The 57,671-nt window shown below is 52.2% G+C and carries 45 protein-coding genes and 1 pseudogene (2 of these 46 only partly in view); 24 read left to right on the forward strand and 22 right to left on the reverse strand.

What is annotated here, in order from left to right; translation table 11 throughout:
• From LC431_RS07255 to kup, 5 genes are all read left to right on the forward strand, one after another.
• A protein-coding gene (locus LC431_RS07255; RefSeq protein WP_223509555.1) for a type VI secretion system protein crosses the window boundary here: on the forward strand, positions 1–3,074 show its 3' portion. The gene continues 364 nt to the left of window position 1, outside the view; 3,074 of the gene's 3,438 nt are visible here — the last part of the coding sequence; its start codon lies off the left edge, out of view; the stop codon is at positions 3,072–3,074.
• Positions 3,075–3,119: 45 nt separating this feature from the next.
• The gene (gene tssH, locus LC431_RS07260) at positions 3,120–5,690 is read left to right on the forward strand and encodes a type VI secretion system ATPase TssH (protein ID WP_223509557.1); all 2,571 of its coding nucleotides are present in this window, start codon (positions 3,120–3,122) and stop codon (positions 5,688–5,690) included.
• Between the two features lie 20 nt (positions 5,691–5,710).
• Positions 5,711–7,060 (forward strand): VasL domain-containing protein, encoded by a 1,350-nt coding sequence (locus tag LC431_RS07265; protein WP_112151397.1) that lies wholly within the window; start codon positions 5,711–5,713, stop codon positions 7,058–7,060.
• Between the two features lie 38 nt (positions 7,061–7,098).
• Positions 7,099–7,812 carry a hypothetical protein gene (locus LC431_RS07270; protein ID WP_013578189.1) on the forward strand — a complete coding sequence of 238 codons (714 nt, stop codon included), beginning with the start codon at positions 7,099–7,101 and terminating at the stop codon, positions 7,810–7,812.
• 195 nt (positions 7,813–8,007) lie between these two features.
• A complete protein-coding gene (gene kup / locus LC431_RS07275) occupies positions 8,008–9,882 on the forward strand; it encodes a low affinity potassium transporter Kup (RefSeq protein WP_013578190.1) in 1,875 nt (624 codons plus the stop codon).
• Positions 9,883–9,934: 52 nt separating this feature from the next.
• On the opposite strand, the gene LC431_RS07280 is transcribed toward kup, so the two are convergent.
• Entirely contained in the window at positions 9,935–10,693 is a 759-nt protein-coding gene (locus LC431_RS07280; RefSeq protein ID WP_112151396.1) for a hypothetical protein, read from the reverse strand.
• Positions 10,694–10,847: 154 nt separating this feature from the next.
• On the opposite strand from LC431_RS07280, the gene LC431_RS07285 reads away from it, so the two are divergent.
• Entirely contained in the window at positions 10,848–11,735 is an 888-nt protein-coding gene (locus LC431_RS07285; RefSeq protein ID WP_223509559.1) for a serine hydrolase, read from the forward strand.
• Between the two features lie 13 nt (positions 11,736–11,748).
• Here LC431_RS07285 and LC431_RS07290 read toward each other — a convergent pair whose 3' ends face one another.
• On the reverse strand, positions 11,749–12,144 hold the full coding sequence (locus tag LC431_RS07290; protein WP_223509560.1) for a VOC family protein: 396 nt from the start codon (positions 12,142–12,144) through the stop codon (positions 11,749–11,751).
• A gap of 138 nt (positions 12,145–12,282) precedes the next feature.
• On the opposite strand from LC431_RS07290, the gene LC431_RS07295 reads away from it, so the two are divergent.
• From LC431_RS07295 to LC431_RS07305, 3 genes are all read left to right on the forward strand, one after another.
• Positions 12,283–13,281 carry an ROK family protein gene (locus tag LC431_RS07295; protein WP_119262299.1) on the forward strand — a complete coding sequence of 333 codons (999 nt, stop codon included), beginning with the start codon at positions 12,283–12,285 and terminating at the stop codon, positions 13,279–13,281.
• An 87-nt stretch (positions 13,282–13,368) separates the two neighbouring features.
• Entirely contained in the window at positions 13,369–14,541 is a 1,173-nt protein-coding gene (locus LC431_RS07300) for an MFS transporter (protein ID WP_112151393.1), read from the forward strand.
• Between the two features lie 116 nt (positions 14,542–14,657).
• Positions 14,658–15,470, forward strand: a complete 813-nt coding sequence (locus LC431_RS07305; RefSeq protein ID WP_112151392.1) for a Cof-type HAD-IIB family hydrolase — start codon at positions 14,658–14,660, stop codon at positions 15,468–15,470.
• 78 nt (positions 15,471–15,548) lie between these two features.
• Here the strand turns inward: LC431_RS07305 and LC431_RS07310 are convergent, their stop codons facing one another.
• The 3 genes from LC431_RS07310 to mntR form a co-directional block, all read right to left on the reverse strand.
• Entirely contained in the window at positions 15,549–16,088 is a 540-nt protein-coding gene (locus tag LC431_RS07310) for a glycine zipper family protein (protein WP_223509561.1), read from the reverse strand.
• A 14-nt stretch (positions 16,089–16,102) separates the two neighbouring features.
• A complete protein-coding gene (locus LC431_RS07315) occupies positions 16,103–16,450 on the reverse strand; it encodes a hypothetical protein (protein ID WP_112151585.1) in 348 nt (115 codons plus the stop codon).
• 259 nt (positions 16,451–16,709) lie between these two features.
• Positions 16,710–17,153 (reverse strand): manganese-binding transcriptional regulator MntR, encoded by a 444-nt coding sequence (gene mntR / locus LC431_RS07320; RefSeq protein ID WP_013578199.1) that lies wholly within the window; start codon positions 17,151–17,153, stop codon positions 16,710–16,712.
• 247 nt (positions 17,154–17,400) lie between these two features.
• On the opposite strand from mntR, the gene LC431_RS07325 reads away from it, so the two are divergent.
• From LC431_RS07325 to LC431_RS07345, 5 genes are all read left to right on the forward strand, one after another.
• Complete coding sequence (locus LC431_RS07325) at positions 17,401–18,282, forward strand: metal ABC transporter substrate-binding protein (RefSeq protein ID WP_370447456.1); 882 nt, start codon at positions 17,401–17,403, stop codon at positions 18,280–18,282.
• A complete protein-coding gene (locus LC431_RS07330; protein ID WP_037032910.1) occupies positions 18,279–19,058 on the forward strand; it encodes an ATP-binding cassette domain-containing protein in 780 nt (259 codons plus the stop codon). Before LC431_RS07325 ends, LC431_RS07330 begins: the two co-directional genes overlap by 4 nt.
• A complete protein-coding gene (locus tag LC431_RS07335) occupies positions 19,055–19,909 on the forward strand; it encodes a metal ABC transporter permease (RefSeq protein ID WP_013578202.1) in 855 nt (284 codons plus the stop codon). The genes LC431_RS07330 and LC431_RS07335 overlap by 4 nt, the downstream gene beginning before the upstream one ends.
• Complete coding sequence (locus LC431_RS07340; protein WP_119262296.1) at positions 19,906–20,760, forward strand: metal ABC transporter permease; 855 nt, start codon at positions 19,906–19,908, stop codon at positions 20,758–20,760. The genes LC431_RS07335 and LC431_RS07340 overlap by 4 nt, the downstream gene beginning before the upstream one ends.
• 139 nt (positions 20,761–20,899) lie before the next feature.
• A complete protein-coding gene (locus LC431_RS07345) occupies positions 20,900–21,079 on the forward strand; it encodes a hypothetical protein (RefSeq protein ID WP_013578204.1) in 180 nt (59 codons plus the stop codon).
• 166 nt (positions 21,080–21,245) lie between these two features.
• On the opposite strand, the gene mtr is transcribed toward LC431_RS07345, so the two are convergent.
• The 7 genes and pseudogenes from mtr to LC431_RS07380 form a co-directional block, all read right to left on the reverse strand.
• Positions 21,246–22,490, reverse strand: a complete 1,245-nt coding sequence (gene mtr, locus LC431_RS07350; RefSeq protein ID WP_153375292.1) for a tryptophan permease — start codon at positions 22,488–22,490, stop codon at positions 21,246–21,248.
• 943 nt (positions 22,491–23,433) lie between these two features.
• Complete coding sequence (locus LC431_RS07355) at positions 23,434–24,168, reverse strand: pirin family protein (protein ID WP_014416696.1); 735 nt, start codon at positions 24,166–24,168, stop codon at positions 23,434–23,436.
• 70 nt (positions 24,169–24,238) lie between these two features.
• A complete protein-coding gene (locus tag LC431_RS07360; protein WP_112151387.1) occupies positions 24,239–25,972 on the reverse strand; it encodes an ABC-F family ATP-binding cassette domain-containing protein in 1,734 nt (577 codons plus the stop codon).
• 351 nt (positions 25,973–26,323) lie between these two features.
• Positions 26,324–27,562: pseudogene (locus LC431_RS07365) on the reverse strand (MFS transporter).
• A 138-nt stretch (positions 27,563–27,700) separates the two neighbouring features.
• On the reverse strand, positions 27,701–28,624 hold the full coding sequence (locus LC431_RS07370; RefSeq protein ID WP_013578277.1) for an alpha/beta fold hydrolase: 924 nt from the start codon (positions 28,622–28,624) through the stop codon (positions 27,701–27,703).
• A 60-nt stretch (positions 28,625–28,684) separates the two neighbouring features.
• Positions 28,685–29,287 (reverse strand): TetR/AcrR family transcriptional regulator, encoded by a 603-nt coding sequence (locus LC431_RS07375; protein ID WP_223509562.1) that lies wholly within the window; start codon positions 29,285–29,287, stop codon positions 28,685–28,687.
• A gap of 88 nt (positions 29,288–29,375) precedes the next feature.
• Positions 29,376–30,053, reverse strand: a complete 678-nt coding sequence (locus tag LC431_RS07380) for an SDR family oxidoreductase (protein WP_013578279.1) — start codon at positions 30,051–30,053, stop codon at positions 29,376–29,378.
• 1,555 nt (positions 30,054–31,608) lie between these two features.
• On the opposite strand from LC431_RS07380, the gene LC431_RS07385 reads away from it, so the two are divergent.
• On the forward strand, positions 31,609–32,382 hold the full coding sequence (locus tag LC431_RS07385) for a DUF3750 domain-containing protein (protein ID WP_013578282.1): 774 nt from the start codon (positions 31,609–31,611) through the stop codon (positions 32,380–32,382).
• 46 nt (positions 32,383–32,428) lie between these two features.
• Here LC431_RS07385 and LC431_RS07390 read toward each other — a convergent pair whose 3' ends face one another.
• Positions 32,429–34,114 carry an NAD-dependent malic enzyme gene (locus LC431_RS07390; RefSeq protein ID WP_014416698.1) on the reverse strand — a complete coding sequence of 562 codons (1,686 nt, stop codon included), beginning with the start codon at positions 34,112–34,114 and terminating at the stop codon, positions 32,429–32,431.
• 495 nt (positions 34,115–34,609) lie between these two features.
• Here LC431_RS07390 and LC431_RS07395 point away from each other — a divergent pair, with 495 nt between their 5' ends.
• Positions 34,610–35,554, forward strand: coding sequence for an AEC family transporter (locus LC431_RS07395; protein ID WP_153375296.1), 945 nt, complete (start codon positions 34,610–34,612; stop codon positions 35,552–35,554).
• Between the two features lie 76 nt (positions 35,555–35,630).
• Here LC431_RS07395 and fumA read toward each other — a convergent pair whose 3' ends face one another.
• Positions 35,631–37,277 (reverse strand): class I fumarate hydratase FumA, encoded by a 1,647-nt coding sequence (gene fumA / locus LC431_RS07400; protein WP_223509563.1) that lies wholly within the window; start codon positions 37,275–37,277, stop codon positions 35,631–35,633.
• Positions 37,278–37,467: 190 nt separating this feature from the next.
• Entirely contained in the window at positions 37,468–38,979 is a 1,512-nt protein-coding gene (locus LC431_RS07405) for an anion permease (protein WP_013578286.1), read from the reverse strand.
• A gap of 748 nt (positions 38,980–39,727) precedes the next feature.
• Between LC431_RS07405 and LC431_RS07410 the strand changes: the two genes are divergently transcribed.
• Together LC431_RS07410 and LC431_RS07415 are read left to right on the forward strand one after the other, a co-directional pair.
• The gene (locus LC431_RS07410; RefSeq protein ID WP_013578287.1) at positions 39,728–42,505 is read left to right on the forward strand and encodes a flavocytochrome c; all 2,778 of its coding nucleotides are present in this window, start codon (positions 39,728–39,730) and stop codon (positions 42,503–42,505) included.
• A 24-nt stretch (positions 42,506–42,529) separates the two neighbouring features.
• Positions 42,530–43,492, forward strand: a complete 963-nt coding sequence (locus LC431_RS07415) for an FAD:protein FMN transferase (protein WP_112151385.1) — start codon at positions 42,530–42,532, stop codon at positions 43,490–43,492.
• Here LC431_RS07415 and dcuR read toward each other — a convergent pair.
• The 3 genes from dcuR to LC431_RS07430 all read right to left on the reverse strand — a co-directional run bounded on the left by dcuR (position 43,486) and on the right by LC431_RS07430 (position 46,378).
• Positions 43,486–44,205: a two-component system response regulator DcuR gene (gene dcuR / locus LC431_RS07420; RefSeq protein WP_014416701.1), complete on the reverse strand. Its 720-nt coding sequence runs from the start codon at positions 44,203–44,205 to the stop codon at positions 43,486–43,488. The two genes, LC431_RS07415 and dcuR, sit on opposite strands and share 7 nt — an antisense overlap.
• Positions 44,202–45,821: a sensor histidine kinase gene (locus tag LC431_RS07425; protein WP_013578290.1), complete on the reverse strand. Its 1,620-nt coding sequence runs from the start codon at positions 45,819–45,821 to the stop codon at positions 44,202–44,204. The genes dcuR and LC431_RS07425 overlap by 4 nt, the downstream gene beginning before the upstream one ends.
• A 239-nt stretch (positions 45,822–46,060) precedes the next feature.
• Entirely contained in the window at positions 46,061–46,378 is a 318-nt protein-coding gene (locus tag LC431_RS07430; RefSeq protein WP_013578291.1) for an RcnB family protein, read from the reverse strand.
• Between the two features lie 329 nt (positions 46,379–46,707).
• Between LC431_RS07430 and LC431_RS07435 the strand changes: the two genes are divergently transcribed.
• On the forward strand, positions 46,708–47,613 hold the full coding sequence (locus tag LC431_RS07435; protein WP_223509564.1) for an SDR family oxidoreductase: 906 nt from the start codon (positions 46,708–46,710) through the stop codon (positions 47,611–47,613).
• 315 nt (positions 47,614–47,928) lie between these two features.
• The gene (locus LC431_RS07440; RefSeq protein WP_013578293.1) at positions 47,929–48,150 is read left to right on the forward strand and encodes a hypothetical protein; all 222 of its coding nucleotides are present in this window, start codon (positions 47,929–47,931) and stop codon (positions 48,148–48,150) included.
• 205 nt (positions 48,151–48,355) lie between these two features.
• On the opposite strand, the gene LC431_RS07445 is transcribed toward LC431_RS07440, so the two are convergent.
• A complete protein-coding gene (locus LC431_RS07445; RefSeq protein WP_013578295.1) occupies positions 48,356–49,264 on the reverse strand; it encodes a MurR/RpiR family transcriptional regulator in 909 nt (302 codons plus the stop codon).
• A 343-nt stretch (positions 49,265–49,607) separates the two neighbouring features.
• Here LC431_RS07445 and LC431_RS07450 point away from each other — a divergent pair, with 343 nt between their 5' ends.
• The 3 genes from LC431_RS07450 to LC431_RS07460 all read left to right on the forward strand — a co-directional run bounded on the left by LC431_RS07450 (position 49,608) and on the right by LC431_RS07460 (position 54,683).
• Positions 49,608–51,737: a TonB-dependent siderophore receptor gene (locus LC431_RS07450; RefSeq protein ID WP_121019911.1), complete on the forward strand. Its 2,130-nt coding sequence runs from the start codon at positions 49,608–49,610 to the stop codon at positions 51,735–51,737.
• 37 nt (positions 51,738–51,774) lie between these two features.
• Positions 51,775–52,866, forward strand: coding sequence for an ABC transporter substrate-binding protein (locus LC431_RS07455; protein WP_223509565.1), 1,092 nt, complete (start codon positions 51,775–51,777; stop codon positions 52,864–52,866).
• A gap of 263 nt (positions 52,867–53,129) precedes the next feature.
• Positions 53,130–54,683, forward strand: a complete 1,554-nt coding sequence (locus LC431_RS07460; RefSeq protein WP_112197320.1) for a peptide MFS transporter — start codon at positions 53,130–53,132, stop codon at positions 54,681–54,683.
• A 71-nt stretch (positions 54,684–54,754) separates the two neighbouring features.
• Here LC431_RS07460 and arsC read toward each other — a convergent pair whose 3' ends face one another.
• The 3 genes from arsC to LC431_RS07475 are packed head-to-tail and all read right to left on the reverse strand — an operon-like array spanning position 54,755 to position 56,892.
• Entirely contained in the window at positions 54,755–55,186 is a 432-nt protein-coding gene (gene arsC / locus LC431_RS07465; protein ID WP_037032937.1) for a glutaredoxin-dependent arsenate reductase, read from the reverse strand.
• A gap of 51 nt (positions 55,187–55,237) precedes the next feature.
• Positions 55,238–56,527, reverse strand: coding sequence for an arsenic transporter (locus tag LC431_RS07470; protein WP_013578300.1), 1,290 nt, complete (start codon positions 56,525–56,527; stop codon positions 55,238–55,240).
• Positions 56,528–56,571: 44 nt separating this feature from the next.
• Complete coding sequence (locus LC431_RS07475; RefSeq protein ID WP_223509566.1) at positions 56,572–56,892, reverse strand: metalloregulator ArsR/SmtB family transcription factor; 321 nt, start codon at positions 56,890–56,892, stop codon at positions 56,572–56,574.
• A gap of 279 nt (positions 56,893–57,171) precedes the next feature.
• Between LC431_RS07475 and LC431_RS07480 the strand changes: the two genes are divergently transcribed.
• Positions 57,172–57,671 carry the 5' portion of a glycoside hydrolase family 10 protein gene (locus LC431_RS07480; RefSeq protein WP_370633766.1) on the forward strand. Its footprint extends 835 nt past the window's final position, so 500 of the gene's 1,335 nt are visible here — the first part of the coding sequence; the start codon lies at positions 57,172–57,174; the stop codon falls past the right edge of the window.

The raw sequence follows: 57,671 nt of genomic DNA on the forward strand, positions 1-57,671 counted from the left end.
CAGGATTACCGCTGTTTTCTAATGAACCGGAAAGTTCTCTGGTTGTGCCGACCCGAACCTTACGCTGGTGGTTTTTTCGTTCCGCAGGTTTTCTCGACCTCTCCAGCCATTTTCTGAATAAAACCCCGGCCTTCGAGCGCGGCTGGTTGCGTCTGGTGAACTGGTGTGCCCGTCTGCCTGCGCCGGGTGGCATCGTGGTGTGCGTGTCGGTCAGTGAGTTGCTCGAAAAAGATGACGCGGAACTGCATCTGCATGCGCGGCATATCCGCACGCAGATCGAACCGCTGGTCAGTAAAGTCAAACGCCGTCTGCCGGTGTATCTGTTTATCACTTGTTGTGACCGGGTGCCCGGTTTCAGCCACTGGGCCAATAATCTCTCCGCCGAACAGCGCCAGCAACCGCTGGGTTACTACTGGCGCCGTTCGCCTGTCGTCGACGGGAAAGATCCGGCCTTGCTGGATCCGCTGTTTACGTGCGTGAAAGACGGGCTGGATAAAGTGCGTGTCAGCATGCTTTCGGGCGGCGAACCGGATGGCGACACGCTGGCGTTGATGGATTTCCCTGAACAGCTACCGAAATTGCAACCTGCACTGCAACGTTATCTGGCCGCCCTGTGTGAGCCGGACGCTTACTTTCAGCCCGCAGCACTGGGTGGTATCTGGTTTACCGCCACTGAACCTGTCAGCAAAAACAGTGCTTCGCGTCAGGCTTTCTTTATCCATGACCTGATGGCCCGATTACTGCCTGAACTAAGCCGCCAGCGTGAAATTGAGCCTGTCGGGTTTGGCCGTCGCTATCTGCATAAATGGGGGGCGATGACCTTCAGTGTGCTGGCAATAACCTATGTGCTGTTTTCCGGTTATTTCACCAACCGCCTCACCGGGGGCTCGCCCGCGCAAATGGATGTCACGGCGCAGGTTCAGCAGCTTGAGAACATTGAACACTGGAATGCACATCCGCTGAAATATTTACCTTTTGTTCCCGTGCTCAACCATCGCCATACGCAGCTTGAGGCCAGCATTCTTGCTGCATCCCCACGCGATAAGGTGAACCTGCGGGAGATAGCAGATAACTACCAGCAGCTGTTCACCGACGCCGATCCACAGCAAAAACGCGAGTTGATTCTGAACCTGGCAAGCACGCTTATCACTAAACAGGCCATGTGGGAAAAACAGCCGGTCAGTGAGCTGATAAAACAGGCGCCGGTTCCGGCGGCGCTGAGCATGACCGGGGCCACCGTGTCCTTACCCTATCAACAGGATGTAGTGTTGCAACGCGCGCTGTTACAGTTGCCGGAAGGCGGCAAGCAACTTGTGGTACTGCGCGAATTGCTCGGACGTTTGGTCAACAGTGATCCGCAGATGGCATGGCTGGTGGCTCCTTCAGGCGATCTGACGCCAGTGAATCTGACGGATTTCCTGCCCTCGTATGAGGATAAAACGCAGGTCAGTGGTCTGTGGACGCTACAGGGCACCGCACAAATTCAGGGCTGGTTGAAGGAAATCCGTCGCGCAGGAGGTGAACAGGTCCCGATGCCTGCGCTAGTGGCTTTTGAACAGCACTGGCCTGCGCTGCGCCAGACGCAATGGATGACGATGATGCTGGCGATGAACCAGCAACCCGCCCCGGAGCTGACCAGCGAAGAGTGGCAAACCGCGCTGATTACGCTCGATCAGGGTAACAGCCCATCAATGAAATTTTCCCGTTACGTCAATGAACAACTAGAAGACATCCGTGCTCAGGATGCCGAGCCCTGGTTGCGCGAGCTGCGCCGGTTGAATCAGTTACAGGCTATGTCGGTACCCGGTGCGCTGATACCGCGTATCAGCAAGGTCCAGCAGTCTTTTCAGAAGAAAATTTCAGCACTGCTGAAAATCGACAGCAAAACCCTGACACCCGTGCTTTCCGATCTCAATGTGAAAAACTGGAATGCCTGGAAAAACAGTCTGCATGCGGCGGTTTCGGACGTGTTTGCTACGCCGAAAAGCAGCGATCGTCTGACGCGCGGACTGTTCCAGACCGGCGCGGCGGGCGACAGCAATCCACTGCAATTACTCGACAGCCGTTTTAACGTGCTGCGTAAGAGCCTGTCGGCGGAACGCGATGATTTTGCCTCCAACGCGGTGTGGGCGTTGTATCAGAATGATGCGCACTGGCTGGTGGCGCATGCCATGCAGCGTTCTGCCTGCTGGCTTGAACAGCAATGGCAGAGCCGGGTGCTGTGGCCAATGGAAAATAATGCCAGCCGTCTGGAGTACGACGACCAACAGGATCTGGCGTGGCAATACCTGTCTGACTTTATCCGTGGACCGGCAAAAAGTGTGCTGGTGGTTGAAGATAACGGGCCAAAAGCGGGCGAATTCAACGGGCAGACACCGGGTCTGACACCGGAATTTCTGCGAATGGTCAATCACGTGTTGCGTCCGGATGACGTGCTGGCGATGCCGGAACGTGAAAATACCCGCAATGACGATGCGCTGGCCGCCCTGAAAGATGAGCAGGCCGATCTGGAGGCTCAAATGGCAGCACTGGAAGCAAAACCGCTGGAACTGACGCTTAAAAGCCTGCCTGCCACCATTCCCGGCGGTGCGCGGCTGATGCCGGTGGGCACTCAGTTGACGCTGTTCTGCGATGAGCAACAGTGGAAGCTCAATAGCATGAACTTCAGCGAACAGGCGGCATTCCGCTGGCGTCCGGGGCATTGCAGTCGTGCCACGCTGGTGATCAAGTTCCCTGGTTTCGATCTGACGTACGAATACTTCGGCGACGCCGCATGGCCTGATTTCCTGCAGGACATTTCCGACGGGCAGCATCGTTTCAAAGCGGAAGATTTCCCGGATGATGCCGCTCAGCTGACGGCACTGGGCATCAAAGAAGTCATGGTGCGTTATCAGAGCGGCTCACAGAACGCGGTGCAGGATCGCTGGCATCAGTGGCAGGAACTCAATCAGGCACTGAATGACAACGTTGAGGCGCAGCAGGAAACCGGCCTTAAAAAAGCGGAAAAACAACGACCGACAGCGCTGAAGAGTGCGTTCTCGCAACTGCCTGTCCGCATTACCGGATGTCACTGAGCGTCTGGTCAGGACGCCTTTTGAAAAATTTAGAAAGGATAATTTATGGGTAACTACCTGAAGAAAATTGTAGAGAAAATGAATGTCGAGGCACGTGAGTGCCTTGATGCCGCGATCAGTCTGGCCGTCAGCCGTACGCATCACGAAGTGGACATCGAGCATTTACTGCTCGCACTGGTGACCCGTCAGCCTGCGCTGATTGAGCAACTCTGTCTGAATGCCGGATTGCGGGGTGATGCGTTAGTCGATGCGCTGAAAGTCAGTCTCAACCACCTGCGCAGCGGCAATACGCGTAGCCCGGTATTATCGGAGCTGCTGGTCGAACACCTGGAGAAATCCTGGTTGCACGCCAGTGCCTGCTGGCAGCAAACACAACTGCCGGTACAGGCTTTTCTGGGTAGCCTGATTGCCAGTGAAAAAGACAATCAGATTCACCTGTCGTCAGCCTTACAGCAGGCGCTGCTGTGTCAGGCTGATCGCGCTGACCGGTTGCTGCACGATGCCTGCGCACCGGCACAGGCCACGAATCATCCTGCTGCAACCCGCCACAATACGGATTCTGCGGTGATGAAATTTACCCGTAACCTGACTGAACAGGCGCGTGATGCGGCACTGGATCCCGCGCTGGGTCGCGAGCCTGAAATTCGTCAATTGATCGACGTGCTATTACGCCGCCGTCAGAACAACCCGGTGCTGACCGGTGAACCGGGAGTGGGGAAAACCGCGCTGGTTGAAGGGCTGGCACAACGCATTGCGGATGGCACTGTACCGGAAGCGTTGAAGTCAATGGAGATTCTGTCGCTGGATATGGGGTTGCTTCAGGCCGGTGCCAGCGTGAAAGGCGAATTTGAAAACCGCCTGCAAACCCTGTTGCGTGAAGTGAAAGAATACCCGTCTCCGGTCATTCTGTTCATTGATGAGGCGCATACACTGATTGGCGCGGGTGGTCAGGCCGGTCAGAACGACGCTGCTAACCTGCTTAAACCAGCGCTGGCTCGTGGGGAAATGCGCGTGGTGGCAGCCACCACCTGGGCTGAATACAAAAAATATTTTGAGAAAGATGCTGCCCTGGCACGACGTTTTCAGGTGATCAAAGTGGCGGAGCCTGATGAAGAGACCGCCATCGCCATGCTGCGATCCCTGAAACCGGCTCTCAGTAAACATCATGGCGTGCAAATCCTCGAAAGCGCGCTTGTGGCCGCTGTTCGCCTCTCCAGCCGCTATATTTCTGGCCGCCAGTTGCCGGACAAATCCATCAGCTTGCTGGACACCGCCTGCGCTCGGGTGGCGATTTCACAGTGCCATGAGCCCAAAGAGATCGAAGATCTTAATGCGATGATCAGCAACATTCACACTGAGCGGGAAAGTCTCCTGAAAGAGGGCGAGAATCCCTCCCGGGTGAAATGGCTGGACCAGCGTGAAAGCGAACTGAAGCAAAGTCTGGAGGCACTGCTGCCGGTCTGGCGTCAGCAACAGCAGATCGTGGCGCAAATTAATAGTATTGAGGATGTGGCGCAGATTGCCGCATTGCGTGTGCAACTGGCTGAGATGCATAAAGATCAAGCTCTGGTGTATGACTGCGTGGATGCGACCTGTGTCGCAGATGTGATTGCTGGCTGGACCGGTATTCCGCTGGGCCGGATGATGGAAAAAGAGCAGCAACAGCTTGGCGATCTGGTTGCACGTCTGGAAAGCCGGGTGATCGGGCAATCCCACGCATTAGCGGACATTGCGCAGCAAATCCGCATCGGGCGCGCCAATCTGGCGGATCCGGTTAAGCCGACCGGCGTCTTTATGCTGGCCGGGCCCTCCGGAGTTGGGAAAACAGAAACGGCGCTGGCCTTGTCTGAGCTGCTTTTCGGTGGCGAGCAAAGTTTAATTACCATCAATATGTCCGAATATCAGGAAGCACATTCTGTATCAGGCCTGAAAGGTTCCCCGCCCGGGTATGTGGGTTATGGGCAGGGCGGTGTGCTGACCGAGGCGGTGCGTCGTCGTCCATACAGCGTGGTGCTGCTCGATGAAGTTGAGAAAGCCCATCCGGATGTGATGGAGATTTTCTATCAGGTATTTGATAAAGGCGTGATGGAAGACGCTGAAGGCCAACTGATCAATTTCCGCAATACCCTGATTATTCTGACCAGCAATCTGGCCAGCGATCGCGTGATGACCGCCTGTGCCGCCGGAAATACGGATCAGAAAGCGTTGACAGCACTCCTGCGGCCTGAATTCGATCAGTACTTCCGTCCGGCGCTGATGGGACGTTTACAGCTGATCCCTTATCTGCCGGTCGTGGGCGAAACACTGGCAAAAATCATCCGTCTCAAAATCGATAAAGTGTGCAAACGCTTTAGCGGTGCCGGTGAAGGTAATTCCTCCCTGAGCTACAGCGAAAAAGTGGTGGAGTTCATGGCCAGCCGCTGTCAGGTCGAACAAAGCGGGGCGCGCGAAATTGATGCCGTCCTGAATCGGGAACTGCTGCCGTTGCTGACCGACCGTCTGCTGGCGGTCGAAAGCAAAGCCGATATCCGCCTGCAGGTTGGTGTCAGTAAAGATCAGCTCACTCTGACGAAACAGTCAGCGACCAAACGCTCTGCCGCGAAACAACCCGTCTGAGTGACAGGAAAAGGATAACCATGAAAAACCGGGTGAATTTGCGCGCACTGAAAATTAACGGGCACGATCCGAGGCTCAGCAAATCCTTTCTGTTGCTGAGCAGTGAGCTAAGCCCGCTGAATGGCACCATTCCCGCCAGACTGGACTGGAATGCGCTGGAAGAACGGTGTTTTCAGCTGTTCCATGAATATGGCTACGACCTGCAGAGTGGCATGTGGTTTTGTCTTATCAATCTGCGGCTTAAGAGCTGGAAAGGGCTGGCGCTGGCACTCGATCTGCTTTCGACGGCATTTACCCACAACAGCCAGCGCTGCTGGCCGCCGGTGGCCGCCGTTCAGCAGCGACAGCAGTTGATCGACTGGTTCAATGCCAATGTGGCGACGCATATTTATACGCTGGAGTACGGGCCGGAAAACAGCGCGGAAATGCGACAGGTAGAAAGAAGTATCGGCGTGCTGTGCACACAGTCCAAAAACCTGCAATCACGCAGCCATGACTCGCTGAACAATCTGCATTATTTCCTGCAGGTTCGCTGTCGTTCCGTGCCGTATCCGGTCCACGCCAAAGTGACGAAAGCGATACGTGAGCCCGTAGATAAGACTCCTCAGGTATTGAGTGAGAAAAATGTCGCTGCACTGCTGACTGACATCGTACCTGATGTAGAACCGGTTGAAATCCAGCTTGCTGAGACACATCACCCGCGCCCGTTATTGTGGGGGCTCGGTGGAATGGCTGCTGGCATAGCGGTTTGCGCCGTCGCTGCGGCGTTCTGGTTCTCATCACAGACGTTGAGTTTTAGTGAAAAGTTGAGCGTCCCGTTACTGACATTGCAACACAGTGAGCGTCAAATAAATGACGCCTGGAACAAAGCGCCTGAAGCCGATCTGAATGCGCAAAAAGAGGCAGTGTTAGCGCAGGCGGCGCCGGTGCTGACATGGCTGAGCGAACAACCCTCTGATGTATTGCTGCGTCAGGGTGAAATATTGTCTGATCATCTGGAAAAAGCCTATCCGGGAAATCAGTACAGTGCTCAATGGCGGCGCACAGTAGATGAAAAGGCGGGAGATATTCCGGCGCTGGACGGTTTAGTGCTTGCTAATAAACATCTTGATGAGCTTGAAGCCCGGTTGCTGAACGCTGAAAAGAAACACAGCCAATATATGACCGTGTCAGAATTGAAAACAGCGGTATATCAGATACGGCAGGACCTGCAGCGCAATGGTGTGCCCGCTGAAACCCTACTCTGGCAACTCAGTCAGCAAAATGAAAATACCGATCAGTCTAATTCGGCATTATTAAAGCAGGTCTCACAAAGAATCGAAGCGTTAAATTCAATCTATTTTATGTATTTATTTGAAAAGCCTATCTGAAGAATTTATTAATAGTAATTATGTAATGGAGTTACATTATGTTCGGTAAAAAACAGTTAAAGTCTCCCGATGCAGATAAAGTCAAAGCGTTGAAGAAATGGGACGCTCGTGATAAAAAAAGACAACTGCTGATTCACACGGTTTCTGCTAACTATGTGAATACACCACTGCTCATGAAACCGGGCAGAGATGTTTTTAAAACCTGGGATATTATTTCAAGTTCATTCATTGATCTGGATAACGTGCTGGCCGGTTTCCGGCTGGGGGCCGGACTCACGGTCAGGTCGCAATCAGGATTATTTTTCGAAGCAGGCTTTATTCTCGATGTGCCGGTGCAAAATATAATGGGAACATTCAGCGGTGATGTATGGTTCCCTAATCATGCGGGTGTCAGTAATGGTATGGTCTATAACCGTTTTGCCCTTGCTGACAATATTTTTGCGGGCAGATCTAAAAAGAAAGAAATCATTGCTCCCGGTGGTTACAATCAAATTCAGCCACCCCAAAAGATACTCAAGAACACTAATTACCAATGGCATAATGAGATCCTGCTTATTGGTCGTCCGGATATTAATACTTATCAGGGATTACCTCCGACGCGTGACATTAAAATAGCGGGGATTTTTGTAGCACCTAAGACTATACGTCCGACTCGGGAAGCGACCCTAGGGATTAACGAAAGGTTGTACAAGTTAGTTGAACGGATGAAAAAATGTAATCCTGGCGTTCCGGTTATTGACATTTCTCGTTAAAGATCTCCTTTACAGAGATGAGCGTCATGTGTAAGCCCCCTTAAACCGGTTCGCTTTACGCATGACTATCATGCCCTTAATGTCAAAAGTTAGCCTTGAATAATAAAGCGTTCATCTATACCCGATGGCGTACGAGTGTATCTATACTCTTTCTGTGGGACGACCAACGTCGCCCCGGAAATTGTGAAGCCACTCATGAAGCAAACTAAAAATAAATCATCGCTGCTTACTGTGACCGTGGCCTGTATCGGTGTTGTCTATGGCGACATCGGTACCAGCCCGTTGTATACCCTGCGTGAATGCCTGACCGGACAGGCGGGCATCGCCGTGACGCAAAGCGCGCTGTTCGGCTTTCTGTCATTGATTTTCTGGCTTCTCATGCTGGTCGTTTCCGTTAAATACATCAGTTTCGTCATGCGGGCTGATAACGACGGGGAGGGCGGCATTCTCACTCTGATGGCGCTGGCTATCCGCAATCTGAATCCGCGCTGGATCCCGTTCATTATGTTTATCGGCCTGGTCGGCGGCAGCTTCTTCTATGGTGACGGCGTTATCACGCCTGCCATCTCGGTGCTTTCGGCGATTGAAGGGCTGGAAATTATCGAGCCATCGCTCGACCGCTTTATCATTCCGTTTTCTATTGCTGTTCTGACGCTGCTGTTTTTTATTCAGAAGAACGGCACCGGTAGCGTGGGGAAAATTTTCGCCCCGGTGATGGTGGTATGGTTTATCACGATTGGCGCGCTGGGCATCGGCGGCATCGTACGTAATCCTGACGTATTACAGGCGCTCAACCCTTACTGGGCGGTGCATTTCTTTGTGGAATTCAAAACCGTGTCGTTTTTCGCACTCGGTATGGTGGTACTTTCAGTCACCGGTGGCGAAGCGCTATATGCAGATATGGGGCATTTTGGTAAGAAACCCATCCGCATCGCCTGGTTTGTGCTGGTCGGGCCTTCGCTGGTGATGAATTATTTCGGGCAGGGCGCGTTGTTACTCAGCCAGCCTGCGGCCATTAAGAATCCGTTTTTCCTGCTGGCACCTGACTGGGCGCTGGTTCCGCTGCTGGTGCTGGCCACGCTGGCGACGGTCATTGCTTCGCAGGCGGTAATTTCCGGTGTGTTCTCTCTGACACGTCAGGCCGTGCGTATGGGCTATTTGCCGCCGATGCGCATTATTTACACCTCCGATGTGGAGTCGGGGCAAATCTACATTCCGGTCGTCAACTGGCTGCTGTATTTTGCCGTGCTGATTGCGATCGTCAGCTTCAAACATTCCAGTAATCTGGCCTCGGCGTACGGTATTGTGGTCACCGGTACGATGGTGATCACGTCTGTACTGATCGGCATTGTGATGATTAAAAACTGGGGATGGAAAAGCTGGGCTGGCGGCCTGGTGATCACGGCCATGTTGCTGATTGATGTACCGTTGTTTGCCGCCAACCTGAGCAAAATTTTCTCGGGCGGCTGGTTGCCAGTGGCAATCGGGCTGACCATTCTGGTGATCATGCTGACCTGGAAAACGGAACGTTCGCGGTTGCTGCGCCGCTTGCGTCAGGATCCGGAAGCGCTGGAGGCTCTGATTACCTCGCTTGAAAAAGCGCCGCCACAACGGGTGCCGGGAACGGCCGTGGTGATGTCGCGCGGGCAATATGAAGTGCCGCTGGTGTTGTTGCATAACCTCAAGCACAACAAGATATTGCATGAGCGCGTGGTGTTACTGACTATCGTCACCGAGGATGTGCCGTATGTGCATAACGTACAGCGGGTGATTATCGAACAGCTTTCACCGGCATTCTGGCGGGTTATCGCCCGTTATGGCTGGCGGGAAAAGCCGAATGTGACGGATATCCTTTATCGTTGCGGGCTGGAAGGGCTGCAAAGCAACATGAATGAAACCTCATTTTTTATGTCGCGCGACACCTTTATTCTCGGCGAGCCGCGCCCGTGGTACCTGAAGGCACGCGGAAAACTATTTCAGGTATTGCAGCGAAATTCTCTGCGTGCGCCGGAACATTATCATATTCCACCAAACCGGGTGATTGAGCTGGGTGCGGTGGTGAAATTCTGAGGAAGGCCACAGGTCAACCGCCGGTGCATCAGGCACCAGCGGTAAAGGCGGATTAAGTTTGCGGAGCGGAGGAGGTTAAATCTGTGATAACAGACGCTGCTGAATCCTGCGTCGCTTGTGATGCTGGCGACTGAGTGACGGGCGTCAGTTCGGTGATGTTCGGCGTCTGCGTCCCCTGCGTGGTTACCGGTGTTGCAGTTTGCGTTTGCGGAGTCGTTACCGGCGCGGCAGGTGTTACAGTCTGCGTTTGCTGGGTCGTTACCGGCGCGGCAGGTGTGGCAGTCTGCGTTTGCTGAGTTGCTACCGGCGCGGCAGGCGCTACAGTTTGCGTCTGTTCAGCTGCGGCAGGATCTTCAATTTGTGCTGGCATGCTCGGAATGCTCGGAACGGGTTCTGCCGGAATTGATTCTGACTTCGGTTTCGGAACCGGCGTTGATGCGCGAACAAGGAATGTCGGTTTGAGGTTCGCAACCGAATAGGTTACATGACTGATCACATCGCGCGAAGTGGCCACTTCGACAGGGGATATGGTCACGCGGCCAACAAGTGAACGGGCATAGCCGCCGACTTTATGTTTGCCCTCCGGAAGTTGTAACTCCATACTCTCGCCAATCCCCAGCGCACCGGCATCTTTGCCATCAATGGTCACATACAGCTTGGTGCCGTCGTCGGTTTTGGTCGGGACGTGCGTTACGGTCACCCGCGTGGAGCCAAAATCGAAAGCCGGTGCCTGGTCGGCGGTTTTCGATTTTGCACATCCTGTCAGGGCTAAAACGGCTGCTACGGCAGCCAGGGTGAAACGATAACTCATAGTGCGACGTCTTCCTTTAAGGGATTTTTGTGATCTGCGTACCAATATACCCGATCTCCGGTGAGAGATGAATGCGCATTCCGGGAACTCAGAGCAGTCTGTTATCAGCTATTCTTCGGCCTTGCCCGTTTTCTTTCATGCGATGAGGTTAGTCATGCATCAATTCCATTCTTATTGTATTTCAGCCTCAGGGGAAGAAAGGGGGCAAGGGGATTTCGAGGCTCGTTTTCCTTACTGGAGTTTCACCAAAACCACGATAGCGATTTGCGCGCTGAAGCTCAGTGAACGTGGCGTTTTGCAGCCCGACAGCCGCATTGACGGCGCGGCTTATACACTGCGGCAGCTGCTCAACCACACCGCCGGATTGCCGGATTACGGCTCGCTGAAAATCTATCACGACGCTGTCGCTGCCGGTGAGCAACCCTGGGAGCGCCAAAAATTACTCAATGCCGCCTTAGCCAAAGGCATGTTGTTTGCACCCGGTGAAGGCTGGTCCTATTCCAATGTCGGCTACATGCTGGCACGCGAGCAGATTGAAGCCGCGTCCGGACAGAGTTTTGCGCAACTGGTGGCAGACATCACCACCACACCGCTCGGGCTCACCAGCATTTCTCTTGCCACCACGCGCGAAGAGTTCGCGCAACTTCACTGTGAAGCCGCCGGAAAGTACGATCCGGGCTGGGTGTATCACGGTTGTCTGGCAGGCAATGTGCGGGACGCCGCCAGACTGTTGCACGGTTTATTCACCGGCAAACTCCTCAGCCCGGCGTCGCTGGCTGACATGCGGGTGACATACCCGCTCGGCGGTGCCCTTGAAGGGCGACCGTGGACCGAATGCGGTTACGCGCTCGGGCTGATGAGCGGCGCAATGGGAAAAGCCGGACGCTCGGCAGGTCACTCAGGCGGCGGTCCGTCGTGCGTGAATGCGGTCTATCACTTCCCGGATCTCAGCGAACCCGTGACCGGAGCCTGCTTTACTGACGGATATCACGAAGGGGAAGCCGAGACTGAACTCGGCAGACTTGTGCAAAACGTCGAATAATGCGGAAAGGGCTTCAGACCTGCGGTTCATGACAACAAATACACAGTTTATTGCCATCGGCGTCGCGGAAATACGTGCCGTAATAATCCGCATGATAATGCGGACGTAATCCCGGCTGGCCTTCGTCCCTTGCGCCATTGGCGATAGCGTATTCATAGATCCGATCAACCGTTTGACGTGTTTTTGCCAGCAATGCCACCATCTGGCCGTTACCGGCGCTGGCAGTATCGCCATCAAGAGGTTTGCCAATCAAAAATAACGGGCGCGGTGCATCAGGTGCCATCCACGCCGCCCAGGGTTTTTCATCGTCACAAAACTTCAGGATATGCCCCAGTTCAGCCATCACCGTGGCATAAAATTTGTAGGCGCGCTCAAAGTCGTTAACGCCGATACAGATGTGTGAAATCATGGGTGCCTCCATTGAAACTGAACACTTTTTATAGCCGGTTATGGCATTGCGTGCAGACTTTTGTCGTCAGACAACCGGAGCATTATTCCACTTTGTGCTAAATTAGCCCTCATTCTTACCCGTATTCCCCGAGGCAACATGTTCACTCCGCTCAACCGTACCACCCGTGAAATGAAGATCAACAATGTTGTGCTCGTCACTAATGCATTGAAATCACTGGGGTCGGCAACAAAAGCAGATTTAGCGGTTGCTACCGGGCTGAGCATTGCGACATGTGGTGCGGTGCTTAATGAACTGAGTCTGCGCCATGAGGTACTGGCGCTGGAACTGGAAGTTTCTCGTGGCGGGCGTCCGGCGCAGCGCTATGCATATAACCCGGACTTCTTCTCCGTACTGAGTTTGTATGCACAGGGCAGTGACGCGGCGGCGCAGATTATCTGGTCGGTGAATTCAGCCACGGGTGAAAGCCTGGCTCAGGGCGAAGTTCGTTTTTTGCCGCTGATGCTGGCAACGTTTTATCAGCAGATTGAATCGCTGCTGGCAAATTACCCGAATATTAAAGCGCTGGGCGTTGGATTGCCGGGTGTGGTGGTGAAAGGCACCGTCGCGACCTGCGATATCACGGTGTTTGCCGGTGTTGCTATCGAACAACAACTGCGTGACCGTTTTGGCCTGTACGTGCAAGTCGATAACGACATGAACTATACCGCCTGGGGTTTTTACCGCAGCAGTTGTGCCGGCGTCACTGCGCCGGTTGCCTATGTATTTAAGCCGGATGTCCCTTGTCTCGGATGCGGGATGGTGATTAACGGACAGGTATTACAGGGCGCAAGCCAGTTTGCCGGTGAAGTTTCCAACCTGCCGTTTGAGCATCTGAACACGCTGCCGGTGGCGGAGGAGATGGCAAAAGTGATTGTCTCGCTGACGGCGATTATCAACCCGGTCACCATTGCACTCTCCGGCCCTAAAATCAGCGAAGCGCTGATCCCGCAACTGACGGCACTCTGCCAGCAGTATATTCCCGCGCAACATATGCCTGAACTGACTTACCGCCCCTCCATGCGTAAGGATTATCTGCAAGGCATCACCGAACTGACCCTGCATAATTACAATCTGCACGTCGCTTTCGGCGAGTAATCCGTATTGACTTTTTTTTGTCCTCACCTCTATACTCGCCACTTATTAAAAGTCTTTTAATAATTAATTTTCTGCCGGGGGAACCTGATGTCACTGTCATCTGAAATGGAAAGTGTAAACGCGCATGCCGGAAGTCCTGCCCGACGTGTCGCCACGCGGGCTATATTTTTTGTTACCGGCATGGCGATGGGGTTGTGGGCGGCGCTGGTACCTTACGCGCAGTTGCGTACGCATTCCGAAGCGGGTGATCTCGGATTACTGTTGCTGTGCCTGGGCGCGGGGTCACTGTTGTCGATGCTGGGTTCCGGTCGGATTATTGGCCGGTTCGGTTGCCGGGCGGTGATTGTGGCCGCCGTGGTGTTGTATTGCCTGATGTTGCCGTTGCTGGCGGTGTTCAGTGATATCGGGTTGCTGGCGCTGAGTCTGTTTATTTTCGGCATGGGAATTGGTCTGGCTGATGTTGCGGTCAATGTGCAGGGAACGCTGGTTGAACAGGCAGCGGATAAACCGCTGATGTCTGGCTTTCATTGCCTGTGGAGCGTCGGCGGTATTGCCGGGGCCGGTGGCGGCGCGTTACTGCTCAGTGCCGGTATTTCGCCGCTCGGCAGCACGTTTTTTGCCGTGGCGCTGGTTGTCATCGTGACTGCCTGGTCTTTCCGCGGCATGTTACCGTTTGGCGCGCATGAGGAAGACGGGGCTGAGGGCAAACCTAAAGCGAGGCCGAATTTTCGCCTCGCGCTGATGGCCGTGATGGCGATGATCTGTTTTATGGCTGAAGGTGCGGTGCTCGACTGGGGTGGCGTATTTCTGACTCGTGAGCGCGGGCTGGCGCTGGAACATGCAGGCTGGGGCTTTGCGGTGTTTGCTGTCGCAATGTCGCTGATGCGCCTGACCGGCGATGCCATTGTCAGCGCGCTGGGACGCAAAAGAATTCTGGTGGTGGGCGGTGTGCTGGGGATCGCCGGTTACCTGATGGTGGTGCTGTTACCGGGCTGGATCCTGCCGTTATGCGGGTTTGCGCTGGTCGGTATCGGTGCGGCCAATATCGTACCAGTACTGATTACCCTCGCAGGCCAGGAGAAAGTGATGCCGGTGAATATGTCTGTGGCGATGGTTGCCACACTTGGGTATCTCGGTGTGCTCGGTGGCCCGGCAGTCATTGGCTTTATCGCCCATTTATCCAGTTTATATGTGGCATTTTCGGCGGTAGCTGCCGCGTTTCTTATCATCACGTTTGGCGCATACAAACTGAAGTATTGATTGTTTTCAAAGATCAAGGTTTTATAACTGAGTAGCAAATTTGCCCGCTGGCACCTCAACCCCGTCAGCCTTCTTTTACTGTTAATGATAAAAATCCGACCCTGCAAGGAGCTGTGATGGCCGTAAAACTTATTGCCGTAGACATGGATGGAACCTTTCTGAACCCGCAACATGAATACAATAAAATCCGTTTTCGCGAGCAATATCAGCAACTGCTGGCGCGCGATATCAAATTTGTGGTGGCCAGCGGTAATCAGTATTACCAGCTTAAATCTTTCTTCGATGACATCGATGAACAGATTGCCTATGTGGCGGAAGGTGGGGGTTATGTCGTCGACAAAAAAGAAGAAGTTTATTGCGGCAAACTCGAACCTGAACAGGTCGCTGACGTACTGCACTGGATCAGCCGGACACCGGGCATTAACACCATCGTTTGCGGCAGAAAGGGCGCGTATGTACTGAACGGCACCGATGAAGCCTTTATCAGCCGGATGCGTCGTTACTATCACCGCCTGAGCAAAGTGAGCGATTATGCCGAAATCAACGACACGATTTTCAAATTCGCGCTTAGCTATAGGGAGGATGACGTCTATCCGCTTATGGGCGAAATTACCCGCCATCTGGGCAATATTGTTGCGCCGGTTACCAGCGGGCACGGTTCGGTTGATCTGATCATCAGCGGAAATCACAAAGCCTGCGGCCTGCAAAAAATCCAGAAAATCTACGGTATCCGGGATGAGGAAGTGCTGGCCTTCGGTGATAGCGGAAATGATCTCGAAATGCTCAGCTATTGCGGATTTGGTTTTGCGATGGACAACGCCTCGGCAGCGGCCAAAGCTGCCGCAAAATACACGGCACCATCAAACAGTGATGAGGGTGTGCTGAACATTATCGATGATGTGCTTAATGACCGTGCGCCGTTTGCCTGAACGACGAAAGACTGAAGAAAAGTGAACTGAAACAAAAGGCTGCCAGAGAACGGGCAGCCTTTTTAATTGTGCAAAAACTTAAGGTACGTAATCCGGAGGAACATCGTTGTTTTCCGGCGGGGCCGGATAGTAGTCCGGTGGCACCTCTGACTGTGCCTGAGGTTGCGCACTGTAACCATAGCTGGCATCGACCGGCACTTTATTGCCTTTGGCATACATGCACTGGGTGTAGACGGTATCGTATTGATCCTGCAAATTACCGCTGCTGGCACCTGCGCCGTTACTGCCCATCGCGCTGCCAATCAACAAACCACTGCCTGCGCCAACCAGCGCGCCCGCTCCGGCCTGATGAGACGCCGCGCCTAGCAGCGCACCCGCCGCTGCACCTACAACGGTGCCTGCCGCGGCGGTATTGATTGCGTTATTGTTGGCTGTTTGTGCGCCGCCGTTAACACTGTTGTAGGCGTCATTCCGGCAGGCCATTTCATCCATACGGAATTGCTGATAATCCTTACCGGTGCCGGGTAACACCATCACATCGGGCCGGGTGGGAGGAGAAACGCAGCCGGAAAGCGCTGCAGTCAGGGCGATAACCGCCAGCGGAGTGAACCTGTTCATGAAATTATCGCCTGTTAACGCGGTGCGGAATCACCTACAACCACCTTCATCCAGCCGCGCGGACAGCGCTGCACATGCGGATAGTAGCCCGCAGGATTCTGGCAGTAATAGGCATAGTCAGGAGTTTTCTCAACATATGTCTGCGGTTGTGCTGGTGTAACGTAGATCACCGGCGGCGGCCCGTAATACACCGGAGGCGGTGGTGGTCCCCAGGGGATGCCGACGATAATGCGCGGTCCACCGTATCCACCGTGATAGTAGCCGTGACCATAATAACCATGCCCGTAATAGCCATAGGCAAACGATGCAAAGCTGGCAGACATCAGCACGCCAGCGGTCAGCATCAACAACAACCTTTTCATAACAACCTCGACGCGCAATGATCGGATACAGGGAATGGCTTAAATGCCACCATTCCTGAGCGTAACGATACGCCCAAGTGTGGGAAAAGGTTGGCGGGAGATCAGGGTGAATCTGACAAGGTAACGCCAGCAATTGTGAGCAAAAAATTCACGGGAAAAGATTACTTTACGAACATCGGAGAGGGCGTGGGAATATCGGGGAAAACCGCCCGGTTCTGTTAAAAAACCAACCCGGCGGCGGATGAGATGCGGCGTTAAATCAGGATTTTTTCTCTGCCGTAAAGCGTCTGAACGCTTCAAGCGTTTCATCGCTGACGTGATGCTCAACACCTTCTGCATCGAGGCGCGCGGTTTCGGGGCTGATCCCAAGGGCAATAAAGAACGCTTCTACGACGTTATGACGCTCGCGGTTTTCCGCTGCCAGCCGCTCACCTTCAGGCGTAAGGAAGGTTCCGCGATAGGGTAACTGATGAACCAGCCCGGCATTGGCCAGTCGTTTGAGCGTTTTTGCGACGGTAGGCTGAGAAACCCCCAGCCGCGCGGCCAAATCGACCTGACGCGCTTCGCCAAATTCGTGGATTAAGTCTGAAATCAGCTCAACGTAATCGTCCATTAATTCCCGGCGATGTGCCTCGCGCACCTGTAAAAAACCCTGAGCGTGTTCTTCCACATCCAGTAATGGATTTATTTTTTTTTCTTTCACTACGCCTGCCTCTTTCTTGCTCAACGGTTTTTACCGTTGCCGCGTACACCACGGCAACTCACGCATTGTAAACCAAGTACACACATCTACCAATTTCTGAAAACTTTGCCTTGGCTATGGAGTATAGCCTGTGCTATACCTGAATAATAAACCGCCGGTTAATGCGCAGAGTGACAGGAGAGATTTGATGGAAAAAGGACAAAGCATTTTAAAATTATTCAGCTATTCGCCGTTTCGTTTGCGACTGATGCTGGTCGGGATGATCGTGGCGCTGATCACCGGAAACGCGCAGGCGGCCGAAAAAGACAAAAAGAAGTTTAAAGTCGTCACCACTTTCACAGTGATCCAGGATATCGCGCAGAACGTTGCCGGTGATGCGGCGACGGTAGAATCCATCACCAAACCCGGCGCAGAAATTCATGATTACCAGCCGACGCCGCGCGACATCGTGAAAACCCAGTCGGCGGATCTCATTTTGTGGAACGGTTTTAACCTTGAACGCTGGTTTGGTCGTTTTTTTGCCAACATCAGGAATGTGCCTTCTGCGACAGTGACGGACGGCATCGCGCCTCTGCCTATTCAGGAAGGACCGTATGTCGGTAATCCAAACCCTCATGCCTGGATGTCCGCGAAAAATGCGCTGGTTTACGTCGAAAATATCCGCGCCGCGCTGGTGAAATATGACCCTGAAAACGCCGCCGTTTATGACCGCAATGCTAAAAATTATGCCGAAAAAATCAGCCTGCTCGATGCGCCGTTGCGTGAGCGTCTGGCGAAAATCCCGGAAGGACAGCGCTGGCTGGTGACCAGCGAAGGCGCGTTCAGTTATCTGGCGAAAGATTATGGATTGAAAGAAGCCTACCTGTGGCCGATCAACGCGGAAGAACAGGGTACGCCGCAGCAGGTGAAAAAAATCATCGATCTGGTGCGTCAGCAAAATATCCCGGTGGTATTCAGCGAAAGCACAATCTCGGACAAACCGGCGAAGCAGGTCAGTAAAGAGACGGGCGCGAAATATGGCGGCGTGTTGTATGTCGATTCACTGTCTGCCGCTGACGGGCCGGTGCCGACTTACATTGATTTGCTGAAAGTCACGGTGAGTACCATCGCAGAAGGGTTCGGACAATGAGTGACACCAGGCTGCATCTCAAGGTTGATGATATTTCGGTGACCTACAACAACGGGCATACCGCGATTGAGAATGCCTCGTTCACGCTGCACGGCGGCTCGATTTGCGCACTGCTGGGCGTGAACGGCAGCGGTAAATCCACGCTGTTTAAAACCATTATGGGGATTATCCGTCCGACGCACGGGCGGGTGACACTTGATGGCCTCAATGTCGCCAAAGCACTGAAACAAAATCTGATCGCGTATGTGCCGCAGTCGGAAGAGGTGGACTGGAATTTCCCGGTGCTGGTGCGGGATGTGGTGATGATGGGGCGCTATGGCAAAATGTCGTTTCTGCGCATTCCCTCACAGGAAGATAAAAAACAAGTTGCTTCCGCGCTGGCGCGTGTTGGGCTGACGGAGCTGGCCCACCGCCAGATTGGAGAGCTTTCCGGCGGTCAGAAAAAACGCGTTTTCCTGGCGCGTGCGCTGGCACAACAAGGGCGGGTGATGTTGCTTGATGAGCCGTTTACCGGCGTGGATATCAAAACTGAAAACGCTATTATCGAATTGCTGCGACAACTGCGCGAGGAAGGACATCTGATTCTGGTGTCGACGCACAACATCGCCAGCGTGCCCGATTTTTGTGATCGCGTGGTGCTGATTAACCGCACGGTGATGGCTTCCGGTCCGCTGGAAACCACCTTTACCCATCAGAATCTTGAAAATACCTTTGGCGGTGCGCTGCGTAATATCGGCTATCTGGTGCCACAAGAACCGGTGAGGCGGGCGGTATGACCGAACTGTTGCTGGAGCCGTTTCAGTACAACTATATGGTGAAAGCCATCTGGGTGAGTGCGGGGGTCGGTGCAGTGTGTGCCTTTTTATCGGCGTATCTGATGCTCAAAGGCTGGTCACTGATGGGCGATGCGTTGTCGCATTCGGTAGTGCCCGGTGTCGCGGGCGCTTACGCGCTGGGCTTTCCCTACGCGATCGGCGCATTCGGGACCGGTATTCTGGCCGCACTTTGCATGACACTGTTGCGTCACTTCACCAAACTGCGGGAAGACGCGATTATCGGTTTCGTGTTCTCCACGTTCTTTGCCCTTGGCCTGTTACTGGTGTCGCTTAACCCGACATCCGTTAACGTGCAGTCGATTCTGTTCGGCAATATTTTAGGGATTGATGACGCCGATATTTTACAGGTACAAATTATTGTCGGCGTTTCGCTGCTGGTGCTGTGTCTTATCTGGCGTGACCTGCTGGCGGTATTTTTCGACGAAGCGCATGCGGTTTCGGTCGGCCTTTCGCCGCTGTGGCTGAAAGTGATTTTCTTCACTATTTTCAGCGCGTGCAGCGTAGCGGCGTTACAAACTGTCGGCGCAATTTTAGTGATCGCAATGGTCATCACACCCGGCGCAACGGCCTATCTGCTGTCAGACCGTTTTTCACATCTGCTCATTATTTCTGTGATCATCGGTGCAGTGACCAGTGCAGCGGGGGCATGGCTGAGTTATTTCCTCGATGGTGCAACCGGCGGGGTGATTGTTTGTCTGCAAACCACCGTCTTCCTGCTGGCGTTCTTGTTCGCGCCGAAACATGGCTGGCTGGTGAATCATTTCCGCATTAAAAACCGGAGCCGCGCATGATGTCCTGGTTTGATGTGCTGATGGAGCCGCTGAGCTTCGATTTTATGCAACGTGCTCTGCTGACCGCTGCGGCCACCAGTATCGTCTGCGCAATGTTTTCCTGTTTTCTGGTACTCAAAGGCTGGTCGCTGATGGGGGACGCCATTTCTCATGCGGTCCTTCCGGGCGTAGTGCTGGCCTATCTGGCAGGAATTCCGCTGGTGATTGGCGCGTTCGGTTCCGGCCTGTTTTGCGCGGTCGCGACGGGTTTCATCAAAGAACATTGCCGGGTGAAAGAAGATTCGGTAATGGGGATCGTCTTCTCCGGTATGTTTGCCGGTGGTCTGGTGCTGTTCTCGCGGGTGAATACCGAGCAGCATCTCAGCCACATTTTGTTTGGTAACGTGCTGGGTGTGACCGACAGTGAAATGTTGCAAACCCTGATTATCGCCGCTGTCGTGACGATGGCGATTATCCTCAAATTTAAAGACCTGATGCTGTTTTGTTTTGATCCTGTACAGGCGAAAGTCATCGGGCTGCCGGTACGTTTTTATCACTATGCGTTGTTGTGTATGCTGGCACTGACCATTGTCGCAGCGTTACAGGCTGTCGGTGTGGTGCTGGTGGTGGCGATGCTGATTACGCCGGGCATTACGGCGTTTCTGCTGTGTAAGACGTTGACGAAGATGCTGGTGGTTTCCGTGACAACGTCACTTTTTGCGGCCATCTCAGGCACTTTTATCAGCTTCTATATTGATGCTGCGACCGGGCCGACAATCGTTCTGGTGCAGGCGGCCATTTTCCTGCTGGCGCTGACGGCGAATTTACTGCGCAAATCGATTAAGCCGCGTCAGGCCGCACCGAATACTTAGTACCGGCGCGTCAGGACGCCGTATTCCCTTTTTGAGCGATTCTGATGACGCCGCTGGCTACCTGCCGCATAAAAGCCTACCATCGATCAGCAACACACGGGTTTATTGAAGTTCAATGAAGTAAGAGTTAAGGATTGTTATGAGCGAAGTTGCAAGTTCCATCAGTGTTGGCGATAGCTTTACTGTCAAGAACGGCTCAACCCATGAAGTCACTGGCTTTGTGAAGAAAGGCGAAAGAATTTACCCGACGATCAAAACTGATCACGGCGATTCGAACTTCACCTTCATCAAAGAAATTGTTTCAGTGAATAAAGCGTAACGTTAACGACCTTCTCTATGATCGCGGCCTGTTTGTATTAAGCAAAGAGCAGGCTGCGTGATGTGATTGCCTTCAGAAATCCTTCCTGCCTCACCTCTGTCTTTGCTATACCCTATGTCTTTTGATGCACCAGCCCTGTCCGACGGACAAAACGGGTGGAAATCATTTAACGATATACCGGCAGTAAATTTATGCTCGACAGAATGTGCACTACCGCATTCAGTACGCCAAACAACAGCACCAGCACAATCATTTTATTGCCGCCCCATACACGGTAGAGCGGGCTGCCGAAGCGCTGGCGTGATGCCCGTGCCATCAGTGCCGGAACAATCACCGCCCAGACCGTGGCGGCGAGACCGGCAAAACCAATCGCGTAAATAAAACCATCCGGGTAGATCACACCGCCAATGATCGGCGGCACAAAGGTGATCAGTGCGGTTTTAAATCGACCGGTACGGCTGTCGTCGAATTTGAAAAGGTCAGCCAGATAGTCGAATAATCCGAGCGTCACGCCCAGGAATGAACAGGCCACGGCGAAGTTGGAGAAAATGGTCAGCAGCAAATCCAGCCCCGCACTGTTGAGGATCTGACTCAGCGATTGCACCAGCACATCAATATTGCCACCACGTTCGGCGATGCCAATAAACGCCGTGCGTGGAATGTTACCCATCGTGCCCAGCATCCAGATGACATACAGCCCGAACGCCATAAGGGTACCCAGCAACAGGCATCTTTTGATGATCTGCGGGTTCTTGCCGTAATATTTCATCAGGCTCGGTACGTTACCGTGATAGCCAAACGAGGCGAGACAAAACGGCAGCGTCGCCAGCACATACGGTGTGTAACTCGGGTTCAACTCCACGCTGTTAAGCAAATTTACCGGTTTGATGTGCCACAGTAAGCTGCCAAATGTCAGGAAGAAGGCGATGATTTTGGCACCCAGCACAATTGCGGTCATGCGACTCACGGCGCGGGTGCTGAGCCAGACAATAAACGCAACTGCCAGTGCGGTCAGCAGGCCGCCGAGGCGGGGAGAAAAGCTCACTGCCATTTCGCGCAGCGTATGTTGAATAACCGAACCGCTGGCAGAAATATAAGCGTAAGTCAGGATATACAGCACGAACGCGATGGTCATGCCATTCAGCCGGTTCCAGTTTTTCCCCAGCAAATCGCCGGTGACGGTATTAAAACTCGACCCTACAGGATAGTTAAGATTCGCTTCGAGGATCATCAGGCCTGAGTGCAGCATACAAAACCAGGTAAAAATCAATGCGGCAACTGACCAGAAAAACCAGGCTCCGGACATCACCACTGGCAAAGAAAACATCCCTGCGCCGATGATAGTTCCACCGATAATCATTGCGCCACCCAATACAGAATGCTGCGGAGCGGTCACGGAAAGCGTCGCCATAGTGCGGATCCTCGCGTGGCTTTTATCACGATTCGTTAAGTGAATTGCTGTAAAAGATTTGATATGAAAATTGTCCGGAAATCGCGCGTTTATGCTGCGGTCAGGGCCATGAGCGCAGCAATATAGTGGATTTAAGCACTGATGTACACTGTTGAACTAGCTTGCTGGTACAAAAGTAGTTGTTATCACGTTCAGCGGGGCGGGGAGGCAGGAGATGTGCACGCAGGATTATTTTTATTCGACTTTTTGGTTACTTGCCTTATCAATATCTTTGGTATAGGTCACAGATTTCATTATGTTTTCTAATATGGCATAGATTAAAAAACCTGTTCGTAAATACAGGGTTGACACACGATTTATAACGAGTAGATTAGAACTCAGCACCAGAGAGAAATGGGATGAAAATTTTATTTCGCGGTGCATTTAGCAGGTTGATAAACTTGCAAGTAATGAGATGCGATAAAGGCCACGAAGTATTTTAGTTTGGGTGATTCAACACCGGATTGTCATTTAAAATCCGTGAGATGATGCTTTAAGGCCATGCAGTAAAGCTGTAAAATCGCATGATGTGGAAGAAAACGCGATGATGTAACGCCTTGTTAGTCAGAGTAATGTTCGCGATTTGGGTACGTTAAGTCTGAAATCGAGAATATCGCGACGAGAGTAAGGTCACGCATCAAAGAGTATATATCGCGAGGGTGATGTACTCATTTATCCCGACTGAAAACCGGTATAAGTGAAATTAACAGGATACCGATGTTATTCCACAAAATTATAGGAGGATAGCGTTACCTGGCTTCAAAATATATCCTGTGAAAATATGTGCATCTTTAGAAGTTGTAATATGTAATTAAGTTGATGAATGTTAAATATTAATTTGGTAGTACCTTAAAAGCCCCGGTTTAACAACTGGGGCTTTTATATTTTAACTGCCAGATTTTAATTACTTTCCGCTAATCGCCCCTTCCAGAATGGCTTCTGCACCCAGACAAACGAGGAAACACACCAGGGTGGTTTCTTTTTTTGCCGAGGCGGCAGGCAATGCACTTTCCTCATCACTGATCGCATCACCTTTTGACAGGCTGACGTCCGCAATGCTGATTTCGCCATCCATGACATACAACCACTGTGCAAATCCCGGATGTGCCGGAATTTCCGTGGTGGTATTTTCATCCATGCGAATGTCATAAACATATACTGCCTGACGAATTTCCAATGGGGATTCAATCCCTTCCGGCGCGGCCAGCAGCGTCCATTCGTTTTGCTTTACGCCGTCCGGACGTTCCATGAACTGCACACGACTCTCGAGGTTTGCTTTGCGCGGACGAATGAAAATCTGCAACATTTCGGCGGGCACCAGCGGCGTGGATTCTTCATGCCAGAAGCTTTCTCCGGCATTCATCATCATCAGCTTTTTCGGTGAGAGCGATATCCGATGACCGGCAGAATCTTCGTGCACCATCGAACCGCGCCACATATAGCTGAAGATTTCATCGTTGTTATGCTCATGCATTTTCACCAGCGTACCCAGTTCCAGGTTGGCATGATCGATAACACTGAGCGGTCCGAATGCATCATCGCTATTTTCGGGCAGAATTTTCCCGGGGCGCATGCGGCGGATACGGAACGGGCCGTATTCGAAGGTGGTTTTAGGCTCAGCACGTAAAACGTTAAACATAATTTCTCCGGCAGGAACAGCAATGCGTTGTGTAAGTAAAAATCAATATACAGTTTCTTAACATATGTCTTTAAAGCAGATCCAGCAACGCATTCAGTTCATCAATCTTTTGTTGCCACTGGCGTTGCAGTTCCGGTTTCTGATGCTTTGGTTTGCGCGCCAGGTCGTCTTCCAGCTTGTTTTCCAGCGCCATCAGTGTCGCCAGCAAGCGTTCCTCTTCAGTTTCCTGAATCACCACGCTTTCCAGCCTCACGTCCGACACCGGCGCGTCGGCAGGAGGAACCGCGCCTGCCAGAATCGCATACACCGGCGCGGGGGAATGCCATTCTTCCAGACGCTGCTGGTCTATCAGCCAGAAACGGTTGCAGCTTTGCTCGATCAGCGTCCTGTCATGGGAAACCATCAGCACTGCGCCGCTGAAGGTTTTCAGCGTTTCCGCCAGCTCCTCTTTACCTTCCAGATCCAGATGGTTGGTCGGCTCATCAAGTAACAAAAGGGAATAGTTCGCCAGCGTCAGGCCGATAAACAGCAGCCGTGAACGTTCGCCACCGCTGAGCGTGCTCACTTTTTGCTGATGACGGATATACGGAAATCCCGCGCCAATCAGCGCCATTTTTCGCTGTTCTTCGGTCAGCGGCGCAAAATGCGCCAGGGCATCAGAAAGCGAATCGTTATCCTGCAATTGATGTTGGTTCTGATCGTAATAACCCATTCGCACGCGCGGATGGAAAATCACGCCTTTGACCGTCGTTTCCGGGCAGATAAACGCCTGCCACAAACTGTGCAGAAGGGATGATTTACCGCAACCGTTACGCCCGACCAGCGCGATACGATCGCCGCTCTTCACCCGCATTTCATCAAGGGTGAACAGCACCGGGGCATCAGGCGCCGGTCGCACCTGTAAATCAGCCAGCGCCAGCACGCGATCCGCCGCCAGCGCTTCGCCGTTCAGGCGAAGTTTCCACTGATTGCCTGCGGTGACGTCAGTTTGATCTTCCTTCATGCGCACCACGTGTTTTTCCATTTGCTTGGCCTTGCGCGCCAGTCCCTCATTGTCGTAAACGCTGCCCCAGACGGCCAGCCGTTTGGCGCTCAGTGTCACGCGGTCAATTTCCTTTTGCTCCGCTTTACGACGCAGTGCGTCGGCAATGTCTTTTTCTTCCAGCGCCTGACGTGCCTGGGTACAAGGCAGGCGGATAAATTGCAGCGTTTTATCGCGCAGGATCCAGGTTGAGTTGGTTACGCTGTCCAGCAGACTGCGGTCATGGGAAACCAGTACAAAGCTGCCCGCCCAGTTTTTCAGAAACTGCTCCAGCCACAGTAATGTCGGCAGATCCAGATGATTGCTTGGCTCATCGAGCAGCAGTAAATCCGGCTGGTGGATCAGCGCCCGCGCCAGCAGCAGACGGGTATGCTGGCCGCCACTGAGCGTACCCGCCGTCAGTTCCCAGGCATTTTCATCAAAACCCAGGTCCGAAAGCAGCACCTGCGCCTGCCAGGGTTCGGGCTGATGAAGGCTGCCGGGCAGATGACCGAGCACCGATTCCAGCAGGGTACAATCATTGAGTTCTGCGGGAAGATGCTGTTCGACGCGCGCCATCAGGCATTGATTCGCCAGTGTCACGGTGCCGGAGGAGGCCGCCAGTTCACCGCTGAGGATTTTCAGCAAGGTGCTTTTGCCGCAGCCGTTATGGCCGATAAGACCAATGCGGTCGCCTTTTTTCAGGCCGAAGGAAATCTCAGCCAGTAACGGGCCGAAGGCGTTATCGAAAGATAAAGATTGTGCGGATAATAAAGTCGTCATGAATGCTTACTCAGGTTTTCAGGCACAAAGATGCCTGTCGTCAGAAAAGCCGACGATAACCGGTAAGCCGGAGGGAAGTTCTCAGGTTGTCAGTTAGCTTCGCTCAAGCAGGTTATCGCGGCACGGTGCCGGAAATGCCTGAGCAGTGACGATCGCTAAGGACGAGTGAAATTAAAAAAACTTCACGGGTCAGCATGGCAATCCTCCTTATATAACGTTGGTGAATGAATGAGCTGATTATATTGGGGATTATTGAATTATTCCAGTCAGAGCAACTCGTTAAAACGCATAACGCCATCCCAGCCGTCCACTCATGAGAGGGACGGCGCTGATTTGCGTGTCGTGATGCGATTAAGCTTCAACGACTTCATTTTCCAGCTTCTGCCTTTTTCGCAGGCCGGGGAACCAGGTCATCCACAATCCGACCACGATCAGCGTGCCGACACCGCCGATGGCTGCGGCGGGAACTGCGCCAACCCAGGCGGCCAGCAGACCGGATTCAAATTCACCGAGCTGATTCGAGGTGTTGATGAAGATGGAGTTCACGGCGCTGACACGACCGCGCATGTCATCCGGTGTATCAAGCTGTACCAGCGCACCGCGGATCACCATGCTGATCATATCGAAACCGCCGAGAGCAAACAGCGCCAGCATCGATAACCAGAGCGAAGTGGAAAACGCGAAAACCAGTGTGGCGGCACCGAAACCGGCGACGGCGGCGAACATGATTTTTCCGACATTACGGTTGAGTACGCGGTGGCTCAGCCAGAACCCGACGATCAGACCGCCGACCGCCGGTGCGCCACGTAGCAAGCCTAATCCCCACGGACCGGTATGCAGAATGTCGTGAGCGAAAATGGGTAACAGGGCGGTTGCGCCACCGAGTAAAACCGCGAACAAGTCGAGCGAAATCACGCCCAGCACGTCCGGGCGGGCGCGGATAAAACCAATGCCTGCGAACAGCGTTTTGAAGGTTGCCGGTACACGATGCGGCTGTGCCTGTTCATAGCGTAAACGGCTGACCATTACGATAGATAACAGATACAGACAGGCGCACACGGCGTATGCGACACCCGCGCCCGCGACATACAGAAAGCCACCCAGCGCCGGGCCAACCATCGACGCGGCCTGTCCGGAAACGCTGGTGGCGGCCATTGCGCGGGCCAGCAAATTCGGTGGCACCAGCGCGGGCAACATCGACTGTAATGAAGGGGCTTCCATCGCTTTGGCAGTCGAAATCACGAAAATCAGTCCGAGCACGACCACTTCATTGACGTGATGTGTCAGCGTCAGATAAGCCAGCGAGCCAATCGCCACTCATTCGGCGATTTGCCCGAGCAGCACCACGCGGCGGCGGTCAAACTGATCGGCAACGTGGCCTGCCACCAGCGCAAGCGCGACGGAAGGTAAAAACTGCACCAACCCGATCAGCCCGAGATCAAACGCCCGGCCGGTGATCGAATAAATCTGCCAGCTCACCACGATGGAAAGCATCTGGAAACCAAAGCTGGACGCTGCACGGGCGATCCAGAAAGCGACAAACGAGCGGTGCCGTAACAGTGAGTCTGAATTACCGGAAGCAGCAGACATGACAAATCCCTGAAAAATGAAAGATGCCGTGTCTGTGGTTTTTGAAAACTCGTTAGCCCGGCAATTATTGTGAATACAAATTATTAACAAACAATCCGAGTTCTATGTTTATCATAAAAAGTTCAGCAAATCTTCATCTCACATTGTGAAGAAACTATGCAGGTGACGGGCTAAGACTTCCGGTTGTTCCTCCGGAATGAAATGGCCGCTGTGAGGGATGATGATGCCGGTGACATTTTCAGCGAAAGCGCGCAGGGGAACGGCCATGTCCGGGATCGAACCCTGATCGGCGCTGACCGCCAGTACCGGCATTTTTAATTTTCCGGCACGATTAAGTGTGCGGTTCTGTTCCGCAGATTCAGTAACCGAACGATAATACGCCAGCCCGGCGCGCAGGCCGCCGCTTTTGAGGAACACCCGCAGATACTCGCTGATATCGTCATCTGTGAAGGCATCCGGCGCAGCGGTTTTCCGGCGCAAAAACCAGTCGAGATAGACACGTTCGTTACCGGCGATCAGCGCTTCAGGCAAATCAGGCAATGTGTGGAAGGCAAAATGCCAGGTTTTCCACGATTTGTCCGGTGTGACCGGCAGCACGTCCGGCAAGGTGATTCCGGGGATCCCCGCATCCAGCAGCGCCAGGTGTTGTACTTCCTCGCCATACATCGCCGCGCAGGGATAAGCGACCCACGCGCCGACGTCATGCGCTGCCAGCGAGTAACGCTTATGCCCGAGAAGCTGCATTAACCCGTGGATTTTCTGCGCCAGACTTTGTGTGTCGTAACCGGTCTGCGGGCGGTCCGAATCACCCTGACCGGGCAGGTCTGGTGCCACCAGCCAGAAATCCTGTGCCAGCGCGTTCATCACATTACGCCATGCGTACCAGGTTTGCGGAAAACCCGCCAGCAACAGCAAGACTTTGCCTTGCGGATTACCGCCGCTGACGTAATGCATCCTCACGCCTTCGACCGTGGCGTAGCGATGGGTAAAACCGCAAAGGGTGGGGTCAGCCACTGCAAAGGGTTCGGCAGTAACAACAACAGAAGGGGTCATCTCGTTCATAGCCAATCTCCGTTATAGTCATATTTAGGAAATAATCATTTCCTAAATGAGAAAAAATTTTTAATCGAGAATTTTAAGCGCCAGTTCCAGCGTGGTTTCGCTGGCGTGATTGTTTTCGACTTTACCGGCGACACGCATGCCCAAAACAATCCATAACATCAGGGATGACGCGGCCTGCGCATCGATATCCGGGGTGACAGAACCGTCTTGCTGGCCCTGTTCAATGAGGGAGGTCAGGAACAATTTATTGCGCATAATAGCCTGACGCACCAGTGCGGCGAGTTCCTCATCCAGCGTGAGTAATTCGACGGTGCTGCCGACGACCAGACACCCGCGGCGGCCTTCAATTTCATGAGAAGAACGCAGATAAAAGCGCAGCACTTCGGCAATGCGTTCGCGGCCGGTGGAGATGCGTTCAATTTGCTGGCGTAACTGGGTATTTCGCCGTGAGGTGTAACGTTCAAATACGTTGAGAAACAGGGTCCTTTTATCGCTGAAGGCTTTGTAAATACTGCCTGCAGTAAGGTTCATGGCCTGACTCAGATCGCTGATGGACGCCGCATGAAAGCCTTTTTCGCGAAATACCGTCATGGCGTTATCCAGTGCAAGTTCAGTATCGAATTCACGCGGACGACCGCGATCCTTCGGTGAAGGGAATGCCATAAAAAATGCCACCATTAGGAAACGTTTATTTCCTAATGGTGGCATTAACACAAAAACTGATCAAGCCCTTTGTCAGCTCACTTCATATTTACCAGCGCAGTTCACGGCCTGAATATTCAACAAAGTGATGGCCACCTTTGCCGCGCCAGGCTTCGAACTGATCAACAATGCCGGTGGCGCTTTCGGCCACGGTCAGCGTGGCATTTTCACCGCCCATATCGGTCTGTACCCAGCCCGGATGCACGGAAAGCAGCGTCAGTTCTTGTTTTTCAATCTGTGCCTGCAACCCGCGGGTCAGCATATTCAGCGCAGCTTTACTGGCGGAATAAAGCGGATAAGTTGCCACGTCATTCTCATTGAGACTCGACAGCTCAGAGGTCATCAGCGCCAGCACACCGGTACGGTGGTTCAGGAAAGGCAGTAATTCACTGGCGCAACGCACAGGGGAAATGGCGTTAGTCAAAAATAGCTGAATAATTTCTTCGTCGCTGGCCTGATCAATATCCTGATGATCCGGACCAAATACGCCTGCATTCACAAAAATCAGATCAAAATGGCTTTCGGACAGCGCGTCTTTCACCGCTTCCCGCGCTTCGGATTTATTGATGTCCAGTTTTACCCATTCAACAGCCGCCGGTGTTTTGGCCGGAACGGCATCACGTGTTGTGGCGGTGACCTGCCAGCCGCGTTTTGCGAGTACATCCACCACACCCAAACCGATACCGCGTGATGCGCCGATGATCAATGCTTTCTTAGAGTCAGTCATATTCATCCTTTTATAATCAAAGCGTTAACGTCAATTTGTTGTTTTCATTTAATGCGCGAAATCTCTTCAGTGTTACGGGCAGTATGAGTCAGCAAGGCGGCTGCAACAATGGGCTGGAGTCTGATTTTGGCCGCCGGACTGATAGATAACCGGGACGCGCCGTCGGAGCGCCTGATGATGGACGGGGACTTTATGGACTGCTGAAAGGCGGCTTCAATCACCTGTGAGCCCAGTGACTATGGCGCGATTGTGGTTGAAGGCGTGGTAACGTTCATTGTTAACGATGCTGGCAACCAGGTGTTTGATGACACACTGTGCATCATAAAAAGATGCCCGCGACAGGCGGGCAATAAACATCAGTTTTGAAATTTGATCGGGTAGAACCAAATAAGCATAGCGGAGTAATAATTATCCAATCAAAAGGATAACAGCCCATAAATAGCTGTGTTCGCTGCATGAGGTCAGTATTGGGACGCAAAAAAGCCCTCGCGAACGAAGGCCAGTGAATCATCACTAAATATTTAGTTTTGGAACGAGAGCGATGCTCCCGAAAACATACTAGTCTCTTCCGGGAATTTGGCTTAATGAAATGGGTTTAGTAATTAAAGAAAATTCACTGCCGTTTTGAGCAATTCAGATGAGAATGGGATGAAATTCATGTCCTGCGCAAACTTTATCCAATTATTTCAGTTATTATGTTAAATCTGATGTTCAGGTTTACTGTTTACTGGAGTAACTATGCAAGGTAAAAATTCGGCTTTTGGAGAAGGGTGCAGGATGGTAGGCGAATGCTGCTTAATGTTTGCTCAGGCGGGTGAAGACTTTAGCGCGGGACGCATAGTCTTATGCCTTAAGCGCGCGCAGGACGAGGCTATAGACACAAATGGCAGACCCAACATTGCTTTACAGCTCGCGATACGACGGCTTCAGGGCTGGTAACGTTAAACATAAAATAACCGCCTGGTGACGGTGCTTTTTCAAATTCTCAAACGAGATACAGCCCTTCTTAACTGAATTGCAGGTGCATCTGAAGTAATAGAGACCTGTCTGTAAAAAACGCCTCACATTTATTGATGTTCTTTCAGCCGCCAGGCATTGCAGCTCCGCTAACAAAGAACCACACCATAAAACCAACAGCACCTGCCAGTACAATGATTGGCGGTATGAATTTCATTTTCATCTTATCGTTACTCTAATTAGTCAAATTTCCCGACATGGGCGCGCTTCATACCTTAATAAACTCAACCTCGAGGCTGATTGAAATCGCCCATAAGGAAGAGTGCCGTACCATCCTGTACCCGGGAAAAAAGATAATGATAGTTTGGGTGCCAGGAGTGGCATTGCACTTTACAGATCAGGCTGACATCAGTCATCCGCATTTTTCCATATATTTTGCAACATCGCATGATTCACGTTTCTATCCCCTGGCATTCCCCCAATCCCAATCGGCTATTTGCAGCAAATTTTGTGATTTACAACAGACTTTCACGTTGCCAGCCTCTCGGTGAATGAGTACCGTTGTTCTTTTGAACGGACCGGCAAAGGTGAATAAAGCATGATCGCCATAAAATGGGTAAGTCTCGGGTTTGTTCTGGTTTTACTGCTGTCTTTCGGATACAGCTACGCGAAAGCGACACAAACACGGACAGAACCTGCAGGCCAGAGCTGGTCAACGGCACGACGGACTTCAGCCGGTATTGCGCCGGATCCTGCCAGACTGAAAAGTATCGCTATTATCCAGATTTATGCTGCACCGACTTATGGCTGGCGCGGGCTGGTGGCGGTGCATCCGTGGATAATTTACAAACGTGAAGGGGAAACAGAGTTCACCCGTTATGACGTGATCAGCTGGGGCAGCACCAACGTAGTACGCCGCGATTATGCTATTCCAGATGGCTATTGGTTTGGCTCGCAGCCCCGTATACTGGTTGATCACCGCGGCGCGCAGGCGCAGATTATGATCCCCAAAATAGAAGCAGCGATCAAAAGTTACCCGTATCCGCATACCTATCACGCGTGGCCGGGGCCAAACAGCAATACGTTTATCGCCCACATCGGCCGTGAAGTGCCGGATCTGCAGCTTGATCTTCCTTCCAATGCGATCGGCAAAGATTACCGCGGCATTACCAATCCGATCGGTTTACCGCCATCCGGGCGCGGCGTGCAGGTTTCTTTGCTGGGACTGCTGGGCGTGACGCTGGGTGTGGAAGAGGGCATTGAAGTCAATGTGCTGGGGCTGAACCTGGGCATTGATGTGAAGAATCCGGCGTTGCGTTTGCCGTTTGTCGGGCGGGTAGGCTTTGATAATCCGGGGAAAGCGGAGCTTTAACGATGTCAGTGCGCAACTGGCCGGTACGAGGTACCGGCCATACACATCAGAACGACGAATGTTTATAAGACCGGTATTCCGGTTTCCAGAATTCGCTGGTGAGACGACTCTGTAACTCATCTTCTGAAACTTCCGGTGCCACGCCTTCCCGTTGCGCGACGCGCGCCACTTCGGCGGCAATGATTTTAGACACATGCTGAATATCGGCAATAGCCGGTAATAATGACCCTTTTCCGGTGGTCGCCAGCGGAGAAAGGCTGGCCAGCGCCTGACTGGCAGCCAGCAACATGCTATCGGTCACGCGGCGCGCTCCCGACGCCAGAATGCCTAACCCCAGCCCGGGGAAAATATACGCGTTGTTACATTGCGGGATTGGGTACGTGTGATCCTGATAATGTACCGGTGCGAACGGGCTGCCTGTCGCCATCAGCGCGGCACCTTCGGTCCAGGCGATCACGTCCTGAGGACGGGCTTCTGCGCGGGAAGTCGGGTTAGAGAGCGGCATGATGATCGGATGATGGCAGTTGTGATGCATCTCACGGATGATCTCTTCGGTAAACAGCCCCGGTTGCCCGGAAACGCCAATCAGAATGGTTGGTTTGGAATGATGCACCACGTCCTGCAACGAGATATTCTGGTTGTCCACATTCCAGTGGCTGATTTTGTTTTTACTTGTCACCAGTTTACGCTGGAAATCGAGCAAATTCGGCATGTCATCTGTCAGCAGGCCAAACCGATCCACCATAAAGACCTGACTGCGCGCTTCGTCTTCGGAAGCACCTTCTGCCACCATTTGCGCGATGATTTTCTCCGCGATACCGCAACCGGCAGAACCTGCGCCGAGGAAGGTGACCCGCTGGTCGCGTAGCCGGGTGCCTGCGGCATGACTGGCGGCAATCAGACAGCCCAGCGTGACCGCCGCGGTGCCCTGAATATCATCATTGAAACAGCACAACTCCTCGCGGTAGCGCTCCAGAAGTGGCATAGCATTGGTTTGCGCGAAGTCTTCGAACTGAAGCAGGACATCCGGCCAGCGGGTTTTTACTGCCTGAATGAACATATCCATGAATTCATTGTATTCGCCGTCGGTAATGCGCGGGTGGCGCCAGCCCATGTACAGCGGATCGTCGAGGCGCTGGGCGTTATTCGTTCCGACATCAAGCATGATCGGCAGCGTGTTGGCCGGGTTGATCCCACCGCAGGCGGTATAAAGCGAAAGCTTGCCGATAGGAATGCCCATGCCGCCAATCCCCTGATCACCGAGTCCCAGAATGCGTTCGCCGTCGGTGACAACGATCACCCGGATGTCATTTTTGGAGAAGTTTTGCAGCATTTCATCGATATGCTCGCGATCAGGATAAGAGATGAACAGGCCACGGGCACGGCGGTATATATCGGAGAAGTGTTCACAGGCCTCGCCGACCGTCGGGGTGTAGATAATCGGCAGCATTTCTTCCAGATGTGAATTCACCAGGTTGTAGAAAAGGGTTTCGTTGGTGTCCTGAATATTGCGCAGGTAGACATGCTTGGAGATATCACGTTTGAAATCAGAGAATTGAGAATAAGCGCGGTCAGTCTGTTCGTTGATAGTTTCAACCTGATTGGGCAGCAGTCCGTTAAGATTGAGCGCCAGACGTTCATCGCGGCTGAAGGCCGAGCCTTTATTGAGCAGCGGGTTTTCGAGTAATAATGAACCTGTGTAGTGGGTGTAGAGCGGGCGTTTTTTTAACATCATTAAGCCTTAGAACATTTGAACTCAGTTAATTTCCGGTACGTTATTTCCCGTTGCCGGATCCCTCACAGTAAAATCCTATAACCGGTCGAATTAGTGTATGAACTACCAAAATAAAACCAATGGCCATAGCAGCCTGAATAAGATGATTGTTTATTATTTGTTTTTTATAACACGACACAGGCACTGATTCCGGTTACTTAAATTACAAAAACGTTTTAATACTTTTTTAGTGATGAGTTCTGCATAATGTTTTTGAATGTTTCCGGATGGTTCAAGTTGAGTAAATACATTATATGATATTTAAGTGAAATTAATGGTTTAATTATAACTCATTGTATTTGATGTGATTTGTTATTAAGTAATTATTGTTATTATTGCCATAAAGGCAGATGTGACACGGGTCACAATGATGTCTGGTTTTAAATAATATAACTAACCGCCATTTTGTTCCTTCAATTATCTCATCAACAATAATAAAGAAAAGGTCATATTATGCCGACATTACTCTTATCCTCATTATTTCCTTTAGTGTTTATTATGGTATTAGGCTGGCTGAGCGGAAAACTGGGTTATATGAAACGTGACGATGCTACGGTATTAGCCACGGTAGTGATCCGTTTCGCGCTGCCATTACATCTTTTTATCGGTGCATTACATACTGATCCGGCCAAGATTCAGAATTTATCGTTTATGGCAGTGTTGGTGATTGGCCTGATGGGCTCTTATTTGTTGACGTTGTGCATCTCGCGCTGGTTTTTCCGCCATGACATCAAAACCAGCGCCATTCAGTCGCTGGTTTGCGCGTTCCCGGATATGGCTTACTTTGGCGCGCCTGTACTGGCGGTGCTTATCGGGCCGGAAGGTTTTCTGGGGGTGCTGGTCGGTAATCTTATCACCAGCGTGCTGATGATCCCGCTGACGATTGTGTTGATCCGCATGGGTGACAAAAACAGCGATTTGGCTCAACAGGGCAGCCTCGGCAAGATGATCCTGAATAATCTGTTCAAAGCCGTACGCAATCCGATTGTCTGGATCCCGGTGCTGGGTGTGGCGATGAGTCTGGCTGGCATTAAAATTCCGGAACTGGTGTCCTCGTCGGTGGAAATGATGGGTAAAACCGCAGGCGGGATTTCTCTGTTCGCGTTGGGTCTGTTGTTCTTCGGCGAGCGCCCGACGCTGAATATTCATACGGTCACTAACATCGGCATGAAAAACCTGATCCAGCCCGCGATTATGGCCGCTGCCGGTCTGGCATTTGGGCTGAGCCATACGCTGATGCAGCAGGTGGTGATCATCGGCGCAACGCCTTCCGCCATTGCTGCAGGTATGTTCGCCGTGCGCAGCGACACCTATGTGGAATCTGCGTCTTCCTCAATACTCATCGGCACTGCACTGGGCATAGTGACAGAAGGTCTCGTGATTTACATGATGTCGTAAATGCGCTGATTTGCGACATGTTACCCATAAAAAAGGCCCGCCATTTCTGGCAGGCCTTTTGTCTTTCAGCAGGCGTTTATTTCACACACTTCGCGCAGGTATTTGCATGAATTTGCTGGAAGAAATCGTTGCCTTTGTCATCCACCAGAATGAATGCCGGGAAGTTTTCGACTTCGATTTTCCAGATGGCTTCCATTCCTAATTCAGGATATTCCACGCATTCCAGGCTCTTGATGCTTTGCTGCGCCAGCACCGCTGCCGGGCCACCGATGCTGCCGAGATAGAAACCGCCGTGTTTATGGCAGGCGTCGGTCACCTGCTGGCTGCGGTTACCTTTGGCCAGCATGATCATGCTGCCGCCGTTGGATTGCAGAAGATCCACGTAAGAATCCATGCGGCCAGCGGTGGTCGGGCCGAGGGAACCGGATGCGTAACCTTCAGGGGTTTTCGCCGGGCCTGCGTAGTAAATCGGGTGATCTTTGATGTATTGCGGCAAGCCTTCGCCGTTATCCAGACGCTCTTTCAGTTTGGCGTGTGCGATGTCACGGCCAACGATAATCGTACCGCTCAGGGAAAGACGGGTAGATACCGGATATTCAGAAAGTTGCGCCAGGATTTCAGGCATCGGACGATTCAGGTCAACTTTCACCAGCCCCGCTTCGCCTTGCTCACGCAGGGCCTCAGGGATGTACTGGCCCGGATTGTCTTCCAGTTTTTCGATCCAGATACCGTCACGATTGATTTTGGCTTTGATATTACGGTCTGCGGAGCAGGAAACGCCCATCCCGACCGGACAGGATGCACCGTGACGCGGCAGACGTACTACGCGGATATCGTGGGCGAAGTATTTGCCGCCGAACTGCGCGCCGAGACCAAGATTGTTGGCTTCCACCAGCAGTTCCTGTTCCAGATTGACGTCGCGGAATGCCTGACCGTGTTCGTTACCTTCCGTTGGCAGACCGTCATAGTAATGGGTGGACGCCAGTTTTACGGTTTTCAGCGTTGCTTCAGCAGACGTACCGCCAATCACGAACGCGATATGGTACGGCGGACAGGCTGCCGTGCCCAGCGTGCGCATTTTCTCAACCAGGTAATCTTTCAGCTTCGCCGGGGTAATCAGCGCTTTGGTTTCCTGATACAGGTAGGTTTTGTTGGCCGAACCGCCGCCTTTGGCGATGCACAGGAATTTGTACTCGTCACCATCGACACTGTAGAGGTCGATTTGTGCAGGCAGATTGGTGCCGGTGTTTACCTCTTTGTACATATCCAGTGCGGCATTCTGGGAATAGCGCAGGTTATCCTCGATGAAGGTGTTATACACACCCTGAGACAGGCTGGCTTCGTCGCCGCCGCCGGTCCAGACTCGCTGCCCTTTTTTACCCATGATGATTGCGGTGCCGGTGTCCTGACAGGTCGGCAGAATGCCTTTGGCCGCAATTTCAGAATTACGCAGGAATTGCAGCGCAACGTATTTGTCGTTTTCGCTGGATTCCGGGTCATGAAGAATGGAAGCCACTTGTTGCTGATGCGCCGGGCGCAGCATGAAAGAGGCATCGTGGAACGCCTGTTGCGCGAGAAGCGTTAACGCCTGCGGTTCCACTTTTAACACTTCTTCGCCGTCGAAGGTGCTGACGGAGACATGTTCTTTGGTCAGCAGATAATATTCGGTGTCATCTTTGGAAACGGGGAAGGGATTTTGATAATAGAACGGTTTGTTCGACATTGTTTTCTCACTTTTTCCGTTTTTGCCGCCACGGGTGGGACTGTTGACGCGGTATAGCAGGGGTGTTCGGGGCGACGTTTATATTCGTTCTGTATGTTGCCAGCCAAATACACAGGCTGGCAACGGGGTTTATATGTTTTCTTTCAGTAAATGCTCTGTTAATGCTTTGTGGGTGATTTTATCGCCACAATCAGAACATCATCATCATCCACGGATAACCGATGACCAGTAAGGCAATCAGGAAGATGGCTCCGAAGATAGTGCCGAGACGCCAGTAATCTTTGGTTGGCAGATAACCGCTGCCGTAATAAATCGGGCTTGGGCCGGTACCGTAAGGTGTGATGATCCCCATAACACCCAGAGACGTCACCATCAGCAAACAGAATACCTGCATGTTAATGCCAGGGATTGCCGCGCCGATGGTCAGCATAGCCGGTAACAGGGCGGTGGTGTGCGCCGTGGTGCTGGCGAAAAGGTAATGCAGCAGGTAGAACGCCAGCAGCAGGGCAATTGTCGCCGCGCCCGGGGAGATACCGCCCATCAGTGCTGCGCCTTCTTTACCCAGCCAGGCGATGAAACCGGTGCGGGATAAGCCGTCAGCCAGTGCTACCAGTGTGGCGAACCAGGCGAAGGTATTCCAGGCCGGTTTGTTGCTGGTGATGTCGTTCCAGTTCAGAACGCCGGTCCACAGCATCAGTACTACGACCAGCAAAGCAGCCATGGCCGGTTCGATAAAGCTCGCAGCGAAAATCCACATCGCCAGCGCGCAGCAGACGAACACCAGCAGCAGGATTTCGTGACGGGACATTCTGCCCAGTTTTGCCAGCTCAGCGGTTGCCCAGCGCGGCACTTCGTCATTGATTTTCACTTCCGGCGGGTAGAACCAGTACGCCAGCAGCGGCATAGTCAACAGAAGCAGCAGACCGACAGGCAGGAAGGCGATGAACCAGGTGCCCCACGAAATGTTGATACCGGTTACGCTGTTCACGATACCCAGCGCCAGCAGGTTAGGTGCCAGTGCAGAGAGAAACATCGAACTGGTTATACAGGCTGCGGTGATCGCCACCCACATCAGGTAAGAACCGATTTTACGTGCGCTCGGGTCGTTCGGTTTTGAGCCATACAACGGCGGCAGGTTAGCAATGATCGGGTAGATCGTGCCGCCGCTGCGCGCGGTGTTGGACGGTGTGAAGGGTGCCAGTAATAAGTCAGCAAAGGTGATGGCATAACCGAGCGTCAGGCTGCGGCGACCAAGATATTTCACCAGAATCAGCGCCAGACGGCGGCCGAACTGGGTTTTATCGTAGCCGGCGGCAAACATGAACGCGCCGAAGATTAACCATACCGTGGAGTTGCCAAAACCACTGACCGCCCATTTGAAGGACTGTGCTGCGGTTTTGAATTTAGGATCCGCCAGTTCAGCCGGGCTGAAAAGCAACCACTGGCTGAAAAGGGCGATGACCACCACACCGGTTAAGCCGATAACGGCCCCCGGCAATGGCTCGAAGATCAGACCGATAATGACGCCCACAAAGATGGCGAAGAAGTGCCAGGCATGAGGTTCCAGACCGGCAGGTACAGGAACGAGCAGCAACAGCACGGACACCAGCACGGGAAGTACCATAAAGATCCAGCGATTTTTTTTGCCGGATTCGGCTTTTTTCGCTGGTTCTTTCACCGCAGTTTTTGATATTTCGCTCATAATATTTATCTTAGGTAGTTAGGAATATTGTGATGATGCATAGGTAAGATGTCGTTTGGTTTTTTTAGTTACTTAATCTTTTTTTTAATTATTCAATAGTGGCATGTTAATTGCCTCGTTATTGTTATTTTTGTTAAGTGCTTACTATTCCCCGTAAGAGGGAGGAAATGTTTATATAATGCGTTTTCCCTATTTTTAACTGTTGATCTTGATCAACAAAATACGGTGCTGAATTCTTTTTTAAATCGGATGAAACCGTTATGCAGAGCCTGCCTGATTAATTAAAGGGCAATTTGTGACGGGGGTATCTTTCGGGGTAACGGAAAGCAAAAAATGGAGTAGGGCAAAATGAGAGTCATTCACAGCCACACTCCCTCATCAGGCGATCTGCCACCTCTTGCCAGCGGGCGGGTTCCGTGATCTGCCGAAGGGAAAAGCCCGGAGGATGTAATAATCATCTCATCAGTTAAATACAAATAAGATTGTAGTTTGCATTAATGTGATTATTTAATTTAATAGTTAACATAATTTTAATATAACAGGTGTTAAGTTAATAGATAAATAGTTAATTAACTAATGTAATAAGTTTTGGAAGTAAAAATAAACTTATATTAATAGCATGACATCGGCATTGAAATAAAAACAACGAATAATAAATCAATACTCCACTGCGCTTATCTCAAATAGCTCAAATAGCGCGCCGATAACGAATTCAGAATTTAAAACCTTAAAGTTTGGAGTAATTATTATGAGCACCAACCACCTGTTATTAAGTCCGTTCACTCTGCCCAATGGTACTGAGTTGAAAAACCGCATTCTGATGGCGCCAATGACCACCTGCACCGGCTTTTACGACGGCACCGTCACCAGCGAGCTGGTTGAATATTACCGCGCCCGTGCCGGCAGCATCGGCACCGTGATTGTTGAATGCTGTTTTGTCGATGATAAAGGTCTGGCATTCCCCGGCGCTATCGGTATCGATAACGACAGCAAAATCGACGGTCTGGCAAAAATCGCCGCAGCCGTGAAATCTCAGGGCTCAAAAGCCCTTTTGCAGATTTATCACGGTGGCCGCATGAGCGAGCCAAAACTGATTGGTGGCCAGCAGCCGGTTGCGCCAAGCGCACTGGCGGCACCACGTGACGGTGCGGCCACACCGGTGGCACTGACGGCAGATGAAGTTGACGGCATGATCACCAAATTCGGTGAAGGCGTGCGTCGTGCGATTGAAGCCGGTTTTGACGGCGTGGAAATCCACGGCGCGAACACCTATCTGATCCAGCAATTCTTCTCGCCGAATTCCAACCAGCGTGACGACAAATGGGGCGGCAGCCGCGAAAACCGCGCCCGCTTCCCGCTGGCTGTTCTCGATATCACCCATGAGATGGCGAAGAAATACGCCGATTCCTCTTTCATCATCGGTTATCGTTTCTCACCAGAAGAGCTGGAAGAACCGGGGATCCGTTTTGCCGACACAATGTATCTGCTGGAACAGCTTGCTGCCCGCGGGCTGGATTACCTGCATTTCTCCCTCGGTTACTCGCTGCGGCCTTCCATTGTTGATACCACTGATCCAACGCCACTGATCGACAAATATGTCGCGATGCGTTCCGACACACTGGCCAAAATTCCGGTGATGGGCGTGGGCGGTATCGTGAATAAATCCGATGCGGAAATGGCGCTTGAACACGGCTATGACATGATCGCCATCGGTAAAGCCTGCATCGCTTATCCGGACTGGACTGACCGTATCGCAGCCGATCAGAAACTCGACCTGTTTATCGACAGCACACAACGCGAAGCCCTGACCATTCCTGAACCGCTGTGGCGTTTCTCGCTGGTGGACGCGATGATCCGCGACATGAGCATGACCTCGAAGAAATTCAAAGCCGGTGTGTTCCGGGAAAAAGTGCAGGATCCTGCTCATGAACTGGCCGTTAACGTCAGTCTGGAAACCGACCGCATTACGGATATCGCGCTGGAAGCGGGCGCGGACACGGATGTGGAATTCACCACCAGCTTTGAAATTATCCGCAGCCGTATTCTCGACGCTAACAGCCCGCACGTCGATGCGGTGACCGGCGCAACCGAGCAAAGTGAAGCGGTGAAAAAAGCCGTCTCCAAAGCCATCGCCAAATCCTGCAAAGCGCAGTTGCTGGAAGAGGGCGGCAGCCTGAATGAACCACAAAACTACGACGTTGTGGTCGTCGGCAGCGGCGGTGCCGGTCTGGCGGCAGCGATTCAGGCCTGTGACGAAGGGGCGAAAGTCCTGATCGTCGAGAAAATGTCGACCATCGGCGGTAACACCATTAAAGCGTCGGTCGGTATGAACGCCGCGGAAACCCGTTATCAGCGCCTGAAAGGTATCGAAGACAGCAAAGAGCTGTTCTATCAGGAAACCCTGAAAGGCGGTCAGTTCAAAAACAATACTGTGCTGCTGAAAGAGTTCATCGAACGTGCGCCGCAGGCGGTGGAATGGCTGGCCGATCACCATATTGAACTGAGCGATATCACCATTACCGGCGGGATGAGCATCGACCGCACACACCGTCCGGCGGACCGCAGTGCAGTGGGCGGCTTCCTGATCAGCGGTCTGGTGAAGAATCTTAACAAACGTAATATCGACGTGATGCTCGATACGTCGGTCACGGAAATCCGTTATGCCGATGGTGCGGTACAGGGCGTGCAGTTGCTCAATGACGACAATGAAGTGCTGATGATTAATGCCAAAAGCGTGATCGTCGCCACCGGCGGTTTCAGCGCCAACCGCGAAATGGTGGTGAAATATCGCCCTGAACTGGACGGTTTCGTGACCACCAACCACAAAGGCGCCACCGGTAGCGGCATCGCCATTCTGCAGAATATTGGCGCAGGCACGGTGGATATGGGCGAAATTCAGATCCACCCTACGGTTGAACAAACCACGTCTTATCTGATTTCGGAGGCCATTCGTGGCGGCGGGGCGATTCTGGTCAGTCAGGCGGGAAAACGCTTCTTCAACGAAATGGAAACCCGCGACAAAGTATCGGCGAACATCATCGCGTTGCCGGAGAAATTTGCTTACGTGGTGTTTGACGAGCAGGTGCGCCTGAACAATAAAGCGGCTGATGAATACATTGCGAAAGGGTTTGTTATCAGCGGCAGTTCACCACGTGATCTGGCGGCGAAACTGGAAATGAACTCCGATGCCTTCCTGGCAACGCTGGAAAGTTACAACGTCGCCGTGGATAAACAGCACGACACGGAGTTTGGCCGTAAAACTGCGCTGCGCCACCCGATCAATCAGGGGCCGTTCTATGCTATCCGTATCGCACCCGGCGTGCATCACACCATGGGTGGCGTAACCATCAACACCGAAACCTGCGTGCTGGACGCGCAGCAACAGGTGCTCGGCGGCGCATTTGCGGCGGGTGAAGTGGTTGGCGGTATCCACGGCGGCAACCGTATCGGCGGTAATGCCGTTGCAGATATCATTATCTTCGGTATCCTTGCAGGGCAAAACGCCGCGAAATTCGCGATGCGGTAACCGTTTATCACGCAGGGTATTACAATGACGCCAGACGATCGTGTTTATGCTTATTCCGCTGTTTTGATGGGTTCGCCCATTCTTCTCAAGCTGTTTGAACATAACGAAAGTCTGGCGTCTGGCGTTTTCAGGTTGATCAAATTGCAGGAAAACACCTTCACGGTGAACCGCGCGCACTCCGATATTATGGCGATTAACCATGCCGCAGGACGTGACCCTGTCACCGTCAGCGAACCGGTCTATGCATTAATCCGCCGTGCGAAAGCCATCAGTTGCCTGCCGGACAGCCATTTTAATTTCACCATCGGCCCGCTGGTCAAGCGCTGGAAAATCGGCTTCAACGGTCACACCATCCCGGCTGCACAGGATATCAAGACATTGCTGGCGCTGACCGATCCTGAAGACGTGATCCTTGATGAACAAACCCGTTCGGTGTTTCTGCAAAAAGCCGGCATGGAAATCGACCTCGGGGCGATTGCCAAAGGTTATATCGCCGATGTTGTGCGGGATTACCTGCGGGAACAACAGGTTGAGAACGCATTAATCAATCTGGGCGGTAACGTACAAACGCTGGGTTCCGGTGCGGAAGGGGCATGGGCGATTGGGCTGAAAAAACCGTTTTCGGACCCGGACGCGCTGATCGGTGTGATCAACGTCATCGGCAAATCGGTGGTGACGTCCGGTATTTACGAGCGTTATTTCGAACTGGACGGGCACTGTTATCATCATATCCTTGACCCGAAAACCGGTTATCCGCTGGATAACGAACTGCTCAGCGTGACCATTATTTCTGAGGATTCAATAGACGGGGATATCTGGACAACGTTGCTGTACGGGATGGGCGTGGAGAAGAGTCTGGCATATATGTCGCAGATTCCGCACATCGAGGCGATTTTCGTCACCCGCGACGGGCGGATTATCTTGTCATCTCAGCGGCAGTTTACCTTCATGCCACTGGATGACCGTTATCGTCTGGTGACTTACTGACAGTACTGCTTCAGCAACGAGTAGTGATCGGCCTGCAGACGGTAACGATATACCGGCCGGCCCGTGACGCCGTAATGAATGCTGGTGAACAAAATGTTCATCTGTGCCAGCCAGATCAGGTATTTACGACAAGACACCCGCGAAATATTCACGGACGTTGCCAGTTCATCCGTGGAAAATTCCATTGTCGGATGGGCATCAATCCACTGACACAAGGTGCGTAATGTCTGCAGCGTTAAGCCTTTCGGTAACTTTTTGGTGTCCGCCGCCGCAGTATTGTTGCCGTGGATCAGCCGGTCAACGTCTGACTGTTCGTAATACTGCTGATTATCCATCAGTGTTTTCTTCTGCTGCCAGCCGGTCAGTGCTTCCTCGAAACGGGAAAACTGGAACGGTTTGATCAGATAATCCACCACGCCATAATTAAGCGATTTTTTGATGGTTTCTGCATCTGCAGCCGAAGAAATGACAATGACGTCGACAGGCCGTCGGGCGTTACGCAGTTCAGGCAGCAAATCCAGCCCGTTATCCTGCTGCATATAGACGTCGAGCAAAATCAGGTCGATAGACAGTTCTGAATTCAGTACCAGATCTTTCGCCTGTTGCAGCGTCGACGCGGTGCCGCAGCACGCGAAGCCGTCAATCTGGCCGACATAACATCGGTTCAGCTCTGCCACCATGGCATCATCATCAACTATCAGTACATTGATCAAGAATTTGTCCTCTCGGCATCCCAGGGAAGTTGTACAAAAAATTGAGTGTAAACATCAGGTTCCGATTCTACAGTAATCGTTCCGCCGAGGCTTTCCACTTGCTGTTTAGCAAGAAAAAGTCCCATGCCCCGCTGATCGCCTTTCGACGACACACCCTTTTCGAATATTGCGTCAATATTTTCCGGCTGAATGCCCGGCCCGTCATCACTGACGATGCAGGCCAGCGAACCATTCTGATAGTGCAGCAAGACGCTGACTTCACCATCAGGCTGATCGCCAAGCGCATCCAGCGCATTTTCAATCAGATTGCCCAGCACGGTAATCAGTGCTGCCACCTGATCTTCATTATTATTATCCGGCAGCAGACTGTCATCGCTGAGCGTTAACAGATGCCGGGTGTCCGATGCGCGGTTAATCTTGCTGAGCAGGAAACCGGCAATTACCGGAGACTTTATTTTCAGCAACAGTGAACCGATTTCCGCCTGATAGTTATTGGCCGTTTTGAGAATGTAATCCTCAAGCTGAGCATAACTTTTCATGTGCAGTAATCCGAGGATCACATGCAGTTTGTTCATGAATTCATGCGAACGTTCACGCAACGAATCTGCATAGTTTACCATGCCGCTCAGGCGCTGCATTAACTGGCTGACTTCGGTTTTATCCCTGAATGTACATATCGCGCCAATGATGACGCCGTTGTTGCGTACCGGTACGGTGTTGCTCAGCAGCAAACGCCCCTTGAAGTTGATTTCTTCGTCACGGCGCGGCACGCCGGTATTGAGCACATCGCGAAGGTTGGCGATAAGTGGCAGGGAATCGGCGTCCGGCGTTACGTCGATGGCGGTTTCACGGAAAGTCTGCCGCGCCGTCTGGTTGATCAGCGTGACATGCGCCTGATCGTCGACGGCTATCACCCCTTCTTTGATCGACTGCAGCATCGCCTGACGTTGTTCAAACAGCGTCGAAATTTCATAAGGTTCCAGCCCGAACAAAATACGTTTGAGCAATTTCACCAGACAGTAAGTGCCCAGCGCGCCGACCATCAGGCCGAAAAGCACCGTCCACAGAATACTCCAGCGACTTTTATTGATTTGCTCCGTGACTTTGACCAGCGAAATCCCGATGGCAACCACACCGATTTGCTTATGGTGATCATCATAGACCGGCGTGAATACGCGCAGCGCTTTGTCGAGCGTACCTTTGTTGATGGAGACATTTTCGTTGCCGAGCAGCGCCGGATTAATGTCATCGCCGATAAAATGATGACTGATCACATCCGCATTCGGATGCGAATAACGGATGCCATCCATATTGGTGACCACAATAAAGAGCAGGTCATTACGTTTTTGCACTGCGCTGGCGATGGGCTGAATAATATTACTGTCAGGAGGCAGCAGCAGAGCGCGTTTTGTTTCGGGCAAATCTGCCATGGTTCTGGCGACGGCCAGGGCCTTTTCTTTCACACCATCGCGGGTGGTGTCGCTCACCTGAACAAAATAGAGCATATGGACAACCAGCAAAACAGACGCAATCACGGCGCTTATCATCAGGCTGACTGACGTGCTGAGTTTCATGGGGTGCTTGCGCACGGAATGGCGTTGCTGCGAGTCGCTCATGGGAGCCCCGGAGAGAATAGAGCCAAATGCTCATTGATAATTTTGATGGTTCGCGTTGTTCATCCGGTGGTATGGCGTAGAACTCTGCGTGAACCATCCCTGTTCACGCATAATGATATGTTTATTTGCTTGATACTTCCGCTATTTATTACTTTCGAAAGTGCGATTTACGGTGCGGGAACCGCAATAAAAAAGGCCTGAATCTCTTCAGGCCTTATCTTTGCAATCCTGATGACAGATTACTGGAAGTAAATATCGCCGTTTTCGGCTTTGAGGATCTTCCCGTCGGTGTCGGTGATCAGCGCGTAGCTGCCGCCGATGTAAGTCCAGTGGCTGCCCGCATCGGGTGCAGGCAGGTGACGTTCCTGCCAGCCGACGATTTCATAGGGTTTGGTGCGGTACAGCGCAGGCACCTGATCGCCGATGGAATACAATTTGGAATCATCGTAGAACGATTTGATTTCATGTGAGTTTGACGCGGCAAATGCCGTGTTAGCCAGAGGTAACAACGATGAAACAACCAGGGCTGATAACATAACAATTTTAGAATGACGCATAGATTATCCCGTTAAAACCATCAACTTAATGCCTGCCTCGGTGATATGCCGCCAGTCCGTTGTATGAGCAGTAAAGCCGAAGCCTGTGCTTTTTCTGTAGGGCAGGATAATAACGAGAAAGTGAGCGCAGGCTGGGAGGTTTTTTTGTGTCGAAATGCAAATGGCGCAACAGCCAGCCCGGTCATGATGACATTTAAGGCTGTGCCGTTGCTGATATGACTTCAGAACCGTCCGATGATTTCAACCAGCCTGTCTGTATGTTCTATGGTTAAGGTTCATTCTTTTTCTACATGCGTTTTGTAGATTCATTTTAAAAATAAGGAGTGTTTATGAACAACAAAACAATCCCGATCTCCCTGAATGAACCTCACGTTGATGCGTATCCGACGCCGCCGTTTGAGCATCAGAAGCAGCCGTTTCCGGGGCTGGCCAGCAAAATGCACCCTGTACCCGATCATGGCGAAAAAACCTACAAAGGCAGTGCCCGGCTGGAAGGCCGTAAAGCGCTGATCACTGGCGGTGACTCCGGCATTGGTCGTGCGGTGGCGATTGCCTTCGCCCGCGAAGGTGCACAGGTTGCCATCAATTATCTGCCGGACGAAGAGGCCGATGCCAAAGAAGTGGTCGATCTGTTATGGGCCGAAGGGCGGAAAGTGATCGCCATTCCGGGCGATATCCGTGACGAGAAATTCTGCCAGCAACTGGTGAAAGAAGCCGAAGAGAAACTCGGCGGGCTGGATCTGCTGGTCAATAACGCCGGTCGTCAGCAGTTCTGTGATTCGATTAAGGATCTGACCACTGAAGCGTTTGACGCCACGTTCAAAACTAACGTGTATGCGATGTTCTGGATAACCAAAGCGGCGCTGGAATTCATTCCTCGCGGCGGTTCGATCATTAATACCACCTCCGTGCAGGCGTTTTTACCGAGCGATAACTTGCTCGATTATTCATCAACCAAAGCCTCGATCATGGCCTTCACCAAAGGGCTGGCTAAACAGCTCGCGGAGGATGGCATCCGCGTGAACGGCGTTGCACCGGGGCCATACTGGACGCCGTTGCAGATTTCAGGCGGTCAGCCGCAGGAAAAAATCGAATCATTTGGTGAGCAGGCTCCCCTGAAACGTCCGGGGCAACCTGCGGAAATCGCCGCGATATACGTGACGCTGGCCTCAAACGACAACAGCTATTCCTCAGGACAAATCTGGTGTTCTGATGGGGGAACCGGCACGGTATAAGCCGCCTTCAGCAACGCCAAAGCCCGTCATTGACGGGCTTTTTTATTCAGGCATGTTCCCGCGCATTGGTACGTCATAAATAATTACGTTGCTAATTAATTCGGCATAACCCTTCATCTTTACTCATCTTTTACAGGTACCAGATAACCACTGCTTTTATTCTTCGTGTCTGTGTGATTGCCCGCGCTCTGCATGCGGGCTTTTTTTTTGCCTTAAAATGCTTTGATAGATATCGATTTCATAATAAGCAATCAGATTATTCCAATTATGCTATATTTGAAGGAATCATTTTCTTTTTTGTGCAGAGTGCATCACATGCCGGATATCAAAATTGTTTGCGAGCAATGCGGGGCAGATCGTTTCATCGCCGCAGTGAACTCGCCCCTGGCAGAGACCGTACATTCTCTGATTTGTGCCGTTTGCCAACACCCGGTGCGGGTGGAAGAAGTTGTTATCTTCAGGGACGGTATGTATATCAGTGGTTCCTATGACACTTTCCTGACCGAACCTGGCAAATTGCATAATTTTATTCTCTGAATATTCAGCGTCCGTTTTGCCTTACTGGCAATAAACATTGAAGCGCAAACAGACAAAGATATCACCATGATTAATGCCAGCCCGCCCAGTAGTCCCCGGCCCATGCCTGCTCCTGCAAATAACGACGAGATAAACAGCAGGACTGGTGTCCGGTGTTTCCCCGTTACCATTTTTAGTGCCAGTTCAGTATCACAGGTCGTCTGGCCTACACGCCGTCCTGCAACTTTCTGATTTTATTCGCGGATTTCAGAGACTGATTGAGATCCTGAATGCGCTTCATGGTTTTCAGGGTCCGCGATGCGGTAGCCGAGGCAAGGGATAAAATCAGCATTTCCAGACAGACCAGTACCGTGCCATGGAGCGGCATGCGGCCATTTTCACCACCGCGCGGAACATTGATGACAATATCAGCTTGCTTTGCAAAAAAAGAATCACTGGCGTTGGTCAGTAAAATGAGAGGGATATTCAGACGCTTTGCTTCCTGTATTGCCGTTCTGCCCTCACGATGAGCACTTTTCTGCGCCATCATGATCAGGACATCGCCGCGTTGCAGGTTTATGAGCTGTTCCGCCAGCGCAATGCCTGAGCGGTTAAGTGATACTGCCGGAATGCCAATCCGGCTAAAAAGCCGTGTGCTGTAGTCCGCTAAAATGCCTGAAGCGTTCAGACCAAACACCGCCACCTGACGCGCATTAATCAGCAGCGCGATAGCTTCAGAAATGGCCTGCCGGTTAGCGGGCTCGGCCAGCGTATCGCATGCACGTTTATGCCCGTCGAGAACGAAGTTGATACCCGAATTGATATCGCTGGCCAGTTCGCTGACCGTCGTGCTCATCTTCTCTTCCGAGTTCACCGCCGTACCAAACCAGGCTTCCAGCGTCTTTTTCATGTCGCGTAATCCGGCGAAACCGAGTGCCTGAACGGCGCGTACTACAGTGGCATCCGAAACTTCTGTCGCGGCTGCAATATCCATTGCCGTGGCTTCCAGCGCCGATTCACGGTTGTTGTGGATATAAGACACCACCGCCTGCAAGCCGGGAGACAGTGAGGGCGCCCGGGCGCGGTAGCGTTCACCGAAAACATCAATACGTCTTTTTACCGGAATGGCAGCCATGTAATTTTACCGATCCTTTTAGTTTTGAAAGGCTTACCGGTGAATGCAAAGCATTCACACTGTGGGTTTATTTTAACAATGTAGCGTTTTTAGCAGCAAAAATATTCAAATTCTTCTGTGCTGAACCGGAACCCTATGCGCCTGAAACGTCAGGTTTCAATAAAAATTATTTAAAAACAGTTTGTTAAGTTCTGCTGAAAGCAAGATGCCTGCCGTAAAGTCATGATTTCTTCCTGTAGCAAAATTCTGAAACATATCATTTACTACTACATATCTGCATGTTGGAATGATTATCAATTGCATTACGGGGAAGTGCGTTATATTTAACACCGGGTTGATTGAAATGAATAATAAAAAACTGTTTGATTTTAAAAGAAAAGGCCATCCGGCGATTCTTGCTGCTATTTATGGCGTTGCGATGCTGGCGCCTGTTACAGGGTATTCAGCCGCAGACAGCGACACGCTGACCATCACAGGAAATGAGGCGAATGATCAGGGATACAGCGCAGGCACCAGTTCTGTCGCCAGTAAAACGCCGACACCGCGCCTTAACGAGGCACAATCGGTCAGCGTCGTGACCCGACAACAACTTGACGATTATCAGGCCACAAGTCTTTCTGATGCGATGCGTTTTGTCAGCGGTGTCAGTGAGGGGAATACGCTCGCGGGCACGGAAGATGGATTTGTCCGGCGTGGTTTTGGTTCCAACTCTGATGGGTCCATTTATCGCGACGGCGTCCGCAGCAGTCAGGGTCTCAATTTTGATGCCACCACCGAGCGGGTTGAAGTGCTGAAAGGTTCCGCGTCATTACTCTACGGGATCCAAAACCCCGGGGGTGTCATCAACCTGGTCAGTAAAAAACCGCAGTATGACTGGCACACCAAAGTCAGCGGACGTTACGCCAGTGAAGGTGGCGGAGCAGGGACAGTGGATGTCACCGGCCCGCTGGGTAATGGTTTTGCTTTTCGCATGATTGCGGAAAAACAGGATCAGGATTACTGGCGTAATTTTGGCAGTGATAAACACACCCTGATTTCGCCTTCACTGCAGTGGTACGGCGAAAAGGCCAGTTTCCTGATCAGCTATTCTGATTACCGCTACGACATTCCATACGATCGCGGAACCGCTTTTATTAACGGTAAACCGATCGATACTGGCTATAAGGACCGGCTGGATGACAAGTCAAACCGCGCCTGGGGTCATAATAAAACGCTGAACGCCCATTATGACTGGCAGTTCAGCGATGACTGGAGCACCCGCCTGACGCTGGGATGGAACCAGCGCCGCTACAATAATGACGAAGTCAGGGTGACAGCGGTTAACGCGACAACCGGCGCCGTGACGCGCAGGGCGGATGCCAATCGCGGTTTTAATCACAAGACCAAATATGTTTCCTGGGATCTGCTGGGTTCACAGGACATTCTGGGTATGAATCATGATCTTGTGCTGGGCACTGATTATGAGATGAACCAGACTTATCGTGCGCATCAATACCAGGGCAAAGCCAACAGCAGCTTCAACTTTATGGATCCGCAATACGACATTCTCTCCCCGGTCGCCGACAGCACGACTGAGAATACGGCTAACGGCAATAACCTGAACCGGATACACAGTCGTTCGGTGTATGCCAAAGACAGCATTTCACTGACACCGGACTGGATTGCGGTACTTGGCGGCCGTTATCAACATTATGAGCAACGAGCCTCAAAAGGCTTTGATCCCGTCGTTCAGACGCTTGATTCCGAAGGGAATAAGTTTTTACCTCAGGCCGGTCTGATTTATAAAGTCACGCCAGAGGTGTCTCTTTACAGCAGCGTCAGCAAATCCTTTACGCCCTCAACGGATGTAGACGATGACGGCAACGTAGGAAAACCTGAACAGGGCACTACCTGGGAAGTGGGCAGTAAATGGCAGATTACGCCACGCATGTTTGCCAGCGTGGCGCTGTACCGTATCGATGAGCGGGACATGTCACTGAGCATTAACGGCGAAACACGCGCCATTGATAAAGCACGTTCCAGCGGGGCGGAATTTGAGCTGAATGGCGAGATCCTTCCTGACTGGGAAGTCAGTGCCAATTACAGCTATGACAAAGCCGAAATTGTGGATGACGGTGAAAACTCTGCGAATAACGGCAACCGTTTGCAGAATGCGCCGCGCCATTCGGGCGCGCTCTATCTGAGCCATAATCTGGTGATTAACGGCCTGCCGGGTGATTTCCGTGTCGGCGGCGGGGCGCGTTATGTCGGCACCCGTGCGGGAGACCCGGAGAACAGTTTCACGTTACCTGATTATGTTGTGGCTGACAGTTTTGTTGCGTGGAACAACCGTCTGTTCGGGGAGAAGACGCAGCTGAAACTCAACCTGAATAACCTGTTTAACAAACATTATTACACGTCCAGCGGCGGTAACCTGCGCGTGCGCGAAGGTGAAACCCGTAATCTTATGGTGCAGGCAAGTGTTGAATTCTGATCTGCGGTTGACTCCGCGAGCGCGTAGATATTCTGTTATGACTGTGCTGTTTATGTTGTTGCTGACGGGCTTTGGCGTACAGGCCCGCACAGTGATCGATATCGACGGTAATCATGTGGACATTCCCGATAATCCGCAACGTATCGTGCTGGGCGAAAGCCGGATGCTTTATACGCTGGCCCTTCTGGAAACGGGTGATCCTGTCAGACGGATTGTCGGCTGGCCACTCGATCTGAAGAAGTATGACAGCCAGACCTGGGACATTTTTGCGCAGCGTTTTCCGCATATATTGACGATTCCGTCGCTGGGGTTGGGGGGAACAAATGATATGAACCCTGAAAAGGTGCTGGCGCTGAAACCAGATCTGGTGATCCTGCCCAGCCTTGCGCGCTATGACGATGCCGATTTGCGTCTTAAAGAAATGCTCAACGCTGCGCATATCCCGATAGTGAAAATCGATCTTCGTGTCCATCTGCTGAAAAATACTACGCGCAGTGTGAGTATTCTGGGCGAGGTGCTTAACCAGACTGCACGCGCCCAGGCATTTAATCACTTTTACGATACTCATATGCAGGTTATCCATGATCGTCTGGCCGCTTATTCCGGCCACAAACCGACGGTGCTGCTTCAGTTACATCTTGGACGTCGCAATGAATGTTGCGTGACTGCCGTGAAAGGCAGTCTTGGTGAACTGCTGAATTTTGCCGGAGGGGATAATATCGCCAGCAAAACGGTGCAGGGCGTCTTTGGCCAGCTGAATGAAGAAACGGTTATCATTGCGCAACCTGAGGTTTATTTCGCCACGGGTGCAGGTTCTCCTGATGATCAGAATGATTTGAAACTGGGGCCCGCCATATCACCGGAAATGGCACAACAAAGTCTGCGGGAACTGACTGCCAGGCAGAATGGATTGCGTGAACTTAAAGCGTTGCATAACGGCCGCACCGGGATGATATGGCATAATTTCTACCTCAGCCCGTGGCATGTTGCCGCGACCGAGTTCATGGCAAAAACCCTTTATCCTGATGTGTTTGCGGATATCGAACCTGAGCAGACATTAAAACAGATCTTTCATGACTACCTGCCAATCCCCTATACCGGCACATATTTTGCCAACGGCAGCCGGTGAAGGGGCGTTGTTCTGAATGCATATTTTATCCTGAGGGGCTTTTTTCTTCGTAAATTCACCTGCCATGTCCGGTTTTCTGCCGCTATAAAATCTGTAAAAGTGGACATTAGTCGACTTTTCCTCTAAAACTTCTGCGGTTAATGCCAGACAATACCGGTATTCGGCAATCAAATAATAAGCGCTGAATGCTTAAGAGCGGCTGCAAGACAGCCGCCGGGCAAGGGTATTCACAACGATTACGACAGACTTTCTCTGGAGAATTTATGCATTCCTCTGTTAATAAAAACGAAAGCAGGACCTTCTTCGGCCATCCTTATCCGCTCGGCTCATTGTTCTTCACTGAAATGTGGGAGCGGTTCTCGTTTTATGGCATCCGTCCTTTACTGATCCTGTTTATGGCGGCGACGGTTTACGACGGCGGTATGGGGCTTGCGCGTGAAAACGCATCAGCTATCGTCGGTATATTTGCTGGCTGTATGTATCTGGCGGCGCTGCCGGGCGGCTGGCTGGCAGATAACTGGCTCGGGCAGCAGAGGGCGGTCTGGTACGGATCGATTCTGATTGCGCTCGGCCACCTGTCGATTGCGCTTTCCGCTTTCATGGGCGACAGCCTGTTCTTTATCGGCCTGATGTTTATTGTTCTCGGCTCCGGCCTGTTCAAAACGTGCATCTCGGTCATGGTGGGCACGCTGTATAAAAAAGGTGATGCGCGTCGTGACGGCGGTTTCTCACTGTTTTATATGGGCATTAACATGGGGTCGTTTATCGCGCCGCTGATTTCCGGCTGGCTGATAAAAACGCATGGCTGGCATTGGGGCTTTGGTATCGGGGGGATCGGTATGCTGGTGGCGCTGATTATCTTCCGTCTGTACGCCGTGCCGGCCATGAAACGTTACGACAGCGAAGTGGGACTGGATTCCACCTGGAACAGTCCGGTTGCTAAGAAAAACGGTGTGGGTGTCTGGCTGCTGGCGCTGGCCGCCGGTGTGGCAATCATCGTTGCGCTGATCTCGCAGGGCGTGATCGTCATTAACCCAGTTGCCGTCGCCAGCGTGCTGGTGTATGTGATTGCGGCGTCCGTTGCGCTCTATTTTATCTATCTGTTCCTGTTTGCCGGACTGAACCGGAAAGAGCGCGCCCGACTGCTGGTGTGCTTTATTTTGCTGGTCTCGGCTGCCTTCTTCTGGTCTGCGTTTGAGCAGAAACCGACCTCGTTCAACCTGTTCGCCAACGACTACACCAACCGCATGATCGGTGATTTTGAAATTCCTGCCGTCTGGTTCCAGTCCATCAATGCGTTGTTTATCATCCTGCTGGCACCGGTATTCAGCTGGGCATGGCCGTTGCTGGCGCGTAAAAACGTGCGCCCGAGCAGCATCACCAAGTTCATCATTGGCATTTTATGTGCGGCGGCGGGCTTCGGGATCATGATGATGGCTGCCCAGAACGTGCTGAACAGCGGCGGGGCAGGCGTATCGCCATTATGGCTGGTGGGCAGCATTCTGATGCTGACGCTCGGTGAGCTGTGCCTGAGTCCGATTGGTCTGGCGACCATGACGCTGCTGGCGCCGGAAAGAATGCGCGGTCAGATGATGGGCCTGTGGTTCTGTGCCAGTGCGCTGGGGAATCTGGCGGCCGGTTTGATTGGCGGACACGTAAAAGCCGATCAACTGGATATGCTGCCTGACCTGTTCGCCCGTTGCTCCATTGCGTTGCTGATCTGCGCTGCGGTGCTGTTCGTCCTGATCATTCCGGTTCGCAGAATGCTGGAAAACGTTCAGTCTAAGACAGAACAAAAACCGGTGTCACATGCCTGATGGCGGGTAAGGTGTTTGTCGAATACCGCTAAGAATCAATAAGGCCGGTCTGATGACCGGCCTTATTTTTTTTAGATTTTCGTTATACGTTTGCCGTTTTCATCAATAACTGCTTCACCGTCTTCCTTGGTGAACGCGCCACGTTGCGCATCAGGCAAGATCGCTAATACCTCCTCAGAAGGGCGGCATAACCTGGTGCCCAGCGGCGTGACAACCACCGGCCGGTTGATCAGAATCGGGTACTGCAACATGAAGTCGATCAGTTGATCGTCGCTGAAATGATTGTCTGCCAGTTTTAATTGCTCATACGGTTCGACATTTTTGCGTAACAAGGCCCGCACGGGAATGCCCATATCCGCAATCAGTTTTACCAGTTCTTCACGGGCCGGTGGGGTTTCAAGATAAAAAATCACGGTGGGCTCAGCGCCGCTGTTGCGGATCAGCTCAAGGGTATTGCGCGATGTACCACAGGCCGGGTTGTGATAAATAGTGATATTGCTCATCAGGAGGTTCTCTTTTTCAATCTTAGTGTGAGGTCAGGCGTTAAACATCCGTTACAGCGCCACAGACAACCGCAGCGCTAAAGCTGCCAGCGTGACAAACAGCACAGGCAGGGTCATGACAATACCCACCCGGAAGTAATATCCCCAGGTAATCGTCATATTCTTCTGTGACAATACATGCAGCCATAACAGTGTTGCCAGGCTGCCAATCGGGGTGATTTTTGGCCCCAGATCGCTGCCGATCACGTTGGCATAAATCATCGCCTCTTTAATGACTCCCGTGGCTGTGCTGCCATCAATCGACAGCGCCCCGATCAGCACGGTCGGCATATTGTTCATGATGGAAGAGAGGAAGGCGGTGATAAAGCCGGTTCCCAGCGTAGAGGCCCATAAACCCTGTTCTGCCAGCTGATTCAGCACGGCAGACAGGGCGTGCGTCAGCCCGGCATTACGTAAACCATAAACCACCAGATACATACCCAGCGAGAAAATGACGATTTGCCACGGCGCGCCGCGCAGCACTTTGCCGGTATTAATGATGTGACCTTTCCTGGCGATAATATAAAGGATCAGTGCGCCGACAGCGGCGACCAGGCTGACCGGTACGCCGAGGGGTTCAAGACCAAAGAAACCCGCCAGCAGAAGGATCAGAACCAGCCAGCCTGCTTTGAAGGTGCTGGCATCGCGGACAGCCTCAGCAGGCTGTTTCAGCAGAGAAATATCGTAAACCGGCGGGATGTCTTTGCGGAAAAACAGGTGCAGCATGACCAGTGTTGTCGCAATGGCTGCCAGATTAACCGGGCCCATGACGGACGCATATTCCGTGAATCCCAGGTTGAAGAAATCAGCCGAGACAATATTCACCAGATTTGAGACGATCAGCGGCAGGCTGGCAACATCCGCGATAAACCCGGCTGCCATGACAAAGGCTAATGTCGCGCCGCGACTGAAACCCAGAGCCAGCAGCATCGCCATGACAATCGGCGTCAGAATCAGTGCGGCACCATCATTGGCGAACAGGGCAGCGACCATCGCGCCCAGTAAAATAATCCAGGTAAATAACAGACGCCCGCGTCCGTTTCCCCAGCGTGCAACATGCAGTGCCGCCCACTCGAAGAAACCCGATTCATCCAGCAGCAGGCTGATAATGATAACGGCAATAAAAGTGGCCGTTGCGTTCCAGACTATTTGCCAGACAACCGGAATATCACCCGGGTGAACGACACCCGTCAGTAATGCCAGACCCGCACCCAGCATGGCGCTCCAGCCAATGCCCAGCCCGCGGGGCTGCCAGATAACCAGAATCAGGGTGAGTAAAAAAATAGTACCTGCCAGCAACATGATCGACTCCGTACATATTTGTTATAGTGTATGTGTTTATGGTTTTAACATGAAACCGATGACTTATTATTCAGCTTGCGGCGTATGTTTTCGCGGTCACAGTTCCATGCAGAATCGATAATCGCCGCTGACCATGCAGGCATTTGTGGCGAGAGGCGGTAATGTACCCATTTTCCTTCCCGGCGGTCTGTGACCAGTCCGGCTTCACGTAACAGCGCGATGTGACGGGAGATCTTGGGTTGTGATTCCGCTGTTGCGGCACAGATATCGCAAACGCAAAGTTCTCCTGATTCCCTGAGAAGCATCACAATAGTCGAGCGCGTTTCGTCGGCAAGCAGTTTAAAAAGCTGCGCAGGCTGTAACATATTGAGTCCCGTTGTGGATTAGTAAAACATATGCTAATCCATATATGATGGCTTTCAAAGCACAGATTTCAGAAATGAACTCAGGGAAATATGGCGCCTGCTTTCGGTGCGCATAATCATGATTATGTTAAATTGAATATCAGATTCCAGAAATCGAAATCCTGGCAGGTTTGCGGATTGCCCTGACGTCAGCGCTAAGTGCATGAGTGATTGACTTTAATTTCAATAATAAGAAAATGTTTCTTTTCGCGCGACGACCAGACATCACCGGAGTTTATCATCGCTTTTTCCCGTCATTTTCCTTGCGTCACCGCCGTCAAACACCCTGGTGCCGTTGTGGCTTTTGCGCTGTTACTGGTGGCTGGCTGTGCCTCGACACCGCCAAAATCACTGGTAACGCCGCTGCCGCCAGTGGCGAAGCACCCTCTTCCTGGTCAACCTGTGCAGAGTCATGAACCCGTGCGCGGCGTCTGGCTGGCGACCGTTTCCCGCCTGGACTGGCCACCGGTTAATTCGGTGAATGCCGGCAGTGCGTCTTCGCGCATCAGCCAGCAGCAGCAAGCGCTGACTGCCAAGCTGGATAAGCTTAAAAGTCTGGGCATCAATACGGTTTTCTTCCAGGTAAAACCTGACGGTACTGCGTTCTGGCCTTCAAAAATTTTGCCGTGGTCAGATATGCTGACGGGCAAAATTGGTCAGGATCCGGGTTATGATCCGTTGCAGTTTATGCTCGATGAAGCGCACAAGCGCGGGATGAAAGTCCATGCGTGGTTTAACCC

Origin of the sequence: Rahnella sp. GSA61A (genome assembly GCF_019969905.1) — a bacterium.
Taxonomy (GTDB): domain Bacteria; phylum Pseudomonadota; class Gammaproteobacteria; order Enterobacterales; family Enterobacteriaceae; genus Rahnella; species Rahnella aceris.

Coding starts and splice junctions, on each gene's coding strand:
- LC431_RS07300 (WP_112151393.1), top strand. CDS start 13,369: ATGTCACTGTCATCTGAAATGGAAAGTGTAAACGCGCATGCCGGAAGT.
- LC431_RS07295 (WP_119262299.1), top strand. CDS start 12,283: ATGTTCACTCCGCTCAACCGTACCACCCGTGAAATGAAGATCAACAAT.
- arsC (WP_037032937.1), bottom strand. CDS start 55,186: ATGAGCAATATCACTATTTATCACAACCCGGCCTGTGGTACATCGCGC.
- LC431_RS07425 (WP_013578290.1), bottom strand. CDS start 45,821: ATGAGCGACTCGCAGCAACGCCATTCCGTGCGCAAGCACCCCATGAAA.
- LC431_RS07360 (WP_112151387.1), bottom strand. CDS start 25,972: ATGACGACTTTATTATCCGCACAATCTTTATCTTTCGATAACGCCTTC.
- LC431_RS07390 (WP_014416698.1), bottom strand. CDS start 34,114: ATGTTAAAAAAACGCCCGCTCTACACCCACTACACAGGTTCATTATTA.
- LC431_RS07460 (WP_112197320.1), top strand. CDS start 53,130: ATGCATTCCTCTGTTAATAAAAACGAAAGCAGGACCTTCTTCGGCCAT.
- mtr (WP_153375292.1), bottom strand. CDS start 22,490: ATGGCGACGCTTTCCGTGACCGCTCCGCAGCATTCTGTATTGGGTGGC.
- LC431_RS07415 (WP_112151385.1), top strand. CDS start 42,530: ATGACGCCAGACGATCGTGTTTATGCTTATTCCGCTGTTTTGATGGGT.
- LC431_RS07405 (WP_013578286.1), bottom strand. CDS start 38,979: ATGAGCGAAATATCAAAAACTGCGGTGAAAGAACCAGCGAAAAAAGCC.
- LC431_RS07470 (WP_013578300.1), bottom strand. CDS start 56,527: ATGTTGCTGGCAGGTACTATTTTTTTACTCACCCTGATTCTGGTTATC.
- LC431_RS07455 (WP_223509565.1), top strand. CDS start 51,775: ATGACTGTGCTGTTTATGTTGTTGCTGACGGGCTTTGGCGTACAGGCC.
- LC431_RS07385 (WP_013578282.1), top strand. CDS start 31,609: ATGATCGCCATAAAATGGGTAAGTCTCGGGTTTGTTCTGGTTTTACTG.
- LC431_RS07410 (WP_013578287.1), top strand. CDS start 39,728: ATGAGCACCAACCACCTGTTATTAAGTCCGTTCACTCTGCCCAATGGT.
- LC431_RS07475 (WP_223509566.1), bottom strand. CDS start 56,892: ATGTTACAGCCTGCGCAGCTTTTTAAACTGCTTGCCGACGAAACGCGC.
- tssH (WP_223509557.1), top strand. CDS start 3,120: ATGGGTAACTACCTGAAGAAAATTGTAGAGAAAATGAATGTCGAGGCA.
- LC431_RS07440 (WP_013578293.1), top strand. CDS start 47,929: ATGCCGGATATCAAAATTGTTTGCGAGCAATGCGGGGCAGATCGTTTC.
- LC431_RS07325 (WP_370447456.1), top strand. CDS start 17,401: ATGCTGGTCGGGATGATCGTGGCGCTGATCACCGGAAACGCGCAGGCG.
- LC431_RS07305 (WP_112151392.1), top strand. CDS start 14,658: ATGGCCGTAAAACTTATTGCCGTAGACATGGATGGAACCTTTCTGAAC.
- LC431_RS07310 (WP_223509561.1), bottom strand. CDS start 16,088: ATGAACAGGTTCACTCCGCTGGCGGTTATCGCCCTGACTGCAGCGCTT.
- LC431_RS07330 (WP_037032910.1), top strand. CDS start 18,279: ATGAGTGACACCAGGCTGCATCTCAAGGTTGATGATATTTCGGTGACC.
- LC431_RS07395 (WP_153375296.1), top strand. CDS start 34,610: ATGCCGACATTACTCTTATCCTCATTATTTCCTTTAGTGTTTATTATG.
- LC431_RS07270 (WP_013578189.1), top strand. CDS start 7,099: ATGTTCGGTAAAAAACAGTTAAAGTCTCCCGATGCAGATAAAGTCAAA.
- LC431_RS07375 (WP_223509562.1), bottom strand. CDS start 29,287: ATGGCATTCCCTTCACCGAAGGATCGCGGTCGTCCGCGTGAATTCGAT.
- LC431_RS07380 (WP_013578279.1), bottom strand. CDS start 30,053: ATGACTGACTCTAAGAAAGCATTGATCATCGGCGCATCACGCGGTATC.
- LC431_RS07450 (WP_121019911.1), top strand. CDS start 49,608: ATGAATAATAAAAAACTGTTTGATTTTAAAAGAAAAGGCCATCCGGCG.
- LC431_RS07370 (WP_013578277.1), bottom strand. CDS start 28,624: ATGAACGAGATGACCCCTTCTGTTGTTGTTACTGCCGAACCCTTTGCA.
- LC431_RS07315 (WP_112151585.1), bottom strand. CDS start 16,450: ATGAAAAGGTTGTTGTTGATGCTGACCGCTGGCGTGCTGATGTCTGCC.
- LC431_RS07435 (WP_223509564.1), top strand. CDS start 46,708: ATGAACAACAAAACAATCCCGATCTCCCTGAATGAACCTCACGTTGAT.
- LC431_RS07290 (WP_223509560.1), bottom strand. CDS start 12,144: ATGATTTCACACATCTGTATCGGCGTTAACGACTTTGAGCGCGCCTAC.
- LC431_RS07445 (WP_013578295.1), bottom strand. CDS start 49,264: ATGGCTGCCATTCCGGTAAAAAGACGTATTGATGTTTTCGGTGAACGC.
- LC431_RS07430 (WP_013578291.1), bottom strand. CDS start 46,378: ATGCGTCATTCTAAAATTGTTATGTTATCAGCCCTGGTTGTTTCATCG.
- LC431_RS07285 (WP_223509559.1), top strand. CDS start 10,848: ATGCATCAATTCCATTCTTATTGTATTTCAGCCTCAGGGGAAGAAAGG.
- kup (WP_013578190.1), top strand. CDS start 8,008: ATGAAGCAAACTAAAAATAAATCATCGCTGCTTACTGTGACCGTGGCC.
- LC431_RS07280 (WP_112151396.1), bottom strand. CDS start 10,693: ATGAGTTATCGTTTCACCCTGGCTGCCGTAGCAGCCGTTTTAGCCCTG.
- LC431_RS07335 (WP_013578202.1), top strand. CDS start 19,055: ATGACCGAACTGTTGCTGGAGCCGTTTCAGTACAACTATATGGTGAAA.
- LC431_RS07345 (WP_013578204.1), top strand. CDS start 20,900: ATGAGCGAAGTTGCAAGTTCCATCAGTGTTGGCGATAGCTTTACTGTC.
- LC431_RS07340 (WP_119262296.1), top strand. CDS start 19,906: ATGATGTCCTGGTTTGATGTGCTGATGGAGCCGCTGAGCTTCGATTTT.
- LC431_RS07355 (WP_014416696.1), bottom strand. CDS start 24,168: ATGTTTAACGTTTTACGTGCTGAGCCTAAAACCACCTTCGAATACGGC.
- fumA (WP_223509563.1), bottom strand. CDS start 37,277: ATGTCGAACAAACCGTTCTATTATCAAAATCCCTTCCCCGTTTCCAAA.
- LC431_RS07265 (WP_112151397.1), top strand. CDS start 5,711: ATGAAAAACCGGGTGAATTTGCGCGCACTGAAAATTAACGGGCACGAT.